General features: G+C 64.1%; 61 protein-coding genes (2 of these 61 only partly in view). 27 read left to right on the forward strand and 34 right to left on the reverse strand.

Annotated elements, in window-relative coordinates:
* The 3 genes in view from FHY05_RS20690 to FHY05_RS20700 are tightly spaced (at most 59 nt apart) and all read left to right on the forward strand, a layout consistent with a single transcriptional unit that may run on beyond the window.
* Positions 1–1,631, forward strand: the 3' portion of a protein-coding gene (locus FHY05_RS20690; RefSeq protein WP_183946327.1) for an AAA family ATPase. The gene continues 151 nt to the left of window position 1, outside the view; only the last 1,631 of its 1,782 coding nucleotides appear in the window; its start codon lies beyond the left edge, outside the window; it ends in the stop codon at positions 1,629–1,631.
* Positions 1,624–3,402 (forward strand): ATP-dependent helicase, encoded by a 1,779-nt coding sequence (locus FHY05_RS20695; RefSeq protein WP_183946328.1) that lies wholly within the window; start codon positions 1,624–1,626, stop codon positions 3,400–3,402. Before FHY05_RS20690 ends, FHY05_RS20695 begins: the two co-directional genes overlap by 8 nt.
* A 59-nt stretch (positions 3,403–3,461) precedes the next feature.
* Positions 3,462–3,641, forward strand: a complete 180-nt coding sequence (locus FHY05_RS20700) for a hypothetical protein (RefSeq protein WP_183946329.1) — start codon at positions 3,462–3,464, stop codon at positions 3,639–3,641.
* A gap of 85 nt (positions 3,642–3,726) precedes the next feature.
* Here FHY05_RS20700 and FHY05_RS20705 read toward each other — a convergent pair whose 3' ends face one another.
* Entirely contained in the window at positions 3,727–4,566 is an 840-nt protein-coding gene (locus FHY05_RS20705) for a DUF6615 family protein (RefSeq protein WP_183946330.1), read from the reverse strand.
* A 111-nt stretch (positions 4,567–4,677) separates the two neighbouring features.
* Here FHY05_RS20705 and FHY05_RS20710 point away from each other — a divergent pair, with 111 nt between their 5' ends.
* From FHY05_RS20710 to FHY05_RS20720, 3 genes are all read left to right on the forward strand, one after another.
* Positions 4,678–5,442, forward strand: coding sequence for a DUF3800 domain-containing protein (locus FHY05_RS20710; RefSeq protein WP_183946331.1), 765 nt, complete (start codon positions 4,678–4,680; stop codon positions 5,440–5,442).
* Between the two features lie 121 nt (positions 5,443–5,563).
* Entirely contained in the window at positions 5,564–7,153 is a 1,590-nt protein-coding gene (locus FHY05_RS20715; protein WP_183946332.1) for a hypothetical protein, read from the forward strand.
* Positions 7,154–7,386: 233 nt separating this feature from the next.
* Positions 7,387–7,596 carry a DUF4287 domain-containing protein gene (locus tag FHY05_RS20720; RefSeq protein ID WP_183946333.1) on the forward strand — a complete coding sequence of 70 codons (210 nt, stop codon included), beginning with the start codon at positions 7,387–7,389 and terminating at the stop codon, positions 7,594–7,596.
* Between the two features lie 367 nt (positions 7,597–7,963).
* On the opposite strand, the gene FHY05_RS20725 is transcribed toward FHY05_RS20720, so the two are convergent.
* Entirely contained in the window at positions 7,964–8,122 is a 159-nt protein-coding gene (locus FHY05_RS20725) for a hypothetical protein (protein WP_183946334.1), read from the reverse strand.
* Positions 8,123–8,554: 432 nt separating this feature from the next.
* Here FHY05_RS20725 and FHY05_RS20730 point away from each other — a divergent pair, with 432 nt between their 5' ends.
* Positions 8,555–9,904 carry an alginate export family protein gene (locus tag FHY05_RS20730; protein WP_260181749.1) on the forward strand — a complete coding sequence of 450 codons (1,350 nt, stop codon included), beginning with the start codon at positions 8,555–8,557 and terminating at the stop codon, positions 9,902–9,904.
* A 61-nt stretch (positions 9,905–9,965) separates the two neighbouring features.
* Entirely contained in the window at positions 9,966–11,630 is a 1,665-nt protein-coding gene (locus FHY05_RS20735; protein WP_183946336.1) for an inorganic phosphate transporter, read from the forward strand.
* Between the two features lie 226 nt (positions 11,631–11,856).
* Here the strand turns inward: FHY05_RS20735 and FHY05_RS20740 are convergent, their stop codons facing one another.
* From FHY05_RS20740 to FHY05_RS20750, 3 genes are all read right to left on the reverse strand, one after another.
* Complete coding sequence (locus FHY05_RS20740; RefSeq protein ID WP_183946337.1) at positions 11,857–12,549, reverse strand: HAD-IA family hydrolase; 693 nt, start codon at positions 12,547–12,549, stop codon at positions 11,857–11,859.
* A 40-nt stretch (positions 12,550–12,589) separates the two neighbouring features.
* Positions 12,590–12,775, reverse strand: coding sequence for a hypothetical protein (locus tag FHY05_RS20745; protein ID WP_183946338.1), 186 nt, complete (start codon positions 12,773–12,775; stop codon positions 12,590–12,592).
* Positions 12,776–12,940: 165 nt separating this feature from the next.
* A complete protein-coding gene (locus FHY05_RS20750; RefSeq protein WP_183946339.1) occupies positions 12,941–13,339 on the reverse strand; it encodes a helix-turn-helix domain-containing protein in 399 nt (132 codons plus the stop codon).
* 87 nt (positions 13,340–13,426) lie between these two features.
* Here FHY05_RS20750 and FHY05_RS20755 point away from each other — a divergent pair, with 87 nt between their 5' ends.
* Together FHY05_RS20755 and FHY05_RS20760 are read left to right on the forward strand one after the other, a co-directional pair.
* On the forward strand, positions 13,427–14,041 hold the full coding sequence (locus FHY05_RS20755) for an FMN-dependent NADH-azoreductase (RefSeq protein ID WP_183946340.1): 615 nt from the start codon (positions 13,427–13,429) through the stop codon (positions 14,039–14,041).
* Between the two features lie 36 nt (positions 14,042–14,077).
* Positions 14,078–14,926: a dioxygenase gene (locus FHY05_RS20760; RefSeq protein ID WP_183946341.1), complete on the forward strand. Its 849-nt coding sequence runs from the start codon at positions 14,078–14,080 to the stop codon at positions 14,924–14,926.
* A gap of 222 nt (positions 14,927–15,148) precedes the next feature.
* Here FHY05_RS20760 and FHY05_RS20765 read toward each other — a convergent pair whose 3' ends face one another.
* Complete coding sequence (locus tag FHY05_RS20765) at positions 15,149–15,568, reverse strand: nuclear transport factor 2 family protein (protein WP_183946342.1); 420 nt, start codon at positions 15,566–15,568, stop codon at positions 15,149–15,151.
* 46 nt (positions 15,569–15,614) lie between these two features.
* Positions 15,615–16,628, reverse strand: a complete 1,014-nt coding sequence (locus FHY05_RS20770) for an alcohol dehydrogenase catalytic domain-containing protein (RefSeq protein ID WP_183946343.1) — start codon at positions 16,626–16,628, stop codon at positions 15,615–15,617.
* A 69-nt stretch (positions 16,629–16,697) separates the two neighbouring features.
* Here FHY05_RS20770 and FHY05_RS20775 point away from each other — a divergent pair, with 69 nt between their 5' ends.
* Entirely contained in the window at positions 16,698–17,294 is a 597-nt protein-coding gene (locus tag FHY05_RS20775) for a TetR/AcrR family transcriptional regulator (RefSeq protein WP_221191343.1), read from the forward strand.
* 183 nt (positions 17,295–17,477) lie between these two features.
* Complete coding sequence (locus FHY05_RS20780) at positions 17,478–18,596, forward strand: alpha/beta hydrolase (RefSeq protein WP_183946344.1); 1,119 nt, start codon at positions 17,478–17,480, stop codon at positions 18,594–18,596.
* A gap of 390 nt (positions 18,597–18,986) precedes the next feature.
* Here FHY05_RS20780 and FHY05_RS20785 read toward each other — a convergent pair whose 3' ends face one another.
* The 3 genes from FHY05_RS20785 to FHY05_RS20795 all read right to left on the reverse strand — a co-directional run bounded on the left by FHY05_RS20785 (position 18,987) and on the right by FHY05_RS20795 (position 20,674).
* Complete coding sequence (locus FHY05_RS20785) at positions 18,987–19,124, reverse strand: hypothetical protein (RefSeq protein ID WP_165895571.1); 138 nt, start codon at positions 19,122–19,124, stop codon at positions 18,987–18,989.
* 239 nt (positions 19,125–19,363) lie between these two features.
* Entirely contained in the window at positions 19,364–19,957 is a 594-nt protein-coding gene (locus FHY05_RS20790; protein ID WP_183946345.1) for a malonic semialdehyde reductase, read from the reverse strand.
* A 63-nt stretch (positions 19,958–20,020) separates the two neighbouring features.
* Positions 20,021–20,674, reverse strand: a complete 654-nt coding sequence (locus FHY05_RS20795) for an NADPH-dependent F420 reductase (RefSeq protein WP_183946346.1) — start codon at positions 20,672–20,674, stop codon at positions 20,021–20,023.
* Between the two features lie 158 nt (positions 20,675–20,832).
* On the opposite strand from FHY05_RS20795, the gene FHY05_RS20800 reads away from it, so the two are divergent.
* Entirely contained in the window at positions 20,833–21,786 is a 954-nt protein-coding gene (locus FHY05_RS20800) for a LysR family transcriptional regulator (protein ID WP_183946347.1), read from the forward strand.
* Here the strand turns inward: FHY05_RS20800 and FHY05_RS20805 are convergent.
* From FHY05_RS20805 to FHY05_RS20815, 3 genes are all read right to left on the reverse strand, one after another.
* On the reverse strand, positions 21,783–22,283 hold the full coding sequence (locus tag FHY05_RS20805; protein WP_221191344.1) for a nuclear transport factor 2 family protein: 501 nt from the start codon (positions 22,281–22,283) through the stop codon (positions 21,783–21,785). The genes FHY05_RS20800 and FHY05_RS20805 overlap by 4 nt on opposite strands.
* Before the next feature lie 58 nt (positions 22,284–22,341).
* A complete protein-coding gene (locus tag FHY05_RS20810) occupies positions 22,342–23,148 on the reverse strand; it encodes a winged helix-turn-helix domain-containing protein (protein ID WP_183946348.1) in 807 nt (268 codons plus the stop codon).
* A gap of 69 nt (positions 23,149–23,217) precedes the next feature.
* Positions 23,218–24,111, reverse strand: a complete 894-nt coding sequence (locus FHY05_RS20815; protein ID WP_183946349.1) for a LysR family transcriptional regulator — start codon at positions 24,109–24,111, stop codon at positions 23,218–23,220.
* A 104-nt stretch (positions 24,112–24,215) separates the two neighbouring features.
* Between FHY05_RS20815 and FHY05_RS20820 the strand changes: the two genes are divergently transcribed.
* From FHY05_RS20820 to FHY05_RS20835, 4 genes are read left to right on the forward strand one after another with little or no spacing between them, the layout of a single operon-like run.
* Positions 24,216–24,632, forward strand: coding sequence for an ester cyclase (locus tag FHY05_RS20820; protein WP_183946350.1), 417 nt, complete (start codon positions 24,216–24,218; stop codon positions 24,630–24,632).
* Positions 24,629–25,843 (forward strand): aminotransferase class V-fold PLP-dependent enzyme, encoded by a 1,215-nt coding sequence (locus tag FHY05_RS20825; RefSeq protein ID WP_183946351.1) that lies wholly within the window; start codon positions 24,629–24,631, stop codon positions 25,841–25,843. Before FHY05_RS20820 ends, FHY05_RS20825 begins: the two co-directional genes overlap by 4 nt.
* Entirely contained in the window at positions 25,843–27,096 is a 1,254-nt protein-coding gene (locus FHY05_RS20830) for an MFS transporter (RefSeq protein WP_183946352.1), read from the forward strand. The genes FHY05_RS20825 and FHY05_RS20830 overlap by 1 nt, the downstream gene beginning before the upstream one ends.
* Before the next feature lie 54 nt (positions 27,097–27,150).
* On the forward strand, positions 27,151–30,321 hold the full coding sequence (locus FHY05_RS20835; RefSeq protein WP_183946353.1) for a S41 family peptidase: 3,171 nt from the start codon (positions 27,151–27,153) through the stop codon (positions 30,319–30,321).
* A gap of 73 nt (positions 30,322–30,394) precedes the next feature.
* On the opposite strand, the gene FHY05_RS20840 is transcribed toward FHY05_RS20835, so the two are convergent.
* The gene (locus tag FHY05_RS20840) at positions 30,395–30,661 is read right to left on the reverse strand and encodes a helix-turn-helix domain-containing protein (RefSeq protein ID WP_221191345.1); all 267 of its coding nucleotides are present in this window, start codon (positions 30,659–30,661) and stop codon (positions 30,395–30,397) included.
* An 18-nt stretch (positions 30,662–30,679) separates the two neighbouring features.
* Between FHY05_RS20840 and FHY05_RS20845 the strand changes: the two genes are divergently transcribed.
* Positions 30,680–31,627 carry an SDR family NAD(P)-dependent oxidoreductase gene (locus FHY05_RS20845; RefSeq protein ID WP_260181751.1) on the forward strand — a complete coding sequence of 316 codons (948 nt, stop codon included), beginning with the start codon at positions 30,680–30,682 and terminating at the stop codon, positions 31,625–31,627.
* Between the two features lie 67 nt (positions 31,628–31,694).
* Here FHY05_RS20845 and FHY05_RS20850 read toward each other — a convergent pair whose 3' ends face one another.
* From FHY05_RS20850 to FHY05_RS20865, 4 genes are all read right to left on the reverse strand, one after another.
* Positions 31,695–32,147, reverse strand: a complete 453-nt coding sequence (locus FHY05_RS20850) for a hypothetical protein (protein ID WP_183946355.1) — start codon at positions 32,145–32,147, stop codon at positions 31,695–31,697.
* Positions 32,148–32,225: 78 nt separating this feature from the next.
* On the reverse strand, positions 32,226–32,672 hold the full coding sequence (locus FHY05_RS20855; protein ID WP_183946356.1) for an SDR family NAD(P)-dependent oxidoreductase: 447 nt from the start codon (positions 32,670–32,672) through the stop codon (positions 32,226–32,228).
* Positions 32,673–32,717: 45 nt separating this feature from the next.
* Complete coding sequence (locus FHY05_RS20860; RefSeq protein ID WP_311732547.1) at positions 32,718–33,470, reverse strand: dienelactone hydrolase family protein; 753 nt, start codon at positions 33,468–33,470, stop codon at positions 32,718–32,720.
* Positions 33,471–33,558: 88 nt separating this feature from the next.
* On the reverse strand, positions 33,559–34,371 hold the full coding sequence (locus FHY05_RS20865) for an SDR family NAD(P)-dependent oxidoreductase (protein WP_183946358.1): 813 nt from the start codon (positions 34,369–34,371) through the stop codon (positions 33,559–33,561).
* On the opposite strand from FHY05_RS20865, the gene FHY05_RS20870 reads away from it, so the two are divergent.
* Positions 34,364–34,978: a hypothetical protein gene (locus FHY05_RS20870; RefSeq protein ID WP_183946359.1), complete on the forward strand. Its 615-nt coding sequence runs from the start codon at positions 34,364–34,366 to the stop codon at positions 34,976–34,978. The two genes, FHY05_RS20865 and FHY05_RS20870, sit on opposite strands and share 8 nt — an antisense overlap.
* Before the next feature lie 34 nt (positions 34,979–35,012).
* On the opposite strand, the gene FHY05_RS20875 is transcribed toward FHY05_RS20870, so the two are convergent.
* Positions 35,013–35,573: a carbonic anhydrase gene (locus tag FHY05_RS20875; protein WP_183946360.1), complete on the reverse strand. Its 561-nt coding sequence runs from the start codon at positions 35,571–35,573 to the stop codon at positions 35,013–35,015.
* Positions 35,574–35,709: 136 nt separating this feature from the next.
* On the opposite strand from FHY05_RS20875, the gene FHY05_RS20880 reads away from it, so the two are divergent.
* Positions 35,710–36,513, forward strand: a complete 804-nt coding sequence (locus FHY05_RS20880) for a helix-turn-helix domain-containing protein (protein ID WP_260181752.1) — start codon at positions 35,710–35,712, stop codon at positions 36,511–36,513.
* Between the two features lie 387 nt (positions 36,514–36,900).
* Here the strand turns inward: FHY05_RS20880 and FHY05_RS20885 are convergent, their stop codons facing one another.
* Positions 36,901–37,689: an SDR family oxidoreductase gene (locus FHY05_RS20885; RefSeq protein WP_183946362.1), complete on the reverse strand. Its 789-nt coding sequence runs from the start codon at positions 37,687–37,689 to the stop codon at positions 36,901–36,903.
* Positions 37,686–38,015, reverse strand: a complete 330-nt coding sequence (locus FHY05_RS20890) for a nuclear transport factor 2 family protein (protein WP_183946363.1) — start codon at positions 38,013–38,015, stop codon at positions 37,686–37,688. The genes FHY05_RS20885 and FHY05_RS20890 overlap by 4 nt, the downstream gene beginning before the upstream one ends.
* Positions 38,016–38,111: 96 nt before the next feature.
* Here FHY05_RS20890 and FHY05_RS20895 point away from each other — a divergent pair, with 96 nt between their 5' ends.
* Together FHY05_RS20895 and FHY05_RS20900 are read left to right on the forward strand one after the other, a co-directional pair.
* Positions 38,112–39,020, forward strand: coding sequence for a LysR family transcriptional regulator (locus FHY05_RS20895; protein ID WP_183946364.1), 909 nt, complete (start codon positions 38,112–38,114; stop codon positions 39,018–39,020).
* 307 nt (positions 39,021–39,327) lie between these two features.
* Positions 39,328–39,537 carry a DUF4287 domain-containing protein gene (locus FHY05_RS20900; RefSeq protein ID WP_183946365.1) on the forward strand — a complete coding sequence of 70 codons (210 nt, stop codon included), beginning with the start codon at positions 39,328–39,330 and terminating at the stop codon, positions 39,535–39,537.
* 121 nt (positions 39,538–39,658) lie between these two features.
* On the opposite strand, the gene FHY05_RS22930 is transcribed toward FHY05_RS20900, so the two are convergent.
* Positions 39,659–39,979 (reverse strand): DUF6894 family protein, encoded by a 321-nt coding sequence (locus FHY05_RS22930; protein WP_409321851.1) that lies wholly within the window; start codon positions 39,977–39,979, stop codon positions 39,659–39,661.
* Positions 39,980–40,274: 295 nt separating this feature from the next.
* Here FHY05_RS22930 and FHY05_RS20905 point away from each other — a divergent pair, with 295 nt between their 5' ends.
* Both FHY05_RS20905 and FHY05_RS20910 read left to right on the forward strand, forming a co-directional pair.
* Entirely contained in the window at positions 40,275–41,066 is a 792-nt protein-coding gene (locus FHY05_RS20905) for a Crp/Fnr family transcriptional regulator (protein ID WP_183946366.1), read from the forward strand.
* Between the two features lie 18 nt (positions 41,067–41,084).
* Positions 41,085–41,258 carry a DUF6894 family protein gene (locus FHY05_RS20910; RefSeq protein WP_183946367.1) on the forward strand — a complete coding sequence of 58 codons (174 nt, stop codon included), beginning with the start codon at positions 41,085–41,087 and terminating at the stop codon, positions 41,256–41,258.
* Positions 41,259–41,769: 511 nt separating this feature from the next.
* On the opposite strand, the gene FHY05_RS20915 is transcribed toward FHY05_RS20910, so the two are convergent.
* Positions 41,770–42,513 carry a dienelactone hydrolase family protein gene (locus FHY05_RS20915; RefSeq protein ID WP_183946368.1) on the reverse strand — a complete coding sequence of 248 codons (744 nt, stop codon included), beginning with the start codon at positions 42,511–42,513 and terminating at the stop codon, positions 41,770–41,772.
* A 108-nt stretch (positions 42,514–42,621) separates the two neighbouring features.
* On the opposite strand from FHY05_RS20915, the gene FHY05_RS20920 reads away from it, so the two are divergent.
* A complete protein-coding gene (locus FHY05_RS20920; protein ID WP_183946369.1) occupies positions 42,622–43,098 on the forward strand; it encodes a MarR family winged helix-turn-helix transcriptional regulator in 477 nt (158 codons plus the stop codon).
* A gap of 42 nt (positions 43,099–43,140) precedes the next feature.
* Here FHY05_RS20920 and FHY05_RS20925 read toward each other — a convergent pair whose 3' ends face one another.
* From FHY05_RS20925 to FHY05_RS20935, 3 genes are all read right to left on the reverse strand, one after another.
* Positions 43,141–43,542, reverse strand: coding sequence for a hypothetical protein (locus tag FHY05_RS20925; RefSeq protein WP_311732548.1), 402 nt, complete (start codon positions 43,540–43,542; stop codon positions 43,141–43,143).
* Between the two features lie 154 nt (positions 43,543–43,696).
* A complete protein-coding gene (locus FHY05_RS22935; RefSeq protein WP_183946399.1) occupies positions 43,697–44,158 on the reverse strand; it encodes a PDZ domain-containing protein in 462 nt (153 codons plus the stop codon).
* A 26-nt stretch (positions 44,159–44,184) separates the two neighbouring features.
* Entirely contained in the window at positions 44,185–45,096 is a 912-nt protein-coding gene (locus FHY05_RS20935) for an AraC family transcriptional regulator (protein ID WP_183946371.1), read from the reverse strand.
* Between the two features lie 116 nt (positions 45,097–45,212).
* On the opposite strand from FHY05_RS20935, the gene FHY05_RS20940 reads away from it, so the two are divergent.
* Positions 45,213–46,331, forward strand: a complete 1,119-nt coding sequence (locus FHY05_RS20940; RefSeq protein ID WP_183946372.1) for a zinc-binding alcohol dehydrogenase family protein — start codon at positions 45,213–45,215, stop codon at positions 46,329–46,331.
* Positions 46,328–47,023, forward strand: coding sequence for a DUF2306 domain-containing protein (locus FHY05_RS20945; protein WP_221191346.1), 696 nt, complete (start codon positions 46,328–46,330; stop codon positions 47,021–47,023). Before FHY05_RS20940 ends, FHY05_RS20945 begins: the two co-directional genes overlap by 4 nt.
* Here the strand turns inward: FHY05_RS20945 and FHY05_RS20950 are convergent.
* The 8 genes from FHY05_RS20950 to FHY05_RS20985 all read right to left on the reverse strand — a co-directional run.
* Positions 46,976–47,893 carry a LysR family transcriptional regulator gene (locus FHY05_RS20950; RefSeq protein WP_183946373.1) on the reverse strand — a complete coding sequence of 306 codons (918 nt, stop codon included), beginning with the start codon at positions 47,891–47,893 and terminating at the stop codon, positions 46,976–46,978. The genes FHY05_RS20945 and FHY05_RS20950 overlap by 48 nt on opposite strands.
* A gap of 98 nt (positions 47,894–47,991) precedes the next feature.
* Complete coding sequence (locus tag FHY05_RS20955) at positions 47,992–48,987, reverse strand: MBL fold metallo-hydrolase (RefSeq protein WP_183946374.1); 996 nt, start codon at positions 48,985–48,987, stop codon at positions 47,992–47,994.
* Between the two features lie 119 nt (positions 48,988–49,106).
* A complete protein-coding gene (locus tag FHY05_RS20960; RefSeq protein ID WP_183946375.1) occupies positions 49,107–50,141 on the reverse strand; it encodes an alpha/beta hydrolase in 1,035 nt (344 codons plus the stop codon).
* 56 nt (positions 50,142–50,197) lie between these two features.
* Entirely contained in the window at positions 50,198–51,091 is an 894-nt protein-coding gene (locus FHY05_RS20965; RefSeq protein WP_183946376.1) for an SDR family oxidoreductase, read from the reverse strand.
* Positions 51,092–51,199: 108 nt separating this feature from the next.
* Positions 51,200–52,021 (reverse strand): helix-turn-helix transcriptional regulator, encoded by an 822-nt coding sequence (locus FHY05_RS20970; RefSeq protein WP_183946377.1) that lies wholly within the window; start codon positions 52,019–52,021, stop codon positions 51,200–51,202.
* Positions 52,022–52,125: 104 nt separating this feature from the next.
* Positions 52,126–53,031 carry a DMT family transporter gene (locus tag FHY05_RS20975; RefSeq protein ID WP_183946378.1) on the reverse strand — a complete coding sequence of 302 codons (906 nt, stop codon included), beginning with the start codon at positions 53,029–53,031 and terminating at the stop codon, positions 52,126–52,128.
* 49 nt (positions 53,032–53,080) lie between these two features.
* Positions 53,081–54,154 carry an alpha/beta hydrolase gene (locus FHY05_RS20980; RefSeq protein WP_183946379.1) on the reverse strand — a complete coding sequence of 358 codons (1,074 nt, stop codon included), beginning with the start codon at positions 54,152–54,154 and terminating at the stop codon, positions 53,081–53,083.
* A gap of 48 nt (positions 54,155–54,202) precedes the next feature.
* Positions 54,203–54,484 carry the end of a glutathione S-transferase N-terminal domain-containing protein gene (locus FHY05_RS20985; RefSeq protein ID WP_183946380.1) on the reverse strand. Its footprint extends 348 nt past the window's final position, so the window shows 282 of its 630 coding nt (coding positions 349–630); its start codon lies off the right edge, out of view; its stop codon occupies positions 54,203–54,205.

Here is a 54,484-nt window from a genome sequence, read left to right on the forward strand (position 1 = left end):
CGGATGCGGCGCGCGAGCTCAAGCTCTCGGACTTTTGGGACGGGTGCGATCTCGTCGCGTCGCCACAGATCGAGGTTCATCTCGACATCGCCGACTTTGACGCGGACAATGCCCAAGCCGCTCTGCTCACCGACTTCAGAACCGCGGCCGACGCCACCGTAGCGCGTCTGAGCTACATATTCCGTAAGAAAGCTGATGTAGCCGGGCCACTACAATCTGCGGCAGACTGCGAGTTTATCGTCTTCGGCGGTGGTGACGAGGCCCGGTCCGTGCCGAGCCGTGTGCGGCGGCGGATTGCCCTCGACATGCTTGATGCCTTGCGCGACGCCGAAGGCCAGCTCGGCTCCTGGCGCAGTTCGCCGCTGCGGCCGCTGCTCGAGGACGCCATCGCTGGCGTCGATCGCGCGTCGCTCGACGCAGTGGCCGCCGACCTCGATCGCGCGACCCGGGCGCTCGAGGGTTTCTCCACGGTCAAGGCGCTTGAGGACGAGCTGCGCTCGGGCATATTGGATCTCGCCGGCACGGCGCACGACATCGACGCCCGACTGCGTTTCGCGCCGACCGATCCATTGCGGCTGTTTCGCTCGATTGCGATGTTCATCGACAATGGCAAGCGCGGCATTGCCGAAGCGAGCCTCGGTTCGGCCAATGTCGCCCTTATTGCGCTCAAGCTCGCCGAGTTCGCCTGGCGCCGCGCAAAAAACGAGCGCAATTTCTCGCTTCTATGCATCGAGGAGCCCGAGGCGCACCTTCACCCCCAGCTCCAACGCGGCCTGTTTGACAAGCTGTTCAACGCCGGCGACCCCGCCCAAGCGCTGATCGTCACCAGCCATTCGCCGACTCTGGCCGCAGTTGCGCCGCTGCGCGCCATTGTTCATCTGAAATCTTCGGGCGGCAAAGCGTTCGCCTATTCGCTCGCCAATTTGCCCGTGACCGACGACGAGCTGGAGGACATCGAACGTTATCTGACCGCGACGCGCTCAGAACTGATCTTCTCGCGCGGCGTGATCTTCGTTGAGGGCGACGCCGAGGAAGCGCTGATGCCGGCCTTTGCCGACGCCATGGGCCACAGCTTCGACCGGCTCGGCATCACGGTCTGCAACGTCGGGGGCGTCAATTTCACGCCCTATGTGAAGCTCGCCGCCAGTCTCGGTCTGCCCTTCGCCGTGGTGACCGACTGGGATCCGCTCGACGGCACCAAGCCACCCCTCGGCAAGGGGCGAACGCTGGACATATGGGACGCCGTGGCCTTGGTCACTGGCCAGGCCGCCCTGACGCCCGAGGCGCGCGTGCATTGGGCGGCCGCCGATTTCGCCGCGTTCAGCAAGGGCTGGGAAAAAGCCGGCATTTTCCTGAACGACCAGACCTTTGAGGTGTCGGTCGCCAATACTCCGTCGTTGCTCGGCGCGCTACTCGACATCCTGTCCGAGCAAGGGTTCGGTTCGGTGCGCACCACGCGGATCGCCGCCTGGCGGGCCGGAACGCCAGTCGATGCCGGGCAGCTCCTCGCAATGATCGCGGACATCGGCAAGGGTAGGCTTGCCGCGAAGCTGGCGAAGAAGCTGCCGTTCGGTCAACATCCGCCAGGCTATATCGCTGCTGCCATCAATTTTGTGGTGGCGCGTGTCTAACCAACTCGCCTTGTCGCGCGCTCTGGCCGACCTCGCCGGCAACCCCGAGCAGAGCGAAGCCGTGCGGGAGCGCGGACACTGCGTGGTGCTCGCCGGACCTGGCAGCGGCAAGACCAAGACGCTGACGACGGCGATGGCACGCGCGCTCATCGAAGACGTTGTCGAGCCGCGCGGGGTTGCCTGCATCACCTACAATAATGAATGTGCAATTGAGCTTGAAGCCCGGCTTGCCCCCTTTGGCATTGGCGGCAGCGACCGCAACTTCATTGGAACCGTCCACAGCTTCGCGCTGACCCAGGTGATCATGCCCTACGCGCGCTGCCTCGCCGGATTGCTTCCCGACGAGATCCGCGTAGCGACCCGCGACGAAATTAGCGCGGCGGTTGAAGTCGCCTATGCCGTGGTGTTCGACGACCAGTTCGACCCGCATGCGCGTTGGCAGTTCGCCGAGGAAAAGCGCCGGTGCGAGGTCAATCGCTCACTTGTTCACTGGCGCGGGCGCAATCCCGAACTCGCCGATTTCATTGAGGCGTACGAGGCCGAATTGCGCCGCCGTGGCCTGATCGATTTTGATGACATGCCGCTCATCGCCTACCGCATGATCCGGGATCATGCGTGGATTCAGTCCGCGATCCGCGCACGCTTTCCGATCCTGTTCGTCGACGAGTATCAGGATTTGGGGCATGCGCTACACGAGCTTGTCCTCCTGCTCTGCTTTGCCGGCGGCATTCGCCTGTTCGCGGTCGGCGACGCCGACCAGTCGATCTACGGCTTTACCGGTGCCAATCCCGAGCTCCTGCAATCGCTCGTCGCCCGCCCCGACGTGAGCGAAATACGGCTGCGATTGAACTATCGATCGGGCGCGAAGATCATCCGCGCCTCGTTGGGAGCCCTTGGCGAGGAGCGCGACTATCGCGGCATCGATGCCGCACCCGAGGGCGACCTGCTCTTTTGGAAGGTGAGGGGCGACCTCGACGCGCAGGCATCCGCCGTTGCCAACCAAATCCTGCCCAAACTGCTCGAACGCCATCGAGCCGAAGAGGTCGCCATCCTCTATCGGGCGGCGTGGCTTGGCGACAAGCTCGGCGGTGCGCTCGACCAGACCGGCATTGCCTATGTCCGCACCGACGGCAACGCGCTGGTCAAGCGCAGCTCGCGTCTCGCGCGCCTCGTCGAAGGCTGCGCGGCCTGGGTCGCCGGTGGTTGGCGCGATGCCAACCCGCCGTTCGAGCGGCTGGCCCTGCAGGCACGGGCGATCGTCTACGGCGGGCGCTGCAGTGAAGCCGAAGCCCAGTCGCTGACAGGCCAGCTCATGGCGTTCCTGCGCAGTGGCATCGACAGAGGCGAGACCGCCCACGCCTGGCTACGACGCCTGTGCCAAGAACTTATCGTCCCTTGGCGCGCGCTTGCGCGCAATCCACACCAAGAATGGGGCGTCTGCGTCGAGATGGTCGAGAAGACCGACCCGGCACGCGGGCGGGACATGGCGCTCAACATCTTCGCCGGCCGGATCGAGGGCACCGGTCGGGTCAGCCTCTCGACCCTGCACAGTGCAAAAGGTCGTGAGTTCGACGCGGTCGTCCTCTTCGGCATGAACGCGGGCGATATACCGAGCCGGCGCGACGAGAAGTCCGCAGCTTCCCTCCGCGAAGCGCGTCGGCTCTTCTACGTTGGGGTGACCCGACCGAGAAACGAACTGTCCGTCGTCTACCGTGATGGCGCACCGTCGCCGTGGGTCGTTGAACTCTACAAACGCAGCCAGCAGGTCTGATCGTCATGGCAAGTTCGCCGCAAGAACCGCCATATCGTTCGCGCGACATCCTCGTTCCAATGGCCGAACCCTGGGACGCCCAGTCCTGGATCTCCGTAATCGACGATCCGCCGAGCGCCTATATGGCGCGAGGCGATGTCGGCACCTTCTCGGTGAGCGCTGAGGTGGCCGCCGAGCGGCAAGCCGCCGACCGGCCGGACCCTGAAGAGGAAATGAAGCCGTTCGTGGAAGCCCCGTGATCGGTTGGATGAGCTAACGACTGGTCGGCGCTTCGGCCCTTTAATTAAGCCGCGTGGCCGCGCCGTTCCGGGTCGGCCACGCGGATCAGTCTCCGCTTAGGAACACCACCGTGCTGCGTGTGACAGCGTCCTCAAAATCGCCATCGTGAAGATACCGCCCCATCAGTAGCTCAGGCGCAGCCGGTATGCCGTCACCGAGAAGGGGTCGAGGCGTCGCGCGCGCATCGAAATCCAGCTCGATCGTGCGCGCGAAGTATTTAAGTCGCTCGCGCTCCTCGGTGAGGAAGTCGACGACATCGTCGGGCGTCGGGATCGCCCCTCCGCCATTGCATAGCAGTGCTGAGAGCGATTGCATATAGGGGGCTAATGGCCGGAACCGCTTTCGGTCAATCGGGAAGGTCGTGCCGACGATATTTCGCTGAATGTAGCGTGCAATGGCATAGCCATTGGCCACGGTCACACCCGGCCAGGACGCCGGATATTCAGTATCGGGCGGTACGCCCTGGTCGCAATTGTAGAAGACATACATCGGATAGATGACTGCGCCTGACCGCCGCGCCGTATTGACGTAGCTGATTAACTGGCGTGCCTGCGCGCCGAGCGATTTGCGGGGATGCGGCAGCTCGTCATAGGCCCATCGCGCGCTGTCGCGCTGCGGATAATGTAGGATTTTGGCCTGCAGTGTGAGGCCGATATGCCGACCCGTCGAGCGATTGACGAACCACCAGTCCATGTCAGCGCCCGTGACGACCTCATGCGATGGACCGACGATTATTCTCGGATCGCGCAACGCGCGCAGATGCTTCAACGTCAAATCGGTCCAGGTTGTCTCGCGCCACTGATGCCCAATCCTGCGGGCCTCCGTCAATTCGCGACCGACCTCGAGACTCAACCAATGAGAGAAAGCGCAGATCGAACCCGTCATCGCGCTGGTGTAATCGGACCGGCGGCGAGAGCGCCAGCCTTCGTCGCTTTATCGCCGATCATCGCGCATTTCGCGCGTGAAGCTTGTGCGATGTTGGCATACTATCCGACGATGAGCAGCAATCTCGATCTCGACGGTCTAATCGCAAACCTGGAGATGCCCGGCCGGACACTGGCCTTCTGCGACGAAACCAACCTCACCGAGCAGGCGACCGCCGATCTCGTCGCGAACCTCCGATTGCATGTCGGCGTGGTTATGGCTGCCGAGATTTACGCGCCCGCCGCCGCAGACCTCTCCGCGTTCCTCGAAACCCACGGACTCCCCGAATTCCACGCGGCCGAGGTCGTGAACGGCAAGAAGAATACGCCTTGGCAGGCCGTGTCTTACGAAACGCGCATCGGTGCCTTCGAGCGCATGACCGACACGCTGAGCGTGGCGGGATCGCGGATCCCTTATCTCTACCTGTCCGAACAACAACATGACGAGATGGTGACCCAGTCCGCCGGCTTGATCGTCAGCGACTATAAGCAAAGCCTGAAGACGGTCTTCCTGACGAGCATGGCCGAATATCTCAATGCCGAGCCGACGCCGATCCTCCTGATTGATCGGGACAAGAACACGCCCGGCCCAGTGCTCCATCAGATGAGCCACCCCGGCGCGTTGCTCGGTGGCGGAGCGATCTCTGTCGAGTCGCACAAGGTCATCGGGCTGCAGATCGCCGACATGGCGGCATATGTCGTTCGGCGATACCTCTTCAAGAAGACCGCACTTCATGCGGGCAACGGATCACCGTTTGACGAGATCGCCACCAAAGCGGTCGCCTCGTTCCACGAGCGCTTTGATCTCCTGCTGGCCCCCGAGCCGATCGTCGCCTGAACACGTTCACAAACAGGCTTCAGCGCCGACTGAGTAATCAGCGCGCGCGTAAGGCAATATCGTCGTCGACCAGGCTCTCTTAGGCTACCGCAACGGGAGTCGCCTTGAAGGAAGGGATTGTATGGCAGGCTTGTGGTGGGATGGGATCGAGACCGAACGCTACTGGCTCGAATCTACCGACCGTGAGGACATCGGTTCGGATCTACGAGCGCCCTTGCTCGACGGTGCGGGCATGGAGAACTGGCGGTATGGCCTGTTTCGCCACGCTCGACCTTCCGATTTAGTCTTCCACTACGACAAGCGTATCGGCGCAATTACATCGTTCTCGCGGATATCGGGCGAAGCTTATGAGGCGCCGATTATCTGGGCAGCACGCGGGAGTTATGCGCGTGACCGCAGTGCTGTTCCGAAAAAGGTACCGGGCTACCGCATACCGCTCGAAGGCCACACGAAGCTCGAGAGGCCCATCACCCTCGCAGCTATTCGTACTTTTCGAGATCAGATTGGAGCTTTGTACGACGCCCTTCCGAAGGGCGCGCGCTACTTCCCATTCGAACTGTCCGATCGTCCGGTCAGGCCGCTTCAAGGGTATGCATTCAAATTGCCGGCCGCATTCGTCGATCTCTTCGTCGCCGGTGCAATTGAAGCGGCGGAACCACCCGAGAGGCCGTCGCGATCCGAGACCGACATCTTCCACTACGCGATCACCCAGATTGAGGCATCGGCCGAGAGCTATTCGATCGCCGGGCTCCAGCGGTTTCGAACGAAAAATCGAAGGCTTCGGCGCACAGCGCGGACCATCTTCGGCAATCGTCAGCTCGCGGCCGATTGGGCCTTCCACTACGGCGGCCGAGACGAGCTCCAGTTCAATGTGGGGCTGGACTATTTTCCCGACGCCAGTCGGGCGATTCGGGCGGGCGTCGCATTCTCCTTCGAGCCAAGCCGATCACTTCCCGACATTGGGGTGCTGGTGCCGAAAGTGGCGCGGTTCAACGCCTATCTGAGAGAAAATCCCGAGGCGTTCGAAGGCTTAGCCATGTGGCATTGGCAAGACGACGTGCGCAGCGTCGACTATCCCGTACAGCCGATACCGCCAGCGATGATCCGCCATTCGACGTTCATTTTTCTGGGCGCGCGGCAGCCGCTCGAGAAAATCGACCCCCACGTCGCTCTCCGAGCGTTCGATCGATTGTTTCCTCTCTACGCCTTCGTCGAGTCCGACCCGGACACGCAGCCGGGCTCTATGGCGCCTGACGCCGACGTTCGCCTGCCATCCGAAACCTTGCGCCTCGATGGTGGCCGAGAGATCGATGGCGGCCGCTGGATCACAGCGACGAGCCAGGCACGTAGTCTCGACATCTTTCTGCGCCACAGAGAGATGCAGCGACGCCTCAAAGAAGAGCTGATCCCTGAGGGGATAGCTCAGGTCAGCCTTGAAGTGCCCATCGGCGACCGTCTGATCGACGCCGTCGCGCGGCCGGCCGGCGAAATTTGGTTCTACGAGGTCAAGACAGCGCCGACCATCCGAGGCTGCATCAGGGAGGCGATCGGCCAGCTTCTAGAATACGCACTGTGGCCCGGCGCAACTCGCCCGGACAAGCTTATCGTCGTAGGGGAGCCCGCGCTGACCGAGGCAGCCAGCGCGTATCTCGATACCCTGAACGTCAGCTTCCCGATCCCAATCAGTTATCGTCAGCTATCTCTTGGTTGACCTAATGCCGACTTCGTTGTCGCACTTTGCAACTTCAAGCGATGTGCGAGCGTCTAATTCGCTGCCTAGCTAAACGAACGACCGCTTTCAGGAAGCGAGCAGAGCGGCCTGAACGTCTACTTGTGGGTCGCCGAGGCGCCGTGACGCAATCAGCCTCAGGACTATCTAACTTGCGGTTGCTCGTGAACAGCTTGAGGAAGGCGGAGCCTCATACGAGTCGAAGGGTGACGTCGATGGCAAGTGAACCGGTGAAGGGACCCGCGTCCTACTTTCCGTCGATCGAAAAGAAGTACGGCAAGCCGATCGCCGAATGGCAGCAGATCGTCCGAGACCGTCTTCCCGCCAAGCACATGGAGTTGGTGGCCATGCTGAAGGATGAGCACGGTATGGGACACGGGCATGCCAATGCGGTCGTGGCACACACCCTGTCTGAGAAGGGCTAGCCTGCTCACCGGACACCTGCGCGGAACGCCCGAAAGGGTCGATCGGAGAGGTGAACGACCGGCCGGAGTTGGGAAGGGGGGAGGAGCGGCTGAGTGACCGATTGTGGGTCCTCAGGCGATCAGCTGATGCTGCCGAAAAGACCGTTCACCGTTCGCCCGCTAAGCGCCGGGGTCTAGGGTCACGATGCCCATCCACGGGCCCGATACCCGTGGCGGTGTGCTTGCCCTCCGCGTCGCTTCGGATCCGGTCACGCTCGACCTCACGGTTGTCGACGTCGGCTCCCACCTGACGATCGGCTGCATTCAGCCGGGCCTTGAGCAAGGGCATTTCGGAGTTCTTCGTGAATGGGCCCTCGTGGTTGCGTGCCTATCCTCGCCGAGTGCCCAGCTCGAGCTGGCGTGCGAGCTCCTCGTGGTTGATCGACAGGATGCCGGCGGGTGCCGGCGAGCGCTTGGCGTCGTAGTTGGCGGTAGCAATCGGGCTGTGTCGGCGAGGCTGCATCGGGTCGTTGAACGTCTTGAACATCGCTGTCCGTCTACACGATCAGCCGGGCAGGCGCCACCACATCACCTATCCAGGAGCGCTGTCCGGCATAGTTTCTGTGTGGTGAGCCCTCGGGCTGAAGCCAAGCGAGCGCGCGATCTAGGCTCTTGTCCTCCCCAACCACCCTTCGCACTAACTTTGACGTATCCATCAGGAGGCGGATTGCGCCAAGCGTTTGCGATTGGGCCATCTCTAATGCGCCAGAAGCGACACTAAGTCCGCTTGTACGCGTGAGTCGTCATGTCGATTCTTGCCCTCAGTAAGGTTGAGGCTGGCGTGACGACGCGCCGTGCTCCCCCACTTAAAGTTTAAGGCTGTCATCAAACAGACGTTAATTGTTTCCAAACGTGTCTAATGACGCTTGCGCCTCGAATCCTCGCGCTCGCTGCGCTGCTCACCTGCACCAGCACGGCGATGGCGCAATCGCTTCCGGCCTCGCCGGCCTCGTCGATCGAGAAGCCGGGCAAGGAGGAGACCGCGCCGAAGGAGGACGCGAGCGGCCTGATCGTCACCGCCTCGAGCCGGCTGCGCTACGAGACGGTCGACGGCCGCCCGCGCCCCGGCGAGGCAACCGCGGAGGACGCGGTGTTACTGCGCACGGGAGTCGCGGTGGAGTACGGCCCAGGACCGCTGGCGATCGGCGCGGAGCTGATCGACAGCCGCGGCTATGATCTCGGCGTCGGCACGCAGATCGGGCGCGACGACGTGAACGCGCTCGAGCTGCCCCAAGCCTATCTCAAGTGGCGGGTCGACGACACGCCCGGCATTGGCGGGCGGCTGGCGGTGCAGGCCGGGCGCTTCCTGCTCAACCTGGGCTCGGGCCGGCTCGTCGCGACCGACGAGTATCGCAACACCGTCAACGGCTTCACCGGCATACAGGTCGAGATCGACCCGGATCGTGCGCGCGCGCTGACGCTGTTCTACGTGCTACCGCAGGAACGTCTGCCCGATGTCGCGGCCGAGATCCGCCGCAACAAGGTCCAGCTCGACCGCGAGACCTTCCGCGACGTGCTGTTCGGTGCGCTCGCGCGGCGCAAGGGGCTGTTCGGCGCGGCACAGGTGGAGCTGGGCGTCTATCGTTTGGTCGAGCGCGACTCACCCGGTCGCCTCACCGCGGACCGGCACCTCACCACGCTCGACCTGCGCGTCGCGCGCGAGCCGACGGCGCGCACGGTAGATTACGACGCGGAGGGCGCCTATCAGTTCGGCCGTGCCAGCGCCTCGACGATGGCGGACGCCCGGAACGCGCGCGTCGCCGCCGGCTTCGCGCACGTCGCGGTCGGCTACACGTTCGACGCGTCGTGGAAGCCGCGGCTCGCGTTCTTCTACGATTATGCCAGCGGCGACCGCGGCGGCGGTCGCTTCAACCGCTTCGATACCCTGTTCGGCAGCCGCCGCGACGACCTCGGCCCGTCGGGCACCTACTCGGGCGTGGCGCGCGAGAATCTCAGCGCGCCGGGCGTCCGCCTCGATGCCAAGCCGGGCAAGCGGGTGGAGCTGCTCGCCGACTATCGCGGGCTGTGGCTCGCCTCGCGCACCGACCGCTTCTTCAACGTCACCGACGCGACCGGCCGGTCGGGCCGCTTTGCCGGGCAGCAGCTCTCCGGACGCGCGCGGCTGTGGCTGGTGCCCGAGCATCTGCGACTGGAAAGCAACTTCGCGCTGCTGTTCAAGGGCAGCTTCCTCAAGGACGCGCCTGCGGCACTCGCGCGCGACCGCGACCAGGTGCGCCTGATCGAGGTAAATCTTCAGGCGACCTTCTGATGTCCGGAGCGAACGGCAGGTCCAGGCGTATCGGCAGCGATCGAAGCAGGAGCAGGGCGCGATGACGGCAACGACGACATCCACGGCGACCGACCGCGGCGCCCCCGCGGCTGCGCCGGGCCCGCGAGTCCACCTCGACCATAAGGTGCATCCGGCCGCGGCGATCGGCTTCCTCGTCGTGCTGCTCGCGGGGCTCGCCTATGCCGGCACCAGCATCGTGCTCGACACGCAGCGAGTCGGCGAGCCGCTCGCGATCGGCGCCTTCCTGTTCCTCGGACTGGCGCTGCTGATCGCGCTGGGTTTCGAGTTCGTCAACGGCTTCCACGACACCGCCAACGCGGTCGCGACCGTGATCTACACCCACTCGCTCAAGCCGCTGGTGGCGGTGATCTGGTCGGGCAGCTGGAACTTCATCGGCGTGATCGTGTCCACCGGCGCGGTGGCGTACAGCATCATTACGCTGCTGCCGGTCGACCTGATCCTCAACGTCGGCAGCGCGGGCGGCTATGCGATGATCTTCGCGCTGCTGATCGCGGCGGTGGTGTGGAACCTCGGCACCTGGATGCTCGGCCTGCCCAATTCGTCGAGCCACGCGCTGATCGGCTCGGTGCTGGGGGTGGGCGTGGCCAACCAATGGCTGTCCTCCGGGCCGGGCGGCGCCGCGGGCGTGGAGTGGGGCCAGGCCGAGAACGTGCTGCTCGCCCTGCTGGTCAGCCCCGTGATCGGCTTCATCGGCGCGATGCTGCTGCTGTGGGCGATGAAGCGCCTGCTGCCCGACCGCCAGCTCTACGAGGAGCCGAAGGAGCAGCGCCCACCGCCGCTCCACATCCGCGCGTTGCTGGTGTTCACCTGCACCGCGGTGAGCTTCGCGCATGGCAGCAACGACGGGCAGAAGGGCATGGGGCTGATCATGCTGATCCTGATCGGCGTGGCGCCGACCGCCTACGCGCTTAACCGCACCATGCCCGACAGCTCGACACCCGCCTTCATCCAATCCGCGGCGAGCGCGCAGCGTGTGTTCCGCGCCAAGGCGGCGGGTACCGAGGTGGCGCCCGCGCGCGCGCACGCGGTGCTGCAGGACGCGCTGCGCACCAAGACGACCGACACGCCGAAAGTCTATGCCGCGCTCGACACCGTCTCCGCCGAGATCGCCACCGACCTGCGCAACTACGGCTCGCTCCGTAAGGTGCCCGCGGCGCAGACCAAGAACGTCCGCAACGACATGTACCTGGTGTACGACACGCTGCGGCTGCTTGGCGAGGACAAGGACGCGGCGGCGCAGCGCTTCCCGAACGGCGGGGCGAAGGCGCTAAGCGGCTACGAGCATCTGCTCGAGAAGGGCACCCGCTATATTCCTACCTGGGTCAAGGTGGCGGTCGCGCTGGCGCTCGGGCTGGGCACGATGATCGGGTGGCGGCGAATCGTCGTCACCGTCGGCGAGAAGATCGGCAAGGCGCATCTCACCTATGGCATGGGCGCGGCGGCCGAGCTGGTCGCGGCGAGCACGATCCTGCTCGCGCAGGTGAAGGGCATGCCGGTCTCGACCACGCACATCCTCTCCAGCGGCGTCGCCGGCACGATGGTGGCGGACGGGGCCGGGCTGCAGCGCAGCACCGTGCGCAACATCGCGCTCGCCTGGGTCCTGACGCTGCCCGCGGCTATGCTGCTGTCTGGCATGTTGTACGCGCTGCTGCTCGCAGTTGTGCGCACGCTAGGGATGCATTGAGCAGTGAGTTGCTCGTAGCGGTAAGTAAATCGGTGACAGTTAAGGAGCCGTGGGGCGTCACCTACCGATTGTCGCACCGCGTGACCCGCCGTGCTGAGAGGATGTAGCGTCACGATCATCACCCGCAGGGCCTGCGAGTACTGCCTGATTTGAAGCAGTACGCGGGCGAGCACATCACACGCTCCATGCAGAGGGCTCGAACGCTTTGGTCCATGATCCTGACTTGTCAGGTCGCGTTGCGCGCGAGCTCCCGAGTCTTTCGTACCAGCGACCACGAGGACGCCTGCACAGAGGGCACGATGCGGAGATCTGTATAACCTTTTGCTTCAACGAGCCCAGATAGCTCGGCGTGGCGGTGTGCTGCAGTGATAGCGACCACGTGAGCACCGGCCGCTTTTGCGGCTGCTACGCCGGCAGGTGCGTCTTCAAACACCAGGCATTGCTCTGGTGCCACGCCTAGCTGCTGTGCGGCAGTGAGAAAGCAGGATGGGTCAGGCTTTCCACGTTGAACGTCCTCAGCCGTCACCAAAACCCTTGGCAGCGGAAGGCCAGCCGCCCGCAGACGGCATTCGGCCAGTTTCCGAGGAGCCGAGGTAACAATCGCCCAACGGTCGGCGGGCAGCGCCGATAGGAAGTCAGCCGCGCCTAATATCTCCGAAGCGCCACTTGTATCGGCCATCTCGGCAGCAAGGATGTATTCGGCCTCGCGATCGACATCGATGTTCGGGATCGAGAGTCCGGTAATAACTTCTCTTACACGCATGCCATGAGCGCCTGGCAGAAACGTGTCCGCATCCAGGCCGAACTGCGCCGCCCACCGCCCCCACACTCTCCGCGACGCTTCGATCGACGTGAGAAGGGTCCCGTCCATGTCAAACAGGAAAGCGGAAAACTGAGTACCAGAAAATACGTCTTCCATAAGCCTGTCCGACCCATTGTGACCGCGCCAGCGTGCTCGATCATTCGTCTACGCGCAACGCGAAGATCGCGGTGGTGAAGCGCTCCGCCACGATGCCACCTGCGCTTTCGGCAAAGTCGCCGATCATGCCTAAGGTACCCGTGCGGTATCCGCCATCAGCGTCCGGGTTGCTATTAAAGCCAAGCCAATTTGAAGCTTCGTGGACCGCTGAGATGTCGCGAAGCACGGAGGTCAACGATTGTCCGATTCTGGACGACGGGCAGGTGGCAAGGAGCGACCGCTATTGGGTCTTGGCAGTATCTGAGTGCGCCGTGCTCCTGCGGCAGGCTTGAGTGAAGCTGCCAAGTCCGCCATCGCTACAAAGCGTCCAATTCAATCGGCTGCCGCTGGTTCAACTTCCAGGTGCCCTGGCGTCGAACATCGCCTGTGCCGCAGCGATCCGTCCGAGATGCTCGAAAGCCCAATCCCCGAGTATCTTGACCGGCCCCGCAAGGGACCGGCCAATGTCCGTCAGCTCATAGTCGACCCGCGGCGGGATCGATGGTGTCACCGTGCGGGTCACCAGGCCGTCGCGTTCCATGTTCCGCAGGGTCAGGGTGAGCATCCGCTGCGAGATGCCGTCGATGCCCCGCTTGAGCTCGTTGAACCGGTAACCGCGCTCGCGAAGCAAGATGATGATCAAGACTGTCCACTTGTCACCGATACGACTGAGCACCTGAGTGATCTTCAGGCAGGAGCGCGTATCGCGCCGCTCCGCAGGCATATGCGCGGCAGGTTCGGTCACATCCATGTGCCTCCGGTTACAAAATTGTGCGTTCTTGTGGGTCGGTTTGGGTGGGCACATACCATAACCGAGGCAATAATCGGAACTGGTCCCATGAAAATCCTTCACATCGACAGCAGCATCACCGGCGCACAGTCCGTATCGCGCCAACTCTCCGCGGCTGTCGTCGAACGGCTCGGCGGGGGCGGCGAGCATGAGGTGACCTATCGCGACGTGGCTGCCGACAAACTGCCGCACTTCAACGCCGTTACTGCGCCCTCGGCTCACCCATTGTCGCAGGCAGTGCCCGTGCTGGACGCCGCGCAGCAGGCACAACGAGCAACCAGCGACGCGATCCTGGCCGAGTTCCTGGATGCCGACCTCATCGTCATCGGCGTCCCGATGTACAACTTCACCGTTCCGTCCGAGCTGAAGGCTTGGATCGACCGGGTGATCGTGCCCGGAACGACCTTCCGGAAAGGCGAGACCGGACCCGAAGGTCTGGCAGGCAATAAGCGCGTCATCCTCGCGGTCGCTCGTGGTGGCGTCTATGCGGCCGGGTCGCCCTTCGCACCCGCCGAACATGCCGAATCGCTCCTGCGTTCGCTGCTGGGCTTCATCGGGGTGACCGAGATTGAGACGGTTGTGGCCGAGGGGCTTAACTTTGCCGAAGCCCGGAACTCCGCGATTGCCTCCGCGCGCGACGCAGCCCGGCAGCTCGCTGCTTGATCCCCGGACGACACTTCTCGCATCAGGCAGATAGCAATGGCATCTCAGCGACTCCCAACCTATTTTCTATCGCACGGGGGCGGTCCTTGGCCCTGGATTAAGGACCTACGCCCGGGTGCGTACGATCAGCTCGAACACTCGCTTCACCATGTTCGCGCGGAGCTTGGCGAGCTGCCCCGCGCGGTGCTGATGGTTTCTGGTCATTGGGAAGCCGACCGGTTCCTGCTGTCCTCTGCAGCCCGGCCGCCGATGGTGTACGACTATTCCGGCTTTCCCGAGCACACCTACCGCATCCGCTACGATGCGCCGGGCGACCCTGCGCTGGCCGAGACTGTCCGCACCATTCTCGACCGTGAAGGCGTGCCAACCGGGCTGGATCCGCAGCGTGGATACGATCATGGCACCTTCAGCCTGATGCACACGCTGTACCCCGAGGCTCAACTGCCGGTGGTGCAACTCGCGCTCAAGGCCGACTTCGTTCCTGCTGAGCATCTGCGGGTAGGCGAGTTGCTGGCGCCGTTCCGCGATCAGGGCGTGCTGATCATCGGCAGCGGTTTCAGCTACCATGACGTGCGCGGGATCATGAGCGGCAGAGGCAAGCTCGCGTCAGCGACGTTCGATACCTGGCTCGAGGAGACGATGATCCACTCGGCGCCTGAAGAACGCACAAGAAGGCTGATCGATTGGTCAAGCGCTCCGGCCGCTCGTGCCGCGCATCCCCGTGAGGACCACCTCATTCCACTGATGGTCGCCGTTGGTGCCGCAGGCCGGGATGCGGGTTCGCGTGTCTATTACGAGCAGGCCTTCATGGGTGCGATTACCGCATCAAGCTATCGGTTCGGTGACCCGGTGGTGCCTGCGGCAGCGCATGAGGTGATTACGTGACCTGATCGTCTGGCGCCCGCATGGCTACCGCGCGGCCTGCCGGTCAGCGCTGCGAGTGTCCCACTTGGCGCCTGAATGTACGGCTGGTTCCGGGAACACGCAAATTCGGCCCGAATGACCACTTCTGGGTCCTCGGGAAGAGTGGGCAGGGGGACCGACCGCCCAAACTCCGACATTCCGCCCGACGATCCGCGCTCGCGCAGCTGCTGGGGTTTGCGAGTGTCACCGACTTACTATGCTGCTCAGCCACGCAGGAAACTCATTATAGCAGTGGAAGGAGCTCACCTTCCCGTCGCGAAGGTGGAAGACATCGCAGCATGGGATGTCGAATCTCTCGCCGCTCGGAGGCACTACGCCGTTGGGCGTCATGAGATCGCCCTGGTGAGTGCCCTGGAGGCGAAGTTCGACGATCACGACGTCCCCGGCCGAGTAGAAGGACAGCAGCTCGCGGTGCATATCGGGAAAGGCGCTTGCAGTGCCCTGAATGGGCTGACGAACCTCATCGCCGGTCCACCGCATACCGGAGGCCTGATCGAGGAAGTAGCCATCATCATGAAACAGAGAGGCGAACCGGTCTGGGTCGAGAGAGGCGCCTTCGGCCGCGGCATAGACCTCCCGGATGATCTGCTCGTTCGTGGTCATGTCCGAAGTTTCCTGTTTCGAGTTGCGGTCTGTGACGCCGCGTGGATTAGGGGCGAAGGAAGACGAAGCCGGCGCGTCCAGGGGCCTCGACGGCTCGCACCGCGTCCCGGAAATGGTCAAGGTCGAAAACAGAGCCGGTCCTGAACAGACTGGGAAGAGCGCGCGCGACCGCAAAGGCGGAACGGACATCCTCTACCTGTTCATCGGGTGACACCTCGGTGAACCACCGCGAAAAGACGACGCCTCGGACAACAAGCTGCTGCCCGATGAGCTGTGGGGCGCCAATATCGATCGATACGCCGCCCAACGCGCCGTAGGTGACAATCACCGCATCGTCGGCGAGCAGTTGCGCTACCTGGGCGAGCAACGGCCCGGACACGCAGTCCAACACTCCGATGATCTTCTTGTTCGATGCCATTAAACGGACTTGATCCTGCCAGTCGAGTCCGCTGGTCGCGACGACCGGAACGCCATTGAGTTCGGACGCGACCCGTTCCGCGCTGGCCGGCGCGCGGGCAAGACCGATCGCAACAACTCCCTCCTGCCGCAGCATATGCAACAGCAGCCGTGCCACAACGGAGCCGGCGCCGGTGACGAGCACTGCGCCGTCACGGAGCACCTCGTCTGACACTGACTTGCGCAGGCCGCGTACAATCATGCGTGCGGTGATAAAATTGATGAGGAGCTGGCCTGCGACCTCGTCCTTGATGTCGGCTGGGACGGGGACGACGGCGAAGGCCGGGACAGCGATGCTTTCTGCCCAAGAGCCAGCGGTCGGGAATGCGATCACGCGGTCGCCGACCGAGAGGTTGGCGTGACCAGAGATATCGGATCCAAGCGCCCGCACGATACCCACCGCCTCTGATCCTCGCCGCACATAGCGCGTGTCTTCTGGGATGAACGGCTGAGAGCGGATTAATTGCAGGTCACCGTGGTGCACGGGGGCTAGCGTGACATCGATCAGAATCTCGCCAGCGCGGGGTTCTGCGGACTCTGCGATATCGATCACCCTTAGAACATCGGCTGCCTCGCCGAGCGCGTCCTGCACGATCGCCTTCATGGGTCGCTCCTTGCCCCTTGCCTCAACTGGTCCAAGCACCCTATTGATGATGCCTGTCATCGCTGAATGATGATGGACATCATCGATGTCAAGCCATGGAGTGGCGTTGTGCGAGTGACAAAGGAGGTGGCGGAGGAAAACCGGCGTAAAATCCTTGAGACGGCCACCACGCTGTTTAAGACGCGGGGGATCGAGAACGTCTCCGTCGCGGACCTGATGAAGGCCGCCGGCTTCACGCACGGAGGCTTTTACAATCACTTCGCCTCTAAGGCCGATCTGGCGGCCGAGACGGTACGGTACGCGTTCGAGCAAGCGCTTAACGCACTCAGAGGCGCAAGCGAGACGGGCGATGAGCCGACCGCTATGACCGAGCGCCTGTCCTTCTATTTGTCGCCCGAGCACCGCGATGATCCGGCAGGCGGTTGCCCCACCGGCAGTTTGCCGGTCGATGTCGGGCGTCAATCCGTCGACGCACAGAAGGCGTTCGCAGGAGGGATTGAAGGCTATATCGAGATGATCGCCGGCACGGACCAGGGTGGCACACAAAGTCGAGGGGCGGCAATCACCACATTAGCGACGCTAGTAGGCGCGATCGTTTTGTCGCGTGCGGTACGCGAGGGCGACCCGCGCCTATCGGATGAGATTTTGCAAGCCGTGCGTGGCTAAGGGCACAATCTCAAGTTATCTCCTTCCGACGCTAACCGGCGGCTCGCGCTCTTTGCCGACCTTCGCTGCGGGCAAATCTTATACGCAGCTGGTCGGCATTCCTGCAGGATGATCAGAATGCGGAACGGACACGACAAACTGACGAACTCAGCTCGGTGGTCGGCGAAGGGTGGCGGACGGCGAATGAAGCTGGCGACCTACATTCTTGCGGCTGGCGTGATCCCGGTCGGCATGTGCGCAGCTCCCGGCGCGATGGCAGGAGCGCAGGATGCACCTCCGGGCTCGTCGGGAAAGAGCCCAACGTCGAACGGCGGTGATCGGCAACCTAGCCAAGGCAAGGACGAAACGACTGCTTCGATCAAGCCGGCGCCCGGTCTGTTCGGCCCGTCGGTGTATGCGAGCTCAGCGGCGTCGAAGCCGCCTTTAATTCCAAAGGGCACGCCGCCGGCCACGAGCGACATGATGGTGCTTCGTCAGTTCTGGGACGCCTACAACGGCCGCCTCGCAGGCCGAATGAAGCAGGTCTATCCGGTGAAGATCCGTCGCGACACCATCGGCGGCATACCGGTCGAGATTGTCACGCCGGCAGGCGGCGTAAAGCCCCAGCATCGCGGTCGCGTGCTCGTTAATCTGCACGGCGGCGGGTTCATGTGGGGTGCAGGAGCCGGGGGCGAAGTCGAGGCCATCCCGATCGCAGCGGTCGGTGGCTTCGAGGTTGTCACCGTCGATTATAGGATGGCGCCCGAGGCACATTTCCCGGCAGCCAGCGAGGATGTGGCGGCGGTGTACCGTGCCCTCCTGAAGCGCTACCAGGCAAAGTCGATCGGCATCTACGGCTGTTCGGCCGGGGGCATCCTGACCGCACAGTCAGTGGCCTACATTATCCAGAAGCAACTGCCGGTCCCCGGCGCGATCGGTACCTTCTGCGGTTCGGCCGCGGAGATAGGCGGCGATACCGTCAAGCTCGCTCCCACCACAACGGGGGAGAGCTTCGCTGAGGATTTTGAGATGAATCTGCCATACTTCAAGGACGCTCGTCGGGACGATCCGACGCTGTTCGCCGTCAAGTCGCCCGAGCTGCTGAAGAGATTCCCGCCGACGCTCCTGATCGCCGGCTCTCGCGATTTCACGCTCAGTTCGCTGTTCCAGACGCAACGGGAGCTCACGCGCGTGGGTGTCGTAGCTGAACTACACGCCTGGGACGGCCTGGCCCACGCCTTCTTCATGGATCCCGACCTCCCGGAATCGAAGGAGACGTACAAGGTTGTGAGCGATTTCTTCACCCGCTACCTGCGTCCGTGAGTTCCTGCGGCGACCACCTTGCGGGGTTTGAGGTGCAGAAATTGTCGTCAGGCCGGCTCCTTGACCAAACTTCCTCCATAGTTTTGCTGAGTTCAACAGCGGACCGGCTGCTTTTTCCCAACTCGGATACGAGCGTAAGGCCGGGGGTGGGCAGGCCGCCGGTGATCATTCCGCTAGAGGTATAGCCAACCGGCACTCTTCCTATCGCCTGTTTGCGCCCAAAATCTGACCAGGCCAACGGCTTCGCGGCACATCACGCGTGTCGGCCGAGGAGATGAATGGGCGTCCGAAGTTGGGAGCCGGGCATTGCGCCGGGAGTGACCGCTATTGGGTCGACGTACTGCGACCTGTTCTAGTCGGGTGGGGGCCGATACCGACCGACCCGATCGATCACTTCTTCTTTTTGTCGGGGCGCTGAGACAGTGCGGATCCAGCTGCCGTCTTCGAGTCCTTGCCGGTTCGACCGTCCTTCAGGACCTTCGAGGCTGCCTTGCCGGCTTTTTCGCTCGTGTGCTCGTTCTTCGCCATCTTTCGGCTCCAAGCAGGCACCATCTTGTGGTGCAAAGGACAAAACCGTCTATTAGTTGATTAGTTCCCGACCTGTTCCGGCGGGGTTACGGTCTTGGATGGCGACATGAACGACCGTCGACATATGGTAAGCGTTGTCGGTGCCCTGAACGTCGGAAAATGGGTCCTCGACGCGAGAGGGCAGGCGCCGCAAGCATATAGGTATCTGCCGGCGCCGGGTGCCGGGAGCGACTTCTAGCTTAAGCGAAGCGGCCTGCCTCTTCGAAAGCCAGTCGGGGCATGCGCGGGAAGAGGGACGCGTCGTCCCCATATCCCAGGCTGCAGATGAAGTTGGATTTTATCCTGGTGCCCTCGAAGAATGCTACGTCCACGCCGTGGTTATCGAAGCCCGACATCGGTCCGCAGTCCAAGCCGAGCGCCCGAGCCGCGATGATGAGGTATGCCCCCTGTAAGGTTCCGTTGCGGGCCGCGGTCGCTTCGGCGACGGGTGCCGGGGCAAGTGCGGCACGGATCGCGTCGGTGTTGATCGGCATCAGCTTGGACAAGTTGTTAGAAAACGCAAGGTCGTTCCCGACGATTACTGTTACCGGAGCTGCGAGGATTTTCGCTCTGTTTCTCTCCATGGCGAGAGCGGCGAGTTGCTCCTTGCCTTCTTCGCTGCGAACCCAGACGAAGCGAGCGGGGCTGCTGTTTGCGGATGTCGGCCCCCATTTCAGCAGATCATAGAGGTCGCGCAGCGTCTTTTCCTCCACCGTCCTATCGCTCCATCCGTAGTAGGTGCGCGCAGTGCGGAAGATCTGGTCCAGTGATGCGTCAGGCAGAATTGTCTTCATCGAGCACCTTTACGCGGGTAGGGGAAAAACGAACATCTCTGAGAAAGGCGAACGGCCCCTTCTTCAGCTGAACTTCACCAGGTCTTGGAAGATGAGCTGTGCCCAGCTGCTTCCCCGAGCCTGCACCAGGGCGCCTCCCTCAGCGAGCTTGCCAAGATAGATAGGCGCAAAGCCAAGCTTCTCGGCAATCTTGGACACCTCGGAGGCCGGATCTTTCGCATCGCTGGCGATGAAGATCACGCGTCGACCGCCATTGACGTTGGGATCCTGCGCCAGGGTTGAGGCGGGCAGGTGGTTGAAGCCCTTCACGAGCTGCGCGCCTGCGAAGGCCTCCTCGATCGCTGCCGAGGACGGCCGGCCGCCTAGATCGGCTGGGTCGACGCCATAGGCATTGGTCGCGTCGACGATAATCTTGCCGGTCCAATTCGGCTTCTTACCGGCTACGTCGCGGTGCGACTTGAACGGAACTGCGAGGAAAATGACGTCGGCTTCCAGTGCTTCGGCCAGGTCGATCGGCTTGACAGCTGCCCCTAGCGTAGCGGCCGTTGACGCGAGTTGCTGCGGCGGCCGGGTGGTCGCTACGGCGACCTCGATACCGCTTCGTGCGAAGGCCTTCGCGATGGCCTGGCCAATCTTCCCAAACCCGACGATTGAATATGTCACCTTGCTGATTTCCTTTGTGCAGCTGGTACGGCGACCGAAAAGGGCCTGCGGCATTTTCGTCCGGTTGCCGAGCTGGTCCGGAGGTAGGGACGTGCCGGCCAGCCGATCAGTACCGAATTGAGCACATCGCTGGTGCAATTCTGCACCAATGGTTTATCTCCAAGGTTCCGCCGCTACGGTGGAGCTCCTGAGTGGATCGATGCGGTGCGTGAATGAACACCTTCGACTGGGACGATGTACGCTATTTCCTCGCTGTGGCGCGTACAGGCTCGCTGCGCGGAGCGTCCGAGCAGCTGCACGTCACCCATACGACAGTCCTGCGGCGTATCGGTCAGCTTGAAGGCCGCCTGGGCGCTCGATTGTTCGAGAAGCTGCCGTCCGGCTATCGGCTTACGGGGGTTGGCGAGGAGGTCCAAGAGCTGGCGGAGCAGATCGAGGCGTCCACAAGACTGCTTGAAACGCGTGTTTTCGGCCGAGACCAGGGGATCGGCGGGCTGCTGCGGGTTGCCATGGCACCGACCCTAGCGACACATCTTCTCATGCCGGATCTGGCGGAGTTCGGACGCGCTCATCCCGAAATCGAGATCGAGATCTTATCGTCCGAAGCCACCGTCAACCTCACGAATAGGGAGGCGGATGTCGCTCTTCGTGTCGTTAGAGACCGGAATGCGCTCCCGCTGAATCTGCACGGTTTGCAGGGGCCGGTGATCAAGAGCGCCGTCTATGCGGCGCGGGACCTGTACGAAAAATGGCTTGCCGATCGCAGCCGTCCCGTTCGCTGGGTGATCAAGGGCCTCGCTCCCATTCCGGAATGGGCTCGCGAACATGATGTGGTCGAAGCGCCAGTTCCCTTCCGGGCGCCCGAAGCTGGCGCGCACTTCGCAGCCGTCTGCCAGGGTTTGGGCCTTGGTGTCCTGCCCTGTTTCGTTGGCGATCATAGCGCTGGGCTGGTGAGAGTGCCGGGCTCCCGCGTCGGGCCCCACGGCACGCTCTGGTTGCTGACGCATGGTGAGACGCGCCGCACTAAACGGGTACGCCTATTTCTGGACTTCATCAGAACTCGTTTGACGCATCATGCTCAACGGCTTGCCGGCGAAGTCCAGGAGCAGGATTCAGCGCCAAGTTCACGCGTGGCTGTTGCCGCCGAGTACTTGTGGCCGAGCTAGATCGCCGGCGGAGTGGATGAAAACACGATCGATACGATCCGCCATCCATCATCGCCCTTGATGAGCTGCCAACTTTCCGCACCGCGGTTCTGCACCTTCCCGTCGATGAGGAACTCGAACTTGAATGTGACGGTAGCGACAGCGCCATCGCTCGCGATGCGCAAATCGGTGTGACGCGGGTCAAACGCCGAGTTGGAGGTCGCGACTAGCTTGGCAAAGGCTTTCAGTGACCCTGGCCGGATCTTCGTTGTTGCAGGTGATTTGGCTCGCGCGCGGGCAAGACCCTCTTCCGATAGAACGCTGAACCACGCGCTGCCAGTGGGCACGAAGAGTGCGGTGAGTCGCGCCCCATCGTGCGAGACGACTGCCGCATGGTAGGCGGCTATGAGATGGGGAACATCGACCGTGTCTTCGGCGGTCGACGCGATGGCTGGTTGAGCCAGCAGAATGAGCGAAGCGGCGATCGCCGAACCGATTGCCCGTAAACGAATGAGCATTGTGACCCCTCAAGCTGTAGGTGAGGAGTGGGGTGCGTCCCGCCGCCCGGGGCACCAACTAAAGAAACGATAAAGAGGTGCTTCGGGATCGGCTCTCGCGCTCCAGCGGGACCTCGAGCGTGGCGAGCCGTTGGGTGGTGTTGCGAGCGAGTGCTTCGATGGGACCTGCGGCAAAGCCTGACCAGACCGCTTTGCCGGTGTCGACCTCGATGGCCGTGATCGCCAGCTCCGGCGCACCGTTCCAGAGGATCAAGCGCGATCTGAGGGCGATACGCCGGCGCGCGGTGGCCGGACCTGTGGGTTTCCCGGGCGTGACGGGCGAGCCGATCCGAATGGCGCCGTCGACGACCACCGGGGTGAGAGCGCGCGAGACGGCGTCGAGATCGCGGCGGCCGGTGTCGTTCACCACAGGCTCGGCGAAGACCTCGACCGGCGTCGTGGCGCGGAGATGCGCGACCCCTGCAAGAGCGACGAAGCACAGCCCTGCCGCCGCTGCGCCGGCGAGCATCGAGTGGCGCACGCGTCGAGGGAGGGCAGAGGGGACCGATGCCGGTTCAGGCGGCATCGCCAGCCGGTAACCCCGCTTGTTGACGGTCAGGATATGGGCGGGCGCGCTGGGGTCGTCCTCTATCGCGCGTCTCAGGTCGCTGATGACCACGGCGACACTGTTGGGGCTGACCGATCGGCCGCCCCAGACGCTTGCGATTAGATCCTGCTTGCTGACGACGTCGCCTCGCCGGGAGCAAAGGAGTTCAAGCGTGCGGGCGGCGCGCTCTTCCAGCCTGCGCTCTTCGTTCCCGGCGCGCAGAAGCGGGCTTGATGGGTCGAAATGCCACCTTCCGATCAAGAACTGTTGAGCCGTCATAGCTCCAACAGTGGGCCGCGGCTCGGCCATCGGCAAGCTGTTTGCGACGGTGTACCAACGTCGGCAGAGCTACGACGCTTCGCTTTCTGAAGCGCGCTTCGACGGGTTCATCGCGGCAAGCTCGCGCCGCACTTCCTGCGCGAGCATCTGCGTGGCAGCAGATGCCGGAAATCTCGACGGCAGACCGAGCTGAATCGTGAACTGGGGCAAGCTTGGCAAATTACCAGCAGGGATCACCTCCAATCCCTCCGGCACCATCGACTCTAGCCAGACGCCCACGGCGAGGTCAGCGCGGACGGCGGCCAGCGTCGCTTCGGTTCCCTCACCGTCCAGGACCGGATTGGACGGTTGCCCGACGTCGTGAAGCGCCTTGGCGATGACAGCGCGGAAGGCGCATCCCGGGGCAGTCAGGGAGACCGGGAGGGGTGTTCGGCGTTGGGCGTTCCCGCCACGTGCGCCGATCCAGACAAGTCTCTCCCTGCGCAGTTGTTCGTGCCCCGGCAGCGGGTCGAGTTGCTCGCTGAGCACAAGGTCGATGTGACCGGTTTCGAGCGCGCTCATGAGTTCGGGGGAGGGGGACGAGAGCACGGACAGCTCGACATCGGGGAAGGCCGACGAAAACCGTTTCAGGGCCGGCTGGACAACGGTGCCGATCAGGTCGTCGGGCGCGCCGAGGCGGACGCGGCCAGTCACCTCACGACCTGTCATTTCGACCCACAAGGCGTCGTTCATCGCCACGATGGTCCGGGCGCGTTCGAGCAATCTCGCGCCGGCCGGGGTCGTCCTCGATCCATTATGATCGCGAATGAGCAGCTGGGCCTGGAGGAGTCGCTCGAGCCGGAGCAGCTGCTGGCTGACCGCGCTTTGCGTGAGGCGGAGCGCGGCTGCGGCCGCCGTCAGACTTCCGTGGTCCACCGTGCAAACGAAAGCGCGCAGCAGCGCGACGTCGATGTTCCTGATCATTGGGGCATTATGGTTGCTGATGGCCGATCCCACAAACCTTCGTTTGCGTAGGGACGCCGATCGCAGGACTCCTGGCGAAAAGCTGTGCGGCCAAGAGGTAAGAGATGGGCCAGATTGTCCAAAGCGAGATGCTCGCACGGGAATTCTTCCGGCGTGTCTGGGCACCGCCTCACGACCTGGCAGCGATCGACGAACTGATGGCGCCCGACTACCGCATCACCACGGCAGGGTCGGTGGTTGAGGGCAGGGACGCCTTCAAGGCGTGGGTCGCGGCCATGCAGACGCTGATCACCGATGCTACCAACGAGCATCTCGAGATCATCACCAACGAGTCGGGGGACCGTGTCGTGTCCCGCTGGGTCACACGCGGCCGCAACAACGGCATGTTCAGCCTGCCCGCGGATCAACGGCCGATCGCGTTTACCGGCATTGCCATCTGGCGCGTCGAAGGCGACCGCTTGGCAGAGTGCTGGGTCGAGCGGAGCGCGTTCGAGCTATACAATCAGCTCAGTGCCGGATGACGGGCGCACTCACGCAAACCGACGACCAGCAGCGCGCCGGCAAGCCGCGTTCGAAAAGCTCGACCAAGTCGGAGCGAGTTTACCTGAACAACGCGGCAGCGGCGCTGATGTCGGCAGAGACGGTCACCGCCATCCAGTCTCACCTGCAGCTTGGGAGGACGGAAGGGTCATATCGCGCCGATCAGCGCGCGGAGCCCGAGCTTCGGCGCGGCTATCAGGTAGCGGCCGAGTTGCTCGGCTGCTCAGCTGGCGAGGTCGCCTTTACCGAAAGCAGCTCACGGGGATGGCAAGCCATTCTCAGCGCGATGGTCTTCGCGCCCGATGACGTGATCCTGACCGGCGAGACCGAGTGGGGAGGCAATTGTACGGTCCTTGTGCTCGCTGCCGAGCGGGCGGGGGCGTCGATCAGGGTCGTACCCAGTCTAGACGACGGCACGGTCGACGTCGGCGTACTGGCCGCAGCGATCGACGTTCGCGTGCGCCTGATCGCCTTGACCTGGGTGCCGTCGGGCGTTGGAATCGTCAATCCGGTGGCCGCCGTCGGTGCCCTTGCACGTGCGGCAGGCGTGCCGTTCCTGCTTGACGCCGCTCAGGCTGTCGACCAGCTGCCGACAGATGTGGAGGCGATTGGGTGCGACGCGTTGGCCGCGCCCGGTCGCAAGTGGCTGCGAGGACCACGCGGCACCGGACTCCTGTACGTGAGGGCGGCGTTCGCCGATAGGCTCTTGCCGTCGACGTCCGATTATCTGTCCGTCACAGAAACGCCTGAAGGGCGAAACTGGCGGGAAGGCGCGCGCAAGTTCGAGACGGCGGAGCGAGCCACAGCACTGCGGCTCGGCTTCATAACCGCCATTGAGCAGCAGCTCTCCTGCGGGATCGAGAAAATTCAGGAAACGATCGGCGAGTTGGCTGAGTATGGGCGCCTGCAATTGGCGCGCTTGCCGGGGCTTAAGCTGCTCGAGAGTGGCGACCCGCAGTCCGGCATCCTCACGCTTGTGGCCGACAAGGTTCCAGCGACCGAGCTGGATCGTAAGCTCGCTCGCGATGGAGTCGATGTGGCGGCGATCGGCCGAGCCTTCACGCCCATCGCCTTTGCCAAGGCTGGCTTGAACGACGTGCTCCGCGTGTCCCCGCATGCATACAATACTCGCGCTGACATCGATCGTCTGGTTGCCGTTCTCGGCCGCGAGCTGGCCACTGGTGTCGCGTGATGGCTCCCGACAGTCAGGATCAGTCCGGCGGTGCCGGCGACGCGTCGCGGGTCGAACACGACCGCAATTTGGTCGCGCTCGTCTCCGCGACCGGTCTCGCAAACCTTGCAGACGGGATCATCCGCATCGAGCTGCCGCTCATTGCCGCCAAGATGACCAGCGATCCGATCGCGCTCGGCGCCTTAATAGCGTGTTTCAGCGCACCTTGGCTCCTCACCTCGTTCCATATCGGAGTCCTCGTTGACCGGCTCGATCAACGGCTGCTGCTCGCGGGCGCGCACGTTGCGCGGTTTGCTTCGGCGACCGTGCTGTTGGTGGTATTTGCGGCCGGCGCGGGAAACCTGCTCATCCTCTACCCGGTCGCCCTGGCCCTCGGTATTGCCGAGGTCGTTGCGATGACCTGCGAAACGGCTATCGTGCCGATGGCGGTCTCGCCAGCGCGGCTTTCGGGAGCAAACTCCTGGATCACAGCCCTCGAGACGCTTGGCAGCGAGAGCATAGGGCCGGCGCTTGGAGGTCTACTTTTCGCGATAGGTGCTGGGCCGATGCTGCTCGTCCCAACGCTCGGCTTTCTAGTTGCCGGTGGGGCTACGACCCTTCTGCGCGGAACCTACCGTGCCCAGGAGACCGCAGCGCCGGGAAGCATGGGGTCAGAAGGTGCTGCCGGCTTGCGCTTTCTGCTCGGGCGCAAAGACCTGACCTATATGACCCTAATCGTCGGCGCAATCGGCGCGGGCTGGAGTGCTTGGCGAACTCTGTTTGTGCTGTTCGCCGTCAGCCCCGGACCCATGCATCTCTCTTCAGGGGGCTATGGTTTGCTGGCGGGGATGCTTGGCGTTGGAGGCCTGGTGGGAGCGATCCTGACGGGACCGGTGACTAAATTGTTGGGGCGTCGCTTGGCAATGTTCACAGCGGTGATTGGCATGACGGCCATGCTTGGCTCACCCACGGCGACGAGCGATACGATGATTGTTGGGGCAACAATCTTCCTGGCCGGTTTTGGCTCATCACTATGGAGTGTAAACTCCCGGTCGATCGTACAGGAAACCGTGCCGGCAAACATGATTGGCCGGTTCTACTCGATCTACCGGATGATCAGCTGGAGTTTCCTGCCGGTCGGTGGAATGGCCTCCGGCATCGCCGCTCGCTCGGTCGGACTGCACTACGCCTTTGTCATCGTGGCGTTCCTTTCCGCCCTGCAGATCCTGCCGTTCGCTCTCAAGTTCCGCCCCAGCAGCCCGGTTCGTGCCTGACAGTGCGGTTCCCTGCTCTTATCCACGCTCACTCGCTTATTCTGGATGCTTACCATGCCCCGTCTCCGCGCCATCGCCGTCCTCCTTGCGGCCGTGACGTTCATGTGTGCCGCCGTTGCATCGGCGGCATCGCCGCCGGCCGTCCTGATGCGCTTCGCCAATGTCGGCACCGACCGAATCGCTTTCGTCGCCTATGGTGACCTGTGGACCGTCCCACTGACCGGCGGCATGGCCACTCGTCTCACGAGCGATGCTGGGCAAGTCCTCGTGCCCCACTTTTCACCGGATGGGCGCTCGATCGCGTTTACCTGGCGGCGCGAGGGCGGGTCAGATGTGTACGTGATCCCGGCGGGTGGCGGCACGCCGAAGCGCCTGACGCACGGCCCGACCCTCGACACCTATGACAATGTCGTCACCGGCTGGACGCCCGACGGTAAGAATATACTTTTCGTGTCGGTTCGCGCAGCGGCGCTCTACCATCAATACGAGACCTTTTCCGTGCCAGTCTCGGGCGGCCTGGCTACATCGCTTCGGCTCGGCCATTCGGGCACGTCCAGCCTGTCCCCTGACGGCCGGACGCTCGCGTTTAACCGGAGCTTCCGTAATCTCGGCGGCGACAGGTGGAAGGTATATCGAGGCGGTCAGGCGCCCGACATCTGGACGATGGACCTCTCCAGCCGCACGCTCGAGCGCGTCACGACATGGGCCGGCATCGACACGGCCCCTATGTGGGTGGGGCGTCAAATCTTCTTTCTGTCGGATCGCGGTCCTGAGCGCCGGGCTAACATCTGGTGCGTCGACTTGGACACTCGGGCAACGCGCCAGCTGACGCACTTCAACGACTTCGATATCGACATGCCGTCTGTCGGGCCCGGAGGTATCGCCTTCCAGCAGGGCGGGAGCCTGTACCATCTCGACACCGCGACCGGCTCATCGCGGAAAGTGCGGGTCGAGGTGCGCGATGAGGGTCGCATGGCAAGACGGGACGTTTCGCTCTCGCGCTTCGCCAGCCGATCCGAGTTTACGGCCGCGGGGGCCTCGTCCGCCATCCTGGCCGCTCGCGGCGATCTTATCCTGGCCGATCGCAAGGGTGTGGTGCGCAACCTCACCGGGACGTCGACAACTGTTGAAACGCGGCCGTCGATCTCGCCTGACGGCGGAACCCTGGCCCTCATCACGGATCGAGGAGGCAACCAGCAGGTCGCCGTCATGCCCGTCGCAGGTGGTCCGGCGCGTAGCCTGACACGCTTCACGTCGGGCTATCTCTATACTCCGCGCTGGTCCGCAAACGGCACACTGCTTGTGGTCGCGGACGCGCAGCATGGGCTGTGGCTGGTCGATGCCGCACGTGGCGGGGCACAACGGGTCGCCACCGATCCCTTCGCGGAAATCCGGGACGCTCGGCTGTCGGCTGACGCCAAGTGGCTCGCCTATAGCAAGCTCGGGGCGAACCAGCTGCGCGCCATCCACTTACACGAGGTCGCAACGGGGCGAGACGTCTCCATCAGCGCAGCGCTCGAGGACGATCACGATCCGGTGTTCTCGGCCGATGGCCGCCGGCTCTACTTCGTATCGCGCCGGCATGAACGGCCCTTCGTGTCGGACCGCGACCGAGAGGGAACTGTCGCCTCGCTCAAATCGGACGGGTTGTACTCGGTGGCGCTCCCAATCGCAGTGCCGAGCGGGGAGGGTGGGAGCGCTGCCGAGAGTTGGTCGAACCTCACGGCGGCCGCCGTCGAGGTGGGTGCTGCGTCTCCGGGTGGCTTTACCGATCTCGAGGTGGTCGGTGACGCCCTGTTCTATCGCGCGACCGCGGCTGGAGGGCTGTCCGGCGATCTTCCCGGCGAAGTGACGACGCTCCGCAGGCTGGACCTCAAGACCGCAGCCGATCGGGTGGTGGCGGATGATGTCGATGGATTCGCGCTCGCGCCCGGCGGAGGGACGGCGATCGCCAGGAGGCAAGGTGGATGGGGCCTCGTACAGCTCAACGGCAATATGCCACCGGAACGGCTGGACCTTTCCAAGGCGACGGTCAGCGTCGACCCTCGCGCGGAGACGCGGGTGATGTTCGAGCAGGCTTGGAGGCTCTACCGCGACTTGTTCTGGGATCCGAAGATGAACGGCGTTGATTGGCGCGCCATTCATCGGACCTATGCCGGCTTAGTATCGCTGGTGGGGTCGCACGAGGACCTCATCTATTTGCTCGGCGAGATGCAGGGTGAGCTCTCGACGAGCCACATGTTCGTGGGTGGAGGTGATCGCGGCGATCCGCGCACCTCCATCGATACGGCGCTGCTCGGTGTCGACTTCGCTCCTGACGCGGCGAGCGGCCGTTTCTCATTCGCCCGCATCTATCGTGGTGATCCCAGCCGGGCGCGCTTCCGCGCGCCGCTCGGAGACGCGTCCCTCGATGTGCGGGAAGGCGACCTGCTGCTCGCGATCGGGGGTCAGCAGGTGAGGTTAGGTGATGATCCTTTCGCATTCCTCTTGGGTAAGAGCGGCAAGGTTGCCCTGACGCTAGCTCGGGGGCCGGGCGGCTCACCTCGCACGGTCGAAGTCGATACGATCGAGGATGAAAGTGAGATCAGGAAGCTTGACTGGATCGAGCGAAATCGAGCGTCCGTCGACCGCCTTTCTGGCGGCGCGATCGGCTACCTGTACCTGTCGGACTTCAACGGGACCGGCGCAGAGGATCTGCTCCGTCAGTTCTACGCTCAAACGGACAAGCAAGGGCTAGTGATCGACCTTCGCGGCAACACTGGTGGCTTCACGAGCCAGTGGGTGCTCGACCTGCTGCGTCGTCCGCTCGCTGGCGGGTTCGTCAACAGGAACGGCGCTTCGACCACGCTTCCGGGCGCCGTGGCGCCGCGCGCGCTGACCGTGATCACCGACGAGTTCTCGATGTCGGATGGAGATCAGTTCCCGTACTTCTTCCGGAAGTTGAGGATGGGCCCGGTGGTCGGAAGGAGAACCTGGGGCGGCGTTCGGGGTGTTAAAGGGCCATGGTCGCTTTCTGACGGCACCTTCGTGACGGTGCCTAAGGACGCGCTACGCGACGCTGAAGGCCAGCTGATCATCGAGAACGAGGGCAGCAGCCCCGATCTCGACGTCGATGTGACCCCACATGATCTCGCATCGGGAAACGAGCCGCAACTCGAAGCTGCAGTCCGTGCAGTGCTGGGCGGGAGAAGCGGTATTGACGGACAATCGCCGCCTAAGCCGTAGCACCGCTACAGCGTGGTTCGGCTAAAGCTATGACGCGAGGGCCGGCCTGCCGACCTGTCAAGGCTCGCCCCGATTACGGATGGCCTTCGGAGAACCTCCGTGCTTCGACGAGCAACGGCATCAACTTACGGCCTTCGGGCGACAACCGGTACTCTACCTTAGGTGGCTTCTCGCCGAAGTCGATCCGCTCAACAAGGCTGTCGGCCTCCAACTCCCGTAATTGCTGGGTCAGCATCTTCTGTGACAGGCCCGGGATATCGCGCAGAAACTGAGATGACCGCCGTGCCGGGTCAGCGAAAAGCCGGAACAGAATGGCAAGCTTCCAGCGACCCTGAACCATCCGGATGACGCGTACGACATGTCCGGCAGCACCGTCGGGACCCAGGCAGACTGCTCGCTCATCGAGGAAAACAGGAACTTTATTGTGCGTACTTGTCTCGTCCACCGTTTTGTCCAACGTTCGCCGCTCGATTGTGAATGTGGGCTCGCCGCGATGGATCTGCAACTCGTCAACAAGACAGCGCTGGTAACTGGCAGCAGCAAAGGCATTGGCCAAGCGATAGCCTCGGCGTTGGCGCGCGAGGGCGCCATCGTGGTCGTTCACGGCCGTGACTGCGCCGAGACTAACGCTGCCGTCGACGCAATTCGGGCAGGGGGAGGGCGGGTCTTCCCTGTGCTGGGCGACCTCACGGACGACAACGCCGTTGAGCGGCTGGTGCGCGAAGCAGAAGAGCATGCCGGTGCCATCGACATCCTGGTCAACAACGCTGGCGGCTCGGGTCCGAAGACGGACTGGCAGACCGCAAGCGCGGCGGATTGGATCCCGACGTTCGACCGGAATGTCCTCGCCGCGGTTCGAATGAGCGGGCGCTTGCTTCCAGCGATGCGGGCAGCGGGCTGGGGGCGTGTCATCAATATCTCGAGCGGCGCGGCTACGATGCCTCCTGCCACAGGCGCGGACTATTCCGCTGCTAAGGCGGCGATCAACGCGCTGACGGCGTCGATGGCCAAGGCGGTTGCCGCCGACGGCGTGACCGTCAATGCGGTGTCGCCAGGAACGATCAGGAGCGCTAAGCTTGAGAACGGGTTTCGCGCCGCGGCTGCAGCCCGTGGTGTCGTATCCAAAGATGCGCCTTGGGAAGACGTCCAGCGCGGAGTGTTGCCGCTGTTTGCGTCCGTGCCGCTCGGACGCGTCGGCGAGCTCGAGGAGCTAGCGGACGTAGTAGCGTTTTTGGCCAGCCCGAGAGCTGGTTACATCACTGGTACGAACCTGCACGTCGATGGCGGCTTTTCTGCCCTGCCATAGCCGTCGCTGACCATCGCAATACGAGCTTGCCACGGTGCCGGTTGGCTCCGTTCCGCGAACAAGCGATCTAGGATCGAACGTAGACCAGCATATGGCCGTGGCCTGGGCCGTCGCGTCCCCGCGTCAGGTCCACCCAGGCCGAACCGTCATCGACGAGCACCATACGGCCTCCTCCCATCACCTGCCCATCCTTCGCGACCTGATAGGTCCACTCAGCGGCGCTTACACCGGTCACAGCCAAAGTAAGGCCGGATGGCGCGCCAGGATAGACGATCGGCATCGGACGCCCGTCCAGACGACCATTCAGCACCTCGCGCCGCGAAGGGATTTCCCAACGAAGGCTCCCATCTTCTTCTACCTTGAACCGGTAGGCGGCTGCGGCCGAACCAATTGTGCCTGGACTGCTTCGCTCGGGGGAAAAACGCCATGTGCCATTCCACAAACTGGGCGTTGGCGACACTCCCATGAGCAGGAAACCCATTCCGATCCAGCGTATTCGAAACATCGCTTGTTCTTTCAAAGGTGATCTAAACTCAGCTCATCAGCTTTGGAACATTTGGCTGGGATGGCAAAAGCTACCATCCTTCGACGGTGCGCGTCACCGCGGCCACGGGATCGTCAATCCACCGTCGACGAGGATCGACTGGCCAGTAATGATCCGCGCCTTCCCCGTGCACAGCCAGACCGCAACGCCGGCGATGTCCTGGAGCATGCCGACCCGGCCAAGCGCCGCGGGCGGCGAGCGGCGGATAATCGAGTCTCCGTGAGCGCGCAGTATGGACGTGTCGATTACGCCCGGCTTGACGTTGTTGACGCGGACCCTGTGACGTCCTGCCTCCAGCGCGATCGCGCGTATCATCGAGTCCAAGCCGGCTTTGATGGCGGAGTATGCGGATGTGCCGACGGTTGCTGCGGTCGACAGAAAGGAGAAGGTATTCACGATCGCACCCGGTCGACCTGCCGGGATCATCACGCACGAGGCGGCGCGCGCCACCAGACATAGGCCCTTGAGGTTGACGGCGATCATCTCGTCGAATGCCACCATGGATGCACCCTCATGAGTTTACCCCGCGCTTCTCTTCGCTCACCGTCACGACTCAGCCGGCTCGGCCCGCATTGTTCTGAAAAGATTGAGCATCTTGCCCCAACCGCGCTCGGCCTGTTCGCGATCGTAGACGGGAAAGTCCGGCAACATCCATCCATGGGCGGCGGGATAGGTCTCCGATACGTAACGTACACCAGCGGTGGTAAATGCCTCCTCGAGCCGTGCGCCCATGTCAGGCGGGTAGCTGGAGTCGTTTTCCGCAGCGGCAATGTAAATCTCGGCCTTCAGCATCGGGGCGAGCCGGTGGGGACTGGTGACATCGTCGGTCGCAAGGCGGCCGCCATGGAAACTCGCCACCCTTACGATACGGTTGGGCCAGGTCCCTGCGGCAGCTATCGCCATGCCGCCGCCCATGCAGAACCCGACAACACCTACCTGCCCGATCACAACGTCGGGCCGAGTCTCGAGATAGTTCAGCAGCAAGCCGGTGTCTTCGGCCGCTTTGGCATTGTCCGTCGTTGCCATCAGCGGCCCGAGCACCGCGCGAAAGTCACCGGCGAGAACCTCTTTGGGCACGAACGGTCCATACGCACCGTATCGGTAGAACAGGTCCGGAAGTAGCGTCACATAGCCCGCGTCCGCGATCCGCTGAGCGAGCTCCATCATGGCGGGCCTAATACCACCGGCATCCATGTAGACGATCACCGCCGACCGACGTCCGGCCTCGCCGCCAGGCGTAAACACGAAGCAAGGAAGCTTGTCGGCCCCGGTTGCAATTTCAACTCGCTCAAACAACACGGTAGCACTCCTTGTCCTATCCTCGGCCGGCTCTGGCGAACATCTACGCTTGCTCCGAACCGCCCTAGAATGGGGAAGGGCGGGGCGATCAGGCAAGGTAACGCACCACGCCGCCATCGACCCGCAAGGCGGCGCCCGTGGTGGCAGATGCCTGTTCGGAGCAGGCATACACAATCAGATTGGCGACCTCGTCGGTCGTCGCAAAACGCTGGATGAGACTCGTCGGGCGAAGCCCCTGAAGAAAGCCCTGCTCCGCCTGCTCAAGCGTGATCTCGTTCTCCTCGGCCTGCTTGGCCATGAACGTGCCGAGGATCTCGGAGCGGGTCGGTCCGGGCAGCACGGCGTTGACCGTGACGCCGGTACCCGCAACCGCTTCGGCCAAGCCACGCGAGACCGCCAGCTGCGCAGTCTTGGTCATCCCGTAATCGAGCATTTCCTTGGGAATGTTGACGGCGGACTCGCTGCTGACGAAAACAACGCGTCCCCAGCCCCTCGCGACCATCCGCGGGAGGTGATGCCGCGACAGCCGCACGCCGCTCATCACGTTGAGCTCGAATAACTTCAGCCAGTCCTCGTCGGGTATGGCTAGGATGTCATCGAGGCCGCGGTAGTCTCGGATGAACGCAGTTCCAACATTGTTTACGAGGATGTCGGCGTCGGATGCCTCTGCGAGAAGCGTGCTCGCTCCTTTCGCGGTCGAGAGATCGGCGGCGACGCCAGCTATCTCAACGTCCGGAATGGCTGCGCGTATCTCGTTTACCGCCTGCCCGACGCGCTCGGAGCCGCGTCCATTGACGATCACCGACGCGCCGGCGCGGGCAAGCCCTTCGGCGGTTGCGCGGCCGATCCCAGCGGTCGAACCGGTGACGATGGCCTTGCGGCCTTTGAGGTCGATGATCATGCTTGTCTCCGAAGCGTCGCGGCGCCGAAAACGACCGTCTAAAGAAGGTATCGGGAACGAGCAGGTGTTATCTGCGCACAAGGCAGGTGCGTCGATGCACCGGTTGGTCTTGTGCGTGTCTAGATTATTCGTGCTGTTCGGGGGGTGCATCATGTCCTGGTTGTCGCTGCTTTCAATTTTAAACCTGTTTTTCACGGGCACGTTGGCGGGTGTCGAGGTTGCCTCGCACTATGGCTTCGTGACCCATCCAACATTTCTTGGCGAAGCAGATCAAATCAGACTCCGTCAGGCTCTCATTCGTCGTCTGCGCGTCCTCGTACCGGCAATGTTTGGACCGGCTTTTCTCACCACCGTCGCCATCACCATGTTATCGGCAACCGGCCTCAAGCTGGACCTCCGCGGCGCCGCACTCACGGCTGACGCCTGTTGGATCTATGCTCGAATAATCGCAACGGTGCGGATCAACAGCGACACGATAAACTGGGACCCAGACGCGCCTCCTCCACGCTGGCCTGGCTTGGTTGCCAAAGCCGAGCGGTTTCATATCGCCGGTCTCTGGGCGGTGACGACTGCCTTTCTGTGCCTGTTGATCGCCGAGGCGCTATGAGCTGCACGCATAGAGCCGGTCGTCCGTCGTACACTTAGCAGGCCCGGAGCGGAGCAGCTGGCACGATCACGCGCACAGTGCCGGTCGCGACATCGTAGACTTGCCCTGAAATCAGCCACTGTGCCGGCAAAGCCGGTACAGCACGCAAAGTCGCCACATCCGCTGCGACCGCCAAGTCCGGGTCCGCGACAGCCTTTTCTGCCAGGTTCAAAGTGTCGATCTCGAAGTAGCCGGCCAACAAATCGTGATCGTCGGCAAGGCGGGTGATGCCGCAATCGGTATGGTGCAGGACAACGATGTGGAATTCTCCGTCACCGCCCGGGGTCGCTTGTGACACGTCGCCGATTCGGCCGAGCAGGCTCAGTTGCTGCAGCAGGCCCGGCGTGACGCGACCGCCAATGTTGCGCATCACCACTGCCTCTCCCGGTTGAAGCTGGAGCAGCTGAGCGGGATCGACCCGCATGTCGGCGCAGCCGACGATCAAGGCTTTGACGTGCGGAAGCTGCTCCGGCAACGAAGGCATGAGCGTATTGGCGGCCGCCTGCTCGTGGGCGAATGCTTCGTTTCGGGCCAAGAGCGTGTCGATGTAGCTCATCACCGTCTCCTCGTCTGTCGTGGACTCACGCTGGAAGAATGGGCTGAGGAGGTAACATGCTCAATTACGCGTGGGGTAATGGCGCGCGGACATACATCGACGCTATGCGATCAGGGGATTGCTGAGCGGACCTATGATGAACGAGCTAGTTTGCGAACTCGGGGTGCTGCTCCGCGGCTGGCGGAGCCAGCGGGGCAAAAGCCAGCTTGAGACCGCGCTCGCTGCCGATGTGTCGCAGAGGCACCTCAGCTTTATCGAGAGCGGGCGTAGCGTACCGGGGCGCGAGAAGCTGCTCGCGATCGCTGAAGCGCTCGACGTTCCGCTCCGCGATCGCAATGCCCTGCTGCTTGCGGCTGGCTATGCCCCTCTTTACCCGGAGCAGGCCTGGGACGCGCCGCAGATGCGCGCCATCACCGCCGCAGCCGAACGAATGCTGAAGCAGCAGGAGCCATATCCGGCGGTCCTCCTGGATCGGCACTGGAACGTCTTGGCTGCGAACGGCGCCGCACCTCGCTTTTCCGGTCGCTTCGTGGATCTCGCGAAATGGTCGCAACCGCGCAATCTCCTGCGATTGACCTTCGATCCGGCCGGCTTGCGGCCCTTCATCCACGATTGGGATCAGGTGGCTCGCTCGTTGCTTGATCGCGTGCGCAGGGAGGCGATAGGTCGCGTGCTGGACAAAACTCTCCAAGGCTTGGTCGACACGCTGCTTGCATATCCAGGCGTTCCCGACGCAGTAGAATACAGGTCGGATAGCACCGACATGCCGATGATCCCGATCGGCTTCGTCAAAGACGGCACGATCCTGCGATACTTTTCGATGGTCACGTCTGTTGGCGCGCCGACGGCGATTGCCGCCCAGGAGCTGCGAATTGAGTGCCTGTTCCCCGCCGATGAGGAGACCGAACGCGGGCACCTTAGGACGCCTTCGGCGCCATGAATGGCCAGTACTGCCGTGCGCTGCGCTTGGAATCGCCTGTACCGCCGGCACTGACCACGCAGACGGAGGCGCGCGAGATCCAACCCCGCTTGTGCGCCCGCTCGAACACGATGCCGCCGGCGCCTGGGCAGTGGTGGAGCGAGTGCGTCTTTAACATCGAACGAGCAAAGCGCGCTCGATAGTATCGCCCTTCTGGCGAGTAGAGTTCGCTAGTTACCCAAATCAGGCCAGCTGGAAGGCTGCGCAGGACGTTCAAGAGGCTTAATCGCCGAGATGAACGGGCGGCCGGAGTTGGGAAGCAGGCACGGCGCCGGGAACGGCCGCTTCTGGGTCAAGGCGATCGCGTAGGCAGTCGCTCGCCCCACAGGGCGAGCAACAACCAGACCGTCACACGGTGCGGATGGTCCCGCCATCGATGACAAACTCCGCGCCGTGGATCGCGGCCGCGCGTTCGGCGGCAAGATAGGCGATCAGGTCCGCGACCTCCTCAGGCTCGGCTCCGCGCCCGATCGGAATACCGCCAAGGACATCAAGAACAGACTGGCGGGCGTCTTCGATCGTGCCGCCGTTGGCTGCCTGAAGCATGGCGAGGAAGTCGCCCGTGGCGTCCGTCATAATCCAGCCAGGCGACACAGCATTGACCCGCACACCCTTTGGCCCAACCTCCTTGGAGATCGACTTGCTGTAAGTCCGAAGCGCAGCCTTCGCGGCCGCGTAACCGGTCGTGGACTCGGGCAGCGGAAGCACAGACTGGATCGAGGTGACGTGCACCACAACGCCGTTGCCCCGTTCGAGCATCTGCGGGATCAGCAAACGATCGAGCCGGACCGTCGCCAGCAGGTTCAAGTTCAACTCAGCGAGCCAGTGTTCGTCCGTCAACGCAGCAAAGCCACCAGCCGGCGAGGCGGAGCCGCCGACGACGTGAGCGAGGATGTCGATGCCGCCCAGCCGCTCGAGCGCTTCCCTGGCAAGTGCCTTGCCGCCATCGGGCGTGGTCAGATCCGCCTGCACGTATTCGACGCCGCCGATTGTGTCCTTGATTGCCCTCGCCGCCGTGATGACCCGTGCGCCGCCGGCTAGGAAGCGCTCGACGGTCGCGCGGCCGAGACCCTTAGTACCCCCGCTGACAAGTACGCGCTTGCCAGCGAATTCGCTGGGATCGATCGTGACGCTCATACCGTGATCTCCAGCGTCTCGATGGCGCCGTTCGTCAGTCGAAAGCGGTAGGTGAAGCGGAGCGGGCTGCCCGGGAAGTCACCGTGGGCAGGACCTTCGACTACGACAGCCCCGCCTTCTTGCCGAACGCTATCCGGCATGAAGATCGCGTTTACCGGGACCACTTCTTCTTCGAGAAGCTGCCGAATGGCCGGCCGCCCTTCGAACCGCTTGCCGTTATCGATGACCACGGCGTCGGGCTGGAAGGGCTTCAACATGCCGTCGACATCGAGACGGGCGTTCGCCTCGACATAGTCGGCGATAGGGCTGGGTAGGTCCATGGACATGGTCATCTCCTTGCTGGTGATGGCCTCAATCTAGCGATGGACATTCCACTCGATAACCGAGACAAATCGCCACAGCGTGTCACGGAAAGCGGGATAATGAGTCGCCATTCGCTGATCGAACTGGAGGCGGTACTCGCTATCGTCCGGTGCGGCTCGTTCCGCGCGGCAGCGCTGGACCTAGGCCTTTCGACGACCGCGATCAGCAACGCGGTGGGCAAGCTCGAACGGGCGCTGGCGGTGCGGCTCTTCAATCGCACCACGCGCAGCGTCTCACTCACGCACGCCGGGCGGATTTTCGTCGCGCAGATCAAGCCAGCGCTCGAGGACATACAGAAGGCGATGAACACTGCACGCTCGCAGCAGGAGGTTCCATCGGGCACGCTACGCATCAATGCCTTCGCAACGGCGGCGCGCGAGATCATGGCACCCCTCGTCCTGGGCTACCTACGGCGCTATCCGCAGGTGCATGTCGACCTCGTAACCGAGGGGCGGCTGGTCGACGTCGTCGCAGCGGGCTTCGATCTGGGGGTGCGCAGCGCTGACTTCGTTCCGAGCGACGCGATCGCCATCCCGCTCGGTCAAGTTCGCCGAATGGCCGTCGCGGCGTCACCCGCCTTCTTCGAGAGTCGGACGATTCCCCAGTTGCCGCAGGAGCTGCTGAGCTATCCATGCCTGCGCATCCGGTTGCCGAACGGCGCCTTGTTCCAGTGGCGTTTCGAGAAGGACGGCGAGGAGCTGCAGATCGACGTCGAGGGACCGATCACGCTCGACGAGGCGTCGCTATCGCGGATGGCAGCGACGAATGGCGTGGGAATCGGCTATTTCATGGAAGCGGACGTTCGCGACGACATCGCGGAAGGCCGGCTCGTGCGCATCCTTGAAGACTGGACGCCGCCGCTCGCTCCGCTGTGCCTCTACTACCCCAACCGGCGCAACTCCTCGGCAGCCTTTCAAGCCTTCATCGCACTTGCCCGCGACTTTGGCGCTGGATGCCTTCAATCCTAAGCGTGACTGCTGCGGGTGTTGCGATGGCCTTCGTACTACCGCCGCTGACGCTCAAGATGCGCGCCCAGCGGCCGCATTTCAGCTAGCGATTATGAGGCCCGAAGAACAGGCCTGTGGCGAATGCCTGCCGTCGTCAGCTGACATGAACAAATGTCCGGTGTTGGTAAAGGCCGGAGTCCAGCGCCAACGTCCGAGACTGGGTCGCCGAGGCGCCGTGACGCAATCAGCCTCAGGACTATCTAACTTGCGGTTGCTCGTGAACAGCTTGAGGATGGCGGAGCCTCATACGAGTCGAAGGGTGACGTCGATGGCAAGTGAACCGGTGAAGGGACCCGCGTCCTACTTTCCGTCGATCGAAAAGAAGTACGGCAAGCCGATCGCCGAATGGCAGCAGATCGTCCGAGACCGTCTTCCCGCCAAGCACATGGAGTTGGTGGCCATGCTGAAGGATGAGCACGGTATGGGACACGGGCATGCCAATGCGGTCGTGGTACACACCCTGTCTGAGAAGGGCTAGCCTGCTCACCGGACACCTGCGCGGAACGCCCGAAAGGGTTGAGCGGAGAGGTGAACGACCGGCCGGAGTTGGGAAGGGGGGAGGAGCGGCTGAGTGACCGATTGTGGGTCGTCCCTACTTGCTACGGAAGCGGACGTCGGCTCGGCGTTGTAGGCACCGCCCACAATGTTAGGTCCGCTCGTTCAGGCGGCACAACGCTCGTGCTCATGATGGCAGCTGCCTCTTCCACCTTGATATGCACCGCGTAGAGGATGCAGCCATCCGAGTCGGTTATGTCAACGCGCCAGCACTCATTCCTCCAAATCTGCTCAGCATGGCTCTTGAGCAGATCAGCGAGCGCGATCGCTGTCTCTATACGCGCTTCAACGACACAGCATGCGCTTAGCGGATGCCTCTCCCAAACATGCGTGTCGCTGCGAAGCTCCATGTTGAACCGAGCCATCGTTGCGGTCCCTCTCGACGGCGAGATGGTAGGATGTAGGGCGTTATTTTCAAAGGCTTAGAACGTTTTCGGCTGGTGTATTGTATTTCTTTGCACCTGCGACCGATCGCCCGGTCTGCTGCGACTGCTGACTTCCAAGCTGAGGCAGCGTTTGCCCGCTGAAGTTAGATCGGCATGTCTCACGGTTCGCTGCTCCGCTTCTGCGAGCCGCTGATCTGCGTTATCGTCACCGCTCAAACCGGGAGCGGAGCGTTGGTGGCTGAGAGACGCTCAACTCCCTAGCAGGAGCTTGTCAATGCCTTCTCTCGTCCAATCAGCGCTCGCCCGCTTCGTCAAGCGCCTCGAGCTCGGCGTCGAACTCAGTGACGCGGAGCGCCAAGCGATCCTGCAGCTTCCTGGGCTCGAAGCGCATTCCCGCCAGGGTCGTGAGCTTGCCCGCCCCGGTGATACCGTCGATCATGCAATTCTCTGTGCCGAAGGCATCATTGGCCGGTTCGACATCATGCGTTCTGGCGCGCGGCAGATCACGGCATTGTACGTCCCCGGCGATATGTCTGACCTACACTCCGTCGTCGCGCCCTCGATCACCTGGGGCCTGACGCCACTCGGTCCTTCGACGATCGTTCGCATACCGCATACGGATCTAAAGAGGTTGGCGACAAGCTACCCGAACCTGGCGCTGGCTTTTTGGCGCGAGACAACGGTCGATGCATCCATCCTCGCGAAGTGGATCGCCAACATGGGGCGGAAGGAAGCACGGGCCCGCATCGCCCACCTTCTGTGCGAGCTTGGCGTGCGCATGCAGCGGGCCGAAGTGGGAGAGCGCTTAAATTACGAGCTCCCGCTGACTCAGGAGCAGATCGGCGATGCGACCGGCCTAACCGCGGTTCACGTCAACCGCACCATGAATGCTCTGCGGCGCGACGGCATCGTGGACGTCCGCAATCGTCGGGTTCTGATCACTCGCTGGGACGAGCTCGTAGCGATTGCAGAGTTCGATGCGAGATATCTGCTAGCAGGCACCACTAAGCCGGCATTGCCGTCCCTTGCAACGAAGGCGATCATCCGAGTAGAGGCAAGTCACTGATTTCGATGAGGATTTGGTATGCCGAGCTTCCTGTTCCACATCCAGAACGGGTCCGAGCGGCCCGAAACCGAAGCGGTGGAGCTCCCCAGCGTGAAAGCGGCTAAGGAGGAGGCGGTTACGCTCGCCGGCACCATGCTCAAGGACATCGATGGCGCGTTCTGGGAGGACGGCGTCCTTTGCATCGATCGATGAGGCTAGACGCGCCAAGGACACGTGATAGCCTCTTCGGACCATGCTAATGCGGCTCTCCTGCCAATCAGGCCAGCCGAACAGCCGCACAGAGCGCTTAAGGCGACTTGAGCGGCGAGATGAATAGGCGTCCGAATTTGGAAGGGCGCCTCGTGGCCCTGAGTGGCCGTCTCTGGGTCTGCCCGGCAGGGCAGCTGGCGGTCGGCTCACGACCAAGACGTTTCACTGGCTGGGACAAATGTGCGAGGAGAGCTGTAATTTCAGGCTGCCTCGCCGTCAGAATCGAGATCAATCGCTGCCCAAGTCGGCAAACGATCAAGGTCATCGAGTTCGGCGCGCAGCAGCCCGTCGTAGACTTCGGGAAACAGCCGTGCAGCCGCGTCCCAAATAGGCTGGCCTGCGGCGATCTGCTGCGCTCCGGCGCGGGCTTCAGCAACAATAGCGCAGCGTTAGCTGAATCGCCCCATCTCCCCAGAGTGAGTGGGCCACCACTTTGGTAGTATCTGGACGTAAATCACGAGTTCTGGCGTAGCTTTCGATAGAAGAACGATATCATCTCGTGCCAGCCGTGTTCGGCGGCCGCCTCGTCGAAGACCGGGAAGTCCGGCTTCATCCACCCGTGCTTCGCGGGATACAGCTCGGACGTGTAACGCACGCGTGAGCCTTGCAAAGCCGCTTCGAACCGCTCTGCCATAGCCGGTGGGTAGCTCCCGTCATCCCGCGCGACCGCGATGTAGAGTTCAGCGTCCAGCTTTGGCGCGTAACCGTGCGGGCTGTCCGGGGCGTCGGTTGCCAGATTGCCGCCATGGAAACTCGCGACCGCTGCGAACCGGTCAGGCCAGGTGCCAGCCGCTGCGATCGCCATCCCGCCGCCCATGCAGAAGCCGACCGCACCCAGCTTGTCGCCCTGAACGTCCGGTCGGCCATCGAGATAGCGCAGGAATGCCTCCGTATCTTCCGCCGCCTTCGCGTTGCTCGTCGTCGCCATCAACGGACCAAGGACGGCCCGGACGTCGCCCTTGAACACCTCGGTCGGATCGAGTGGACCATAGGACCCGTATCGGTAGAACAGGTCGGGCAGCATCACGACGAAGCCCGCCGCAGAAAGACGCTCGGCCATGTGGAGCACCGCGGGCCGGATCCCGCCGGCATCCATGTAGAAGATGACCGCGGGCACGCTCCGACCGTCGCCGGGGGTGAAGAGGTGGACGGGGCACTCGCCATCATGGGTGGGAATGGTGGCCTGCTCGTACGACATCGAACCGCTCCTATGGTCATCGGCTTAGCTGCCGGGCAGCGCTCATAGACAATTGGCGACGGGTTACATATGCACGTATGTACCCGTCAACGTGAAATGGAGTCCGGGATGGAGGTCGACGTTCTCGCAACGCCGGGACACCTCGTCAGTCTTGCGGCTAGAGGGTTCGCGCGACTGAGCGAAGCGCGGCTCAAGCCGTTTGGCTTCGGGGTCGGGCAGATACCAGTGCTCATCGCGCTGCGGGATGGCCAAGCGACCACGCAACGCGACCTAGCGCGCCTAGCGAGGGTCGAACAGCCACCCATGGCGCAGATGCTCGCGCGTATGGAGCGCGATGGATTGATCGAGCGAACACCTGATCCCAATGACGGGCGCAGCCATCGAGTCGAACTGACCGAGGCGGCAAGGGTGCGGCTACCGGAAGCCTGTGCCGTGTTGCTGGCAGGCAATAGGGACGCGCTCAGCGGCTTCTCCGATGAGGAGAGCAACGCACTCGTCAGCTTGCTCATCCGCCTCCTCGCCAACCTCGATCGAATTGCCGTAGGGACGGTCGCGTCCGAGCCGGCGGGCATGACACCCGCATGATGCCGGCGCGACTACCCGGGCGGGTCTGGCTTAGACAATTTCCTACTTGTCGGCATCGCCCGGTCGCACATAGATCACGACATGAGCGAAATCAGGCCGGCCAGCTGGCTGCGTGATGTCGACCCAGGCCTTGCCTTGCTCCACGAGGGTCATTCGCCCTTCGCCTAGCGCTTTTCCGGCTTTTGCGACGGCGTAGCGGAGCGTGTACGGACCTTGCGGGGTCAGGGCCAGGGTTTGACCCTCGGCACCAGGACGACGGATCATCATCGGCTGTCCGTCGACCCGCCCTTCGACGACCTCATTGAGGCTGGGGATCTCCCAGCGTATGTGCCCGTCCGGCGCGAGCCTGAAGCGGTAATCCTCAGCGGCGCCCTCCATCACTTCCTTGGTGTTGCGGGTCCGGCTCAGCACCCAATCGCCGTTCCAAGGGCTCTCACGCAGCACCGGGGCAGGGGGAAGCTGTGCCGACGCGGCCGTCGCTGCGAGCAAGCCGAGAAGGCACATTGTTCTTGTAAGAGACGAAGTCACAGATCTTCTCCGTATGTGCGATCGCAACGCTTGTCAGTGATCGTCTGAACGACATTCAGGGATAGTGTCGTCACGGTGCTTCGCGTCTACTGCCCAGCCTAGCTCCGAGATACGCAGACTGACCATCGCGCTCCACAAGGAGCAGCACTGTCGTTCGGCCTGCTTTCGTTGCGGCCGCCACTGCCGTCGCTACGGCAGCGATCGACGAAACGGGGTGCTGGTCGATCGTGCGGATGACGTCACCGCGGCGGACGCCCTTTTCCGCAAAATCCGACGTCGGCGTGACCGCGGCAACTACGACGCCACCCGCCCCGAATGGAGTCCCGAGGCGCGATGAGAGTGCCGGGGTGAGCGGCTCAAGCCGTGCACCGAGTGACCCGGCTAGCTCGGTGCCGCCGCGGGCGGGCGCGTCTGGAGCGTTGTCCTCGGCGTCGTCCTGGCCCTTGGCGCCGAGACGCGTCTCGGCAGGGCGTTCGGCGAGCGTAGCCGTGACCTGCGTCCGCGCACCATCGCGGACCGGCTCGATCGGGATCCGGGTGAGCTGCGAACTCTGGAGGCCTACGCTGCGGCATCACGTGCAAACTGTCGAGGCGAGGCGCCGATCACCCGTTTGAACGCGGCGCCGAAGGCACTCTCGGACTCGTAGCCGACCATGGGCGCGACCGTGGCGATCGGGAGCCCGCGCCGCGAGAGCCGGTCCGCCGCCACCATCATCCGCCATCGCGTGAGATATTCCAGCGCCGGCTCGCCGACCGTCTCCTTGAACCGGACCGCAAAGCTGGACCGGGACATGCCGGCGACTGCCGCAAGCTCGTGGAGCGACCACTTGCGCGCGGGATCGGCGTGCATCGCCTCGATCACGGCCCGCATCTGGCGATCACCCAGCGCGAACAGCCAGCCGGTGCTGTGGCCCGCCTGCTCCGCAAGATGGGCGCGAAGCGCTTCGATCAGCAGCGACTGTGCAAGGTGCTCGGCGATCAGCGTACTGCCCGGGCGCGGTTCGCGCATCTCGCTCACCAGCCGCTCGATCGACCAGCGCAGCGCCGATTTCTCCGCTTCGGTCCGAATGTGCACGACGGCTGGCAGAACGCCGAGCAACAGGTCGGCCCCGCGGCTTTCGAAGTCGAAGTAGCCGCCCACACCCGAACACTCGCCGCCTCCGTTCATCATCGCTGTCGCGCCGAGCGGCACGGCCATGAAGAAGTCGTAGGCCGGGGTGATCGCGGCATCCGGCGCACTGTACATGCGGAACGCCCGGCCGGACGGTAGCAGGACCACGTCGCCCGCCGTAAGGCTGACAGGCTCGTTCACGCCTTCCAGTGCCAGGCAGCAGGCACCGGTGTGGATCGCGTAGCACTTCAGGCTCTCGTCGGCAGGAAACGACAGCGCCCAGTCGCCGGCCGCGTCGAGCCCGCGAAAGCCGAAGCCGTTCGGTTTCAGCAGCGAGAGGACGTCGGAGAGCGGGTCCATTGAGCGATCCTGGACGGTGGCGACGAAGACCCGGACGCTACCGCATGGCGGGTCCAGCACCAAGCGCCTAGCTCGTCCTCGCGGGTTTCTTCCCGCTGGCGCAAGGGAACTGCAGCATGACCGAGAACACCGCCTTGTGGCTGCCTGCAAAGCGCGCGGCGTTCGTCACCGGCGACGCTCCCTATCCGATGCCGGAGCCCGGGCAGATCGTGGTTCGCGCGCGAGCCGTGGCGGTGAACCCCATGGACCGGCTGACCCAGACGATGGGTGACATCATCACGCCCTACCTGCACTACCCGACCGTTATGGGCTCGGACGTCGCCGGCGAGGTCGTCGCGGTCGGCCGCAACGTCACCCGTTTTCAGGTCGGCGATCGTGTGCTTGGCCATGCCACCGGCTCCGACAAGGCGCGCAACAGCGCAGCCGAGGGTGCCTTCCAGACCTACGTCGTCATTCTCGCGCACATGGCCGCGCCGATCCCTGGCGATCTGTCGTTCGAGGCGGCATCGGTACTGCCGCTCGCGCTGTCCACGGCCGCCTGTGGGCTGTTCCAACAGGACCTGCTGGCGCTCACGCATCCGGTCTCGAAGCCGGCCGCGACCGGGGAGACGCTGCTCGTCTGGGGCGGCTCGACCAGCGTCGGAAGCAACGCGATCCAGCTGGCGGTAGCGGCCGGCTACGACGTCGTGACGACGGCATCACCGCGGAACGCCGACTATCTGAAGCGCCTCGGTGCATCGCAGGTCTTCGACTATCGGAAGCCGACGGTCGTGGCCGACATCATCGCCGCGCTGCGGGGCCGCAAGCTGGCGGGCGCGATCGCGATCGGCGTCGGGTCGGGCGGAGCTTGCGTCGACGTGGTCGCGGCCTGCGAGGGGCGGCGCTTCGTGGCGCTCGCCACGCCGCCCACGTCGTTCGATGCGGTGCCGGCGGGCAAGGGGAGGTGGCGCGCGCTCGTGCCTGCCATGGCGCGCATGCTGGCCGGCAACGCCGCGCTGATGATCAAGGCCCGTCGCAGGCGCGTCGGCACGAAGTTCATCTGGGGCAGCGCGCTGCTCGGCAATGAGGTCGGCCCGATGATCTACGAGAAGTTCCTGCCCACGGCTCTCGCCGAGCAGCGCTACGTCGCCGCGCCGCCGGCGGTGATCGCCGGCCATGGCCTCGATGCGATCCCGGCGGCGCTCGAACGCCAACGCCGCGGCGTCTCGGCGAGCAAACTGGTGGTCACGCTGTGACCGCGGCCCTGCTGACCAGTCCCGCACGGCAGAACCGCCAGGCGCTGTCGCGGATTGGATGGTCGCTCGCGACCTTCCTAAGCGCCGGCGTCGCGCTGGTCTCCTACCGCTACCTGGCGCATGTGGGTCCGGTCGCGCCCACGATCGCAACGAACCGCTTTGGGCCCTGGATCGTGGTCCACGTCGCCGGTGCGGCCACGGCCCTGCTGCTGGCAACACCTCAGTTCTCCGGCGTCCTGCGGCAGCGCAGCCCGACCACGCACCGGATGATCGGCCGCATCTACATGGTCGGTTGCCTGGTGGGCGGCGCGGGCGGTCTGGTGCTCGCCGCAGGTTCGTCGGCGGGCCTGTTCGCTCAGGCCGGCTTCGCCGCTGTGGGGTCGCTGTGGATCTACACGACCCTTCAAGGCTGGGCGACGGTGAGGTCGCGCCGCTTTGCCGAGCATCGGCGCTGGATGTTCCGCTCCTTCGTCCTCACGTTCGCGGCCGTCACGCTGCGCATCTACCTGCCCATCCTGATCGCGCTCGGCTTCGACTTCCAGGGTGCCTACCGCATCATCGCCTGGCTCTGCTGGGTGCCCAACCTGCTTCTCGTGGAAGTTTACCTTCGCCACAGCTCCGCAACAGCCGCGGGCGACCGGCGCCTAGCGTCGTCCGACCGTGCTGGCAGCCGCAAAGAGCTCGGCGCGTAGCCATAGGTGCGCCGGGTCCTCATGCGTACGGGGGTGCCAATAGGCGGTGATCTCGACGGGCGGCAGGGTGATCGGGGGATCGAACAGATCCAGCGCGTCGGCGAAGCGGGTCAGAAAGCGACGCGGCAGCGTGCACAGCAGGTTGCTGGTCGCGATGATGGTCGGCGCGACCGCATAGTTTTCGATCGACACGGCGACATGGCGCTTCCGATCACGGGCCGCGAGCTGCATGTCGACCACGCCGGAGAAGGGGTCGCCTTGGGACGACACGAGGAGGTGGGAGGCGTCACAGAAGGCTTCGATGTCCATCGGACCGGTGCCGCGAGGGTGGAGGCGCCGCTGGGCGGTCACGAACCGATCCTCGAACAATGTTCGGCTCAGCCAGGCACCCTCACCGTAATTGCGCTCGCCGATGAAAAGGTCGATCTCGCCGTTCTCCAGCAGCTCGGCCATTCGTTCCTTCTGGGGAAAGGCCAGGACGAGCCGGACGCCCGGCGCTGCCCGCTGCAGCCGCGGCACGAGATCCGGGCTGAGCATCACCGACGGGTTCTCGTGACAGGCGATCTTGAAGGTGGCGGGGCTCGTCGCCGCATCGAACGCGGTCGGCTGAAGCATCGAGGACATCTGCTCGAGGACGGCCGAGACCTGGGGCGCCAAGGCCAAGGCGCGCGGCGTGGGCAGTACGCCGCGACCGGAGGGCGACGGAACGAACAGGCGATCTCCGAACAGCTCTCGAAGTCGGGTCAGCCGCGCCGACAGCGCAGGCTGGCTGAGGCCAAGCCGCTCGGCCGCCCGGGTCACGTTGCGCTCGATCAGCAGGGCATCGAGCGCCGCGATGAGGTCACCATCAAGTCTCGGGGTTGCACTCAACGTGTCGGCTTCCTGATCGGTCGGCGATCGGAACAGGCCACATCAAAAGCCTGCCGCCGATCGCCGAATAGATGCTCGTTGCGAGCAGTCGGTTCCTGCTACTGCCCAGCGCGGTCGGTGTAGGTGACCGGCACCCAATCGTAACCGCCGCCCTGCCGCGTCCGGACGTGACCGAGACCGGGGAACGGAAGATGCGGCACGGCGATGAGGTCACGCGACTGCGCCAGGGCAGCGAACGTCTGGGCGCGAACTCGGACAGCGCCGTCCTCGTCAAGATCGTAGGTGATGGTGACGGTCGGGTCGGGGAACTGCACCGCGGCGACGTGCACGATGTCGCCGACGAAGATGAGCCGCTCGCCCCGGCTCTCCAGCGTGTAGAAGGCGCTGCCGGGCGTGTGGCCCGTGTGGATCTCCCCAGTCACGCCGGGCAGGATCTCCTGCTTGCCGGTGAAGGTCTTTACCTTGCCCGCGTCGAGGTACGGCTTGAGCGTCGCCTGCGCGATCTCGAAATAGCTCTTGTCGTAGCCGGTGCGGGCCTGATTGGCATTGTCGAAGAAGAAGTCGACGTCCGCCTTGCCGACGTGAACCGTCGCGTTGAGGAAGACGCGCTTCCCGTCCTTCACCAGCCCGCCCGAGTGGTCGTCATGCGCGTGGGTGATCAGCACGTCCGAGACCTGGTCGGGCTGAACGCCGACGCGGGCGAGGGCGTCGAGCAGCTTACCGCCGTTGCCCGGGCCAAAGAACTGTCCAGAGCCCGTGTCGACCAGCACCAGCCGGCCGGGCAGGCGCAGGAGGAAGGCGTTCAGCGAGGCCTCCACCGGGTTGGTCTGGAGGTTGAGGGCGATGAGCTCGTCCGTGTGAGCGTTCGTTGTGCGGTGGAGGAGCTGATGCAGGTCCTGCGGCACCGATCCGTCGGAGAGCGCGGTGACGCGGACGTCGCCAACCTGGATGTCGTAGGTGTTGGGCAGCTGAGCCGTGACGTGCGATGGAGTTGGCGCCGGAGCGGCCGCGGCCGCGATCGGGCTGGCAAACGAGAGCGACGCAGCGATCACGGAGAGTGCCGCGGTCAGATGGATCTTACGGGAAAGGTGCATTGAAATAGTCTCCTTGGCTGGCGCCTAGGTGACCACCGCGTGGTCATCCGTGTAGCACATGACTTTGGATCGGACCGATCGATGGCGTGGATAGATCGGTCCTGCGCCTTCCTCATCGCTCAGGTCGGCGATGACGCAGGCCAGGCCTGTCGCGTCAGGAACCGCCGCACGGCCGCGTCGACCTCATGGTTCTCCGGCGCATCGCCGAAGCCGAACGCAAAGGCCGCGTGCGGCATCGCCTCCCAGACGTGAAGCTCGGCTTCGACCCGGGCATCGAGCAGCTTGCGGTGCAGCCTCACCGTGTTTGACAGGAACATGTCCCGGGTGCCCGACTGCAGGAAGGTCGGCGGGAAGCCGGGGCGAAAGTCAGCATACAATGGCGACACGAGCGGGTGGTCCACGTCCGCGCCTGCCGCGTACAGGAGGTTGCAGCTGGCAAGGCTTGCCTTCAGGGTCACGTCCAGCAGCGCATTGGTCCGGAAGGTGTCCCCCGCTTCGGTGAGGTCGACCTCCGGGCTGCGCAGCACGATCGCGCGGGGTAGCGGAAGCGCCCGATCGCGGATCATCAGCGTCGCCGCCGCGGCAACGTTGCCGCCCGCAGAGACCCCGCCGATGATGATGTCATAGGGACCGCGGTCGCGCAGCAGCGTCTGGTACACCGCGACAAAGTCTTCCGGCGCTTGGGGGAAGGGATGGTCGGGCGGCATCCGATAATCGACCGAGATCGTCGTCAGCCCGAGCCGGTCCGCATTGGTCGCCGCTTCCGCCCTGGCATACGCTCCCGCACCGAAGACCAGCGCGCCGCCGTGAGCGAACAGGTAGACCCGGTCCGCCACCTCTTCGGGCAGGTCGGGCGGGGTGGCGATGTGGCACGTCACGCCGCCAATCTCCACCGTCTCGACCCGACTTCGCGCGCCGGCGATGACCCGTTCCGCGGCGGGTGTCGCTTGCGCGTTCACGCTCGCCACCAGCGCGCGCCAACCGGCGAGGTCGGCTGCATCGGGGCGGCCCGTGGCATCGGCCATGCCGGGGTTGGCGGCCGCCTGGGAAAGGGCGTTCTGGGCAGCGACGCTGATCGTCGCTGGGGGAGCGATGCTGCGGGCGGGCAGATTGACCGGGTTCAAGGTGCCCGGCGCACCGGCATCCTGGGTCATCATGGGTTCCTTGTCAGGCATGGGCGGCCCTGAAAGGCCGCCCATGCACCGGAAAATCAGGCGCGGTAGGCGCCCGAGCGGATGTCGGTAAGCAGGTCGACCTCCGAAGCCTCCCACCCGAGCGAGGCGCGCGTGGCCGCGCCCGAGGTCGGGTTATCGATCTGGGCGAAGCGCGCCAGCCAGTCGAAGTGAGCGACAGCCTCAGCCTCGTCAATCCCGCGGACGGGGACGCCGAGCAGCTCTCCGATCGCTTCCGCGATGCTGCGCATCGGCACGCCCTCTTCTGCGACGGCGTGAACGCGTTGGCCCGGCTCACCCTTTTCCAGCGCCAGCCGGAACAGGCGCACGGCGTCCAGCCGGTGAACCGTCGGCCAGCGGTTGTCCCCCTCGCCGACATAGGCCGAGACGCCCGTCCGCCGCGCGACGTCGATCAGCGCAGGAACGAAGCCGCGGTCACCCTCTCCGTGGACGGACGGAGGCAGGCGCATGATGGTGCCGCGGACGCGGCGCTGCGCCGCCGCCACGATGATCTCCTCGGAGGGAGCGCGAACGCCGGCCGGGCTGTCGTGCGCGGCGAGGTCCGTCTCCTGGCCGACCTTGCCGGGGGGCAGGATCATCGTGCCGGACGTGATGACGAACGGCTTGCCCGTACCCTCCAGTGCGTTCGCAATGGTCTCCACCGCGCGGCGGTCGTTCTCGCCGGCTTCGAGGTACTTCGAAAAGTCGTGGCCGAACGCCGTGTGGATCACGCCGTCCGCGGCCTTAGCGCCGGCCGTCAGGCTGTCGAGGTCGGTCAGCTCACCGAGGTGAGCGTGTGCGCCGGCAGCGCGGACGGTCGCGGCGGAGTCCTCGTTGCGCGCGAGCCCGAGGACTTCGTAGCCCGCGCCAAGCAACTCGCGAAGGATCGCCGATCCGATGAAGCCGGTGGCACCGGTTAAAAAAACACGCATAATTTGGCTCCTGCAGTCTGTGGAGAACCGCAGTTAGGAGCCGGCGAAAAGCGAAAGGAGCCGTGACTTTATACCGGTAGCGCCACTGACAGTCTCAGCGGCCGTGCGCTATCGATCGAGTAGAGAAGCGATCAGCTTCCGGTCTGCGGGCGTCGCCGCGGTATAGATCACCAGGCTCAGATTGGGCTGTCCGTCGATCGACATGGACGAGTATTCAAGCGTGAGCGGGCCGGCCTTCGGGTGATCGACGTGCTTTGTCCCCTCGCCATACGGGCGCACCTCGTTTTCGAGCCACATCGATCTGAACTCGGGACTGGCCTCGCTCAGATCGTCGACCAGCGACTGAACCGCCTCGCTCGCGCCCGCCTTGGAAACCTCCAGCCTGAACCGCGCGACCGCCAGCCTCGCTTCATCCTCCCAGTCCCGCACGCCGGCGCGCACCAGCGCGTTTCCGAACAGCAGGCGGAGCACGTTGCGCTGGTCGACAGCCAGGGCGGCATAATCGACTAGCACCGCGGTCGCCGCCCTGTTCCAAGCCACGATGTCGAACGCCGATGTGATCACGAGCGCGGGGCTGAACTCCAGCGCGTCTAGAATGCTGCGAAGCCTCGCGCTGACCGGTGCCGGCCCGGCATAGCGTGGCTCGGGCGGACGATGCTGGGCGAGCATGAACAGATGCTCGCGCTCGTTCGGATCCAGGATCAATGCGCGCGCCAGCCGATCGAGGACGTCGGCGGAAGGAGCTCCGCCGCGGCCCTGCTCGAGCCAGGTATACCAAGTGGCACTGACGTTGGCGCGGTTGGCGACTTCTTCCCGGCGCAGGCCCGGCGTGCGGCGACGCGATGTTCCGAAGCCGAGGGCAGCCGGATCAAGCCTCGCTCGCCTGTCCTTCAGGAAGTTCCCGAGTTCGTTCTCTGCGACCAAGCTCATTCACTGACAATACGCGTAAGAGAGCGCCCCGTCACGAGCGGAGGGCACCGGACCTTCAGAACGTGGGAGAGTTTGAGTCGCACAGCTGGGCGGGACAAAGTCGCTCACCCGATGGCCTCGCCAACGTCCGCGGAGGAAGCGCGAGGCCCCACTTTGCGGGTACGCGCGAGGACGACGCCACCGAGCGCCAGGGCGAAGCCGGCAAACTGGACCGGCACCAGTCGTTCGCCGAAGAGGAGCCATGCCTCGAGCGCGGCCAGTGGCGGTACAAGCAGCAAGAGTGCGCTGACGCGCGTCGCGCCCTGGTGCCGGGTCATCCAGACCACCAGTGAGAGCGCGCCGACCGAGAGGCCGAGTACCGAACAGCCGAGACCCAGCCACGACTCCGGCGCGCTATCCCAACGATAGTTCCCTTCCGCGACCGTCGCAGCCAAGTCCACGAACGCTCCCCCGGCATTCTGAAGGGCGCCCGACATCCGCATCGGATCCTGGCCGATCGATCCGCGCTGAATCATCGTCCCTGCTGCCATTGCCAAGATCGACGCCATCGCGCCGGCGGCGACGAACGGCGCCACCGCCGCTGCCCCGATGCGGGTCAGCAGGGGCGCCAGAACCAGGGAAACGCCGCCCAGGCCGATGCCCAGCTCGATCCATGCACGCGCTGCGAATCGTTCGCCAAGCAGCCCGAAAGAGGCAATTGCAACCACCAGCGGCTGGAGCGCACCGAGAAGCGCCATGATGCCGGCGGGCATGCCTCGCCCAATCGCCCACCAGCTGGTGCAAAGATAGACGCCGTTGAGCAGCATGCCCGCCGGCAGGTGCGAGGCGAGCGCTCGTCGGCCAGGAATTGGTTCGCCCGCGAGCGCGGCTGCGCCGCCCAGAAGCCCGGCCGCCATGACCATTCGGGCCGCCAGGATCAGTTCCGGTGCGGCGTGCGGCACGGTCGCGCGTGCGACGACGAAGCCCGACGACCATATCAGCACGAACAGGAACGGAGCGGCAGCCGCCATCCGCGACACTGGACGAGGCGAGGCCGCGCTTCCGTGGTCGCGGCTGTTCTCAACCACGCGGCCTTACCCCGCTCGGCGCTGAGCCGACATTGGTGGTCCTGTCGTCAGACCGCGGAGCCGTGGAAGGCTCCTTCAGTTTGCCCCATCGCATCCGGGCAAAGCTCGTGACGGTCTCGCGCAACTCGTCATCCTCGGGCGTTCCACCCCCGAACCCACCGTGGGGCATCGCCTCAAAGACGTGCAGCTCGGCATCTACCCCTGCTTGCCTCAGGGCGCGGTGCATGCGGACGGTGTTGGAGAGAAAGAGATCGCGCGTGCCGCTCTGCAGGAAGGTCGCCGGGAAGCCGGTCAGGTCGCCGAACAGAGGAGACAAATATGGGTGCCGGACATCCGCTCCGTTTGCGTACAGCAGATTGTTGGCCATGAGCGAACTGGGCAGCACCACATCCAGCTGCCGGTTAGCCTCGAAACTGTCGCCGGACTCGGTCAGATCGACCTGAGGAGACAGCAGGATCAGCGCCGCCGGCATCGGGAGGCCTTCGTCGCGCGCTTTCAGAAGCGTCGCGACCGCAAGGTTGCCGCCTGCCGATCTGCCCCCGATGATGATGTCGGTCGGCGCATGGCGGTCCAAGACGTAGCGGTACCCTACCATGCAATCGTCCAGAGCGGCGGGGAAGGGGTGTTCGGGCGGCGTCCGATAGTCCACGCCGTAGCAGCGGACGCCGTGCTGATCGGACTGCATCTGCGCTCCGGCACGACATGCGTCTCCTCCGCCGAACACCAGCGCGCCGCCATGAAGGTCTATGTAGGCGCGGGTCCCGCTAGGCGGGGTTGGTGGTGTCGCGATGTGAAGAACAGCCCCGTCCGTCTCGACGGTCTCGACGCTGGCCCGTACGCTCCCGGCCAGCCCCCTTACCGCGGCCGCATAGCGCGCATTCGCCACAGCCTTGATCGCTGCCCAGCCATCGTGATCGTCCGGCGCGGGCATCTCATGCAAAGCGTTGAGCGGTACGCCGTCATCGCCGACCATCCGCGCAAGCGCGGCGCGCGCTTCTACGCTGATCGACGCAGGGAAGGGGACGATCCGCCGCTCCAGCGCCACGCCATCAATCGGATCAGCCATCCAGTCTCCGCCCGCTGCTCTTCACCGCCGCCTACCGGTAGGGCAGATTCACCGCACATAGTCGATCGCGTAAGCGCGCTCGGTCGCCGGCCGATCCCGGATCGCCTCGAACCATCGCCGCAGCTCAGGAAAGTCGTCGAGCGACTGCCCCGCCCACTCATGCAGCACGATCCAGGGATAGCAGGCGATGTCGGCAACGGAATAGTCGCCGCCGGCTATGAACGGACGGTCCGCCAGATGACGATCGAGGACGCGGAACAGCCGGGCGATTTCGGCGGTGTACCGGTCCACCGCATAGGGCACCGGCTCCGGTGCGAAGCGCCGGAAGTG

Source organism: Sphingomonas sp. BK580 (assembly GCF_014194975.1).
Classification (GTDB): domain Bacteria; phylum Pseudomonadota; class Alphaproteobacteria; order Sphingomonadales; family Sphingomonadaceae; genus Sphingomonas.

Coding starts and splice junctions, on each gene's coding strand:
- FHY05_RS20700 (WP_183946329.1), top strand. CDS start 3,462: ATGGCCGAACCCTGGGACGCCCAGTCCTGGATCTCCGTAATCGACGAT.
- FHY05_RS20705 (WP_183946330.1), bottom strand. CDS start 4,566: ATGACGGGTTCGATCTGCGCTTTCTCTCATTGGTTGAGTCTCGAGGTC.
- FHY05_RS20710 (WP_183946331.1), top strand. CDS start 4,678: ATGAGCAGCAATCTCGATCTCGACGGTCTAATCGCAAACCTGGAGATG.
- FHY05_RS20715 (WP_183946332.1), top strand. CDS start 5,564: ATGGCAGGCTTGTGGTGGGATGGGATCGAGACCGAACGCTACTGGCTC.
- FHY05_RS20720 (WP_183946333.1), top strand. CDS start 7,387: ATGGCAAGTGAACCGGTGAAGGGACCCGCGTCCTACTTTCCGTCGATC.
- FHY05_RS20725 (WP_183946334.1), bottom strand. CDS start 8,122: ATGTTCAAGACGTTCAACGACCCGATGCAGCCTCGCCGACACAGCCCG.
- FHY05_RS20730 (WP_260181749.1), top strand. CDS start 8,555: ATGGCGCAATCGCTTCCGGCCTCGCCGGCCTCGTCGATCGAGAAGCCG.
- FHY05_RS20735 (WP_183946336.1), top strand. CDS start 9,966: ATGACGGCAACGACGACATCCACGGCGACCGACCGCGGCGCCCCCGCG.
- FHY05_RS20740 (WP_183946337.1), bottom strand. CDS start 12,549: ATGGAAGACGTATTTTCTGGTACTCAGTTTTCCGCTTTCCTGTTTGAC.
- FHY05_RS20750 (WP_183946339.1), bottom strand. CDS start 13,339: ATGGATGTGACCGAACCTGCCGCGCATATGCCTGCGGAGCGGCGCGAT.
- FHY05_RS20755 (WP_183946340.1), top strand. CDS start 13,427: ATGAAAATCCTTCACATCGACAGCAGCATCACCGGCGCACAGTCCGTA.
- FHY05_RS20760 (WP_183946341.1), top strand. CDS start 14,078: ATGGCATCTCAGCGACTCCCAACCTATTTTCTATCGCACGGGGGCGGT.
- FHY05_RS20765 (WP_183946342.1), bottom strand. CDS start 15,568: ATGACCACGAACGAGCAGATCATCCGGGAGGTCTATGCCGCGGCCGAA.
- FHY05_RS20770 (WP_183946343.1), bottom strand. CDS start 16,628: ATGAAGGCGATCGTGCAGGACGCGCTCGGCGAGGCAGCCGATGTTCTA.
- FHY05_RS20775 (WP_221191343.1), top strand. CDS start 16,698: ATGATGGACATCATCGATGTCAAGCCATGGAGTGGCGTTGTGCGAGTG.
- FHY05_RS20780 (WP_183946344.1), top strand. CDS start 17,478: ATGAAGCTGGCGACCTACATTCTTGCGGCTGGCGTGATCCCGGTCGGC.
- FHY05_RS20785 (WP_165895571.1), bottom strand. CDS start 19,124: ATGGCGAAGAACGAGCACACGAGCGAAAAAGCCGGCAAGGCAGCCTCG.
- FHY05_RS20790 (WP_183946345.1), bottom strand. CDS start 19,957: ATGAAGACAATTCTGCCTGACGCATCACTGGACCAGATCTTCCGCACT.
- FHY05_RS20795 (WP_183946346.1), bottom strand. CDS start 20,674: ATGCCGCAGGCCCTTTTCGGTCGCCGTACCAGCTGCACAAAGGAAATC.
- FHY05_RS20800 (WP_183946347.1), top strand. CDS start 20,833: ATGAACACCTTCGACTGGGACGATGTACGCTATTTCCTCGCTGTGGCG.
- FHY05_RS20805 (WP_221191344.1), bottom strand. CDS start 22,283: ATGCTCATTCGTTTACGGGCAATCGGTTCGGCGATCGCCGCTTCGCTC.
- FHY05_RS20810 (WP_183946348.1), bottom strand. CDS start 23,148: ATGACGGCTCAACAGTTCTTGATCGGAAGGTGGCATTTCGACCCATCA.
- FHY05_RS20815 (WP_183946349.1), bottom strand. CDS start 24,111: ATGATCAGGAACATCGACGTCGCGCTGCTGCGCGCTTTCGTTTGCACG.
- FHY05_RS20820 (WP_183946350.1), top strand. CDS start 24,216: ATGGGCCAGATTGTCCAAAGCGAGATGCTCGCACGGGAATTCTTCCGG.
- FHY05_RS20825 (WP_183946351.1), top strand. CDS start 24,629: ATGACGGGCGCACTCACGCAAACCGACGACCAGCAGCGCGCCGGCAAG.
- FHY05_RS20830 (WP_183946352.1), top strand. CDS start 25,843: ATGGCTCCCGACAGTCAGGATCAGTCCGGCGGTGCCGGCGACGCGTCG.
- FHY05_RS20835 (WP_183946353.1), top strand. CDS start 27,151: ATGCCCCGTCTCCGCGCCATCGCCGTCCTCCTTGCGGCCGTGACGTTC.
- FHY05_RS20840 (WP_221191345.1), bottom strand. CDS start 30,661: ATGGTTCAGGGTCGCTGGAAGCTTGCCATTCTGTTCCGGCTTTTCGCT.
- FHY05_RS20845 (WP_260181751.1), top strand. CDS start 30,680: ATGTCCGGCAGCACCGTCGGGACCCAGGCAGACTGCTCGCTCATCGAG.
- FHY05_RS20855 (WP_183946356.1), bottom strand. CDS start 32,672: ATGGTGGCATTCGACGAGATGATCGCCGTCAACCTCAAGGGCCTATGT.
- FHY05_RS20870 (WP_183946359.1), top strand. CDS start 34,364: ATGATCATGCTTGTCTCCGAAGCGTCGCGGCGCCGAAAACGACCGTCT.
- FHY05_RS20865 (WP_183946358.1), bottom strand. CDS start 34,371: ATGATCATCGACCTCAAAGGCCGCAAGGCCATCGTCACCGGTTCGACC.
- FHY05_RS20875 (WP_183946360.1), bottom strand. CDS start 35,573: ATGAGCTACATCGACACGCTCTTGGCCCGAAACGAAGCATTCGCCCAC.
- FHY05_RS20880 (WP_260181752.1), top strand. CDS start 35,710: ATGAACGAGCTAGTTTGCGAACTCGGGGTGCTGCTCCGCGGCTGGCGG.
- FHY05_RS20885 (WP_183946362.1), bottom strand. CDS start 37,689: ATGAGCGTCACGATCGATCCCAGCGAATTCGCTGGCAAGCGCGTACTT.
- FHY05_RS20890 (WP_183946363.1), bottom strand. CDS start 38,015: ATGTCCATGGACCTACCCAGCCCTATCGCCGACTATGTCGAGGCGAAC.
- FHY05_RS20895 (WP_183946364.1), top strand. CDS start 38,112: ATGAGTCGCCATTCGCTGATCGAACTGGAGGCGGTACTCGCTATCGTC.
- FHY05_RS20900 (WP_183946365.1), top strand. CDS start 39,328: ATGGCAAGTGAACCGGTGAAGGGACCCGCGTCCTACTTTCCGTCGATC.
- FHY05_RS22930 (WP_409321851.1), bottom strand. CDS start 39,979: ATGGCTCGGTTCAACATGGAGCTTCGCAGCGACACGCATGTTTGGGAG.
- FHY05_RS20905 (WP_183946366.1), top strand. CDS start 40,275: ATGCCTTCTCTCGTCCAATCAGCGCTCGCCCGCTTCGTCAAGCGCCTC.
- FHY05_RS20910 (WP_183946367.1), top strand. CDS start 41,085: ATGCCGAGCTTCCTGTTCCACATCCAGAACGGGTCCGAGCGGCCCGAA.
- FHY05_RS20915 (WP_183946368.1), bottom strand. CDS start 42,513: ATGTCGTACGAGCAGGCCACCATTCCCACCCATGATGGCGAGTGCCCC.
- FHY05_RS20920 (WP_183946369.1), top strand. CDS start 42,622: ATGGAGGTCGACGTTCTCGCAACGCCGGGACACCTCGTCAGTCTTGCG.
- FHY05_RS20935 (WP_183946371.1), bottom strand. CDS start 45,096: ATGGACCCGCTCTCCGACGTCCTCTCGCTGCTGAAACCGAACGGCTTC.
- FHY05_RS20940 (WP_183946372.1), top strand. CDS start 45,213: ATGACCGAGAACACCGCCTTGTGGCTGCCTGCAAAGCGCGCGGCGTTC.
- FHY05_RS20955 (WP_183946374.1), bottom strand. CDS start 48,987: ATGCACCTTTCCCGTAAGATCCATCTGACCGCGGCACTCTCCGTGATC.
- FHY05_RS20960 (WP_183946375.1), bottom strand. CDS start 50,141: ATGACCCAGGATGCCGGTGCGCCGGGCACCTTGAACCCGGTCAATCTG.
- FHY05_RS20965 (WP_183946376.1), bottom strand. CDS start 51,091: ATGCGTGTTTTTTTAACCGGTGCCACCGGCTTCATCGGATCGGCGATC.
- FHY05_RS20970 (WP_183946377.1), bottom strand. CDS start 52,021: ATGAGCTTGGTCGCAGAGAACGAACTCGGGAACTTCCTGAAGGACAGG.
- FHY05_RS20975 (WP_183946378.1), bottom strand. CDS start 53,031: ATGGCGGCTGCCGCTCCGTTCCTGTTCGTGCTGATATGGTCGTCGGGC.
- FHY05_RS20980 (WP_183946379.1), bottom strand. CDS start 54,154: ATGGCTGATCCGATTGATGGCGTGGCGCTGGAGCGGCGGATCGTCCCC.